Annotated in this window: 43 protein-coding genes, 1 tRNA gene and 1 riboswitch; of the genes, 19 read left to right on the top strand and 25 right to left on the bottom strand. The window is 52.4% G+C overall.

Features of this window, described 5'->3' with window-relative positions:
• Window positions 1–49: 49 nt before the first annotated feature.
• Entirely contained in the window at window positions 50–1,372 is a 1,323-nt protein-coding gene (locus BS640_RS18565; protein ID WP_084913077.1) for a CitMHS family transporter, read from the top strand.
• Between the two features lie 97 nt (window positions 1,373–1,469).
• On the opposite strand, the gene BS640_RS18560 is transcribed toward BS640_RS18565, so the two are convergent.
• The 4 genes from BS640_RS18560 to exbB form a co-directional block, all read right to left on the bottom strand.
• Window positions 1,470–1,949 (bottom strand): cold-shock protein, encoded by a 480-nt coding sequence (locus tag BS640_RS18560; protein ID WP_017491499.1) that lies wholly within the window; start codon window positions 1,947–1,949, stop codon window positions 1,470–1,472.
• Window positions 1,950–2,100: 151 nt separating this feature from the next.
• Window positions 2,101–2,754: a DNA oxidative demethylase AlkB gene (gene alkB, locus BS640_RS18555; protein WP_017491498.1), complete on the bottom strand. Its 654-nt coding sequence runs from the start codon at window positions 2,752–2,754 to the stop codon at window positions 2,101–2,103.
• 115 nt (window positions 2,755–2,869) lie between these two features.
• Window positions 2,870–3,301, bottom strand: coding sequence for a TonB system transport protein ExbD (gene exbD / locus BS640_RS18550; RefSeq protein WP_084913076.1), 432 nt, complete (start codon window positions 3,299–3,301; stop codon window positions 2,870–2,872).
• 7 nt (window positions 3,302–3,308) lie between these two features.
• Window positions 3,309–4,286, bottom strand: coding sequence for a tol-pal system-associated acyl-CoA thioesterase (gene exbB / locus BS640_RS18545; protein WP_225741552.1), 978 nt, complete (start codon window positions 4,284–4,286; stop codon window positions 3,309–3,311).
• A 306-nt stretch (window positions 4,287–4,592) separates the two neighbouring features.
• Between exbB and metC the strand changes: the two genes are divergently transcribed.
• Together metC and BS640_RS18535 are read left to right on the top strand one after the other, a co-directional pair.
• Window positions 4,593–5,780: a cystathionine beta-lyase gene (gene metC / locus BS640_RS18540; protein WP_017491495.1), complete on the top strand. Its 1,188-nt coding sequence runs from the start codon at window positions 4,593–4,595 to the stop codon at window positions 5,778–5,780.
• Window positions 5,781–5,967: 187 nt separating this feature from the next.
• Window positions 5,968–6,630 carry a DedA family protein gene (locus BS640_RS18535; protein WP_017491494.1) on the top strand — a complete coding sequence of 221 codons (663 nt, stop codon included), beginning with the start codon at window positions 5,968–5,970 and terminating at the stop codon, window positions 6,628–6,630.
• On the opposite strand, the gene BS640_RS18530 is transcribed toward BS640_RS18535, so the two are convergent.
• On the bottom strand, window positions 6,627–7,556 hold the full coding sequence (locus tag BS640_RS18530) for an AraC family transcriptional regulator (protein WP_084913075.1): 930 nt from the start codon (window positions 7,554–7,556) through the stop codon (window positions 6,627–6,629). The two genes, BS640_RS18535 and BS640_RS18530, sit on opposite strands and share 4 nt — an antisense overlap.
• 278 nt (window positions 7,557–7,834) lie before the next feature.
• On the opposite strand from BS640_RS18530, the gene dkgA reads away from it, so the two are divergent.
• The gene (dkgA, locus tag BS640_RS18525; protein WP_084913074.1) at window positions 7,835–8,665 is read left to right on the top strand and encodes a 2,5-didehydrogluconate reductase DkgA; all 831 of its coding nucleotides are present in this window, start codon (window positions 7,835–7,837) and stop codon (window positions 8,663–8,665) included.
• A 63-nt stretch (window positions 8,666–8,728) separates the two neighbouring features.
• On the opposite strand, the gene ftsP is transcribed toward dkgA, so the two are convergent.
• From ftsP to parC, 3 genes are all read right to left on the bottom strand, one after another.
• Complete coding sequence (ftsP, locus tag BS640_RS18520) at window positions 8,729–10,150, bottom strand: cell division protein FtsP (protein WP_084913073.1); 1,422 nt, start codon at window positions 10,148–10,150, stop codon at window positions 8,729–8,731.
• A 134-nt stretch (window positions 10,151–10,284) separates the two neighbouring features.
• Window positions 10,285–11,028, bottom strand: a complete 744-nt coding sequence (locus BS640_RS18515; protein ID WP_017494187.1) for a 1-acylglycerol-3-phosphate O-acyltransferase — start codon at window positions 11,026–11,028, stop codon at window positions 10,285–10,287.
• Window positions 11,029–11,314: 286 nt separating this feature from the next.
• On the bottom strand, window positions 11,315–13,588 hold the full coding sequence (parC, locus tag BS640_RS18510) for a DNA topoisomerase IV subunit A (RefSeq protein ID WP_017494186.1): 2,274 nt from the start codon (window positions 13,586–13,588) through the stop codon (window positions 11,315–11,317).
• Between the two features lie 317 nt (window positions 13,589–13,905).
• Between parC and BS640_RS18505 the strand changes: the two genes are divergently transcribed.
• Both BS640_RS18505 and BS640_RS18500 read left to right on the top strand, forming a co-directional pair.
• The gene (locus BS640_RS18505; RefSeq protein ID WP_017494185.1) at window positions 13,906–14,505 is read left to right on the top strand and encodes an NAD(P)H-dependent oxidoreductase; all 600 of its coding nucleotides are present in this window, start codon (window positions 13,906–13,908) and stop codon (window positions 14,503–14,505) included.
• A 107-nt stretch (window positions 14,506–14,612) separates the two neighbouring features.
• On the top strand, window positions 14,613–14,918 hold the full coding sequence (locus tag BS640_RS18500) for a putative quinol monooxygenase (RefSeq protein ID WP_017494184.1): 306 nt from the start codon (window positions 14,613–14,615) through the stop codon (window positions 14,916–14,918).
• A gap of 148 nt (window positions 14,919–15,066) precedes the next feature.
• Here the strand turns inward: BS640_RS18500 and parE are convergent, their stop codons facing one another.
• The 5 genes from parE to nudF form a co-directional block, all read right to left on the bottom strand.
• Window positions 15,067–16,962 carry a DNA topoisomerase IV subunit B gene (gene parE / locus BS640_RS18495; RefSeq protein WP_017492957.1) on the bottom strand — a complete coding sequence of 632 codons (1,896 nt, stop codon included), beginning with the start codon at window positions 16,960–16,962 and terminating at the stop codon, window positions 15,067–15,069.
• Window positions 16,963–17,054: 92 nt separating this feature from the next.
• Entirely contained in the window at window positions 17,055–17,636 is a 582-nt protein-coding gene (gene yqiA / locus BS640_RS18490; RefSeq protein ID WP_017492958.1) for an esterase YqiA, read from the bottom strand.
• Complete coding sequence (cpdA, locus tag BS640_RS18485) at window positions 17,636–18,463, bottom strand: 3',5'-cyclic-AMP phosphodiesterase (RefSeq protein ID WP_017492959.1); 828 nt, start codon at window positions 18,461–18,463, stop codon at window positions 17,636–17,638. Before cpdA ends, yqiA begins: the two co-directional genes overlap by 1 nt.
• Before the next feature lie 27 nt (window positions 18,464–18,490).
• The gene (locus BS640_RS18480) at window positions 18,491–18,916 is read right to left on the bottom strand and encodes a DUF1249 family protein (protein WP_017492960.1); all 426 of its coding nucleotides are present in this window, start codon (window positions 18,914–18,916) and stop codon (window positions 18,491–18,493) included.
• On the bottom strand, window positions 18,916–19,548 hold the full coding sequence (gene nudF, locus BS640_RS18475) for an ADP-ribose diphosphatase (RefSeq protein WP_017492961.1): 633 nt from the start codon (window positions 19,546–19,548) through the stop codon (window positions 18,916–18,918). Before nudF ends, BS640_RS18480 begins: the two co-directional genes overlap by 1 nt.
• Window positions 19,549–19,769: 221 nt before the next feature.
• Between nudF and tolC the strand changes: the two genes are divergently transcribed.
• From tolC to BS640_RS18460, 3 genes are all read left to right on the top strand, one after another.
• Window positions 19,770–21,266, top strand: a complete 1,497-nt coding sequence (gene tolC / locus BS640_RS18470; RefSeq protein ID WP_086005823.1) for an outer membrane channel protein TolC — start codon at window positions 19,770–19,772, stop codon at window positions 21,264–21,266.
• 248 nt (window positions 21,267–21,514) lie between these two features.
• Window positions 21,515–22,177, top strand: coding sequence for a DUF1190 family protein (locus BS640_RS18465; RefSeq protein WP_017492963.1), 663 nt, complete (start codon window positions 21,515–21,517; stop codon window positions 22,175–22,177).
• Between the two features lie 2 nt (window positions 22,178–22,179).
• Window positions 22,180–23,340 (top strand): glutathionylspermidine synthase family protein, encoded by a 1,161-nt coding sequence (locus BS640_RS18460; RefSeq protein ID WP_017492964.1) that lies wholly within the window; start codon window positions 22,180–22,182, stop codon window positions 23,338–23,340.
• A 6-nt stretch (window positions 23,341–23,346) separates the two neighbouring features.
• On the opposite strand, the gene ygiD is transcribed toward BS640_RS18460, so the two are convergent.
• The 3 genes from ygiD to ribB form a co-directional block, all read right to left on the bottom strand.
• On the bottom strand, window positions 23,347–24,132 hold the full coding sequence (gene ygiD, locus BS640_RS18455) for a 4,5-DOPA-extradiol-dioxygenase (RefSeq protein ID WP_017492965.1): 786 nt from the start codon (window positions 24,130–24,132) through the stop codon (window positions 23,347–23,349).
• A 140-nt stretch (window positions 24,133–24,272) separates the two neighbouring features.
• Window positions 24,273–25,796, bottom strand: coding sequence for a phosphoethanolamine transferase (locus tag BS640_RS18450; protein ID WP_139802836.1), 1,524 nt, complete (start codon window positions 25,794–25,796; stop codon window positions 24,273–24,275).
• 194 nt (window positions 25,797–25,990) lie between these two features.
• Complete coding sequence (ribB, locus tag BS640_RS18445; protein WP_017492967.1) at window positions 25,991–26,644, bottom strand: 3,4-dihydroxy-2-butanone-4-phosphate synthase; 654 nt, start codon at window positions 26,642–26,644, stop codon at window positions 25,991–25,993.
• 135 nt (window positions 26,645–26,779) lie between these two features.
• Window positions 26,780–26,969, bottom strand: a riboswitch (FMN riboswitch).
• 156 nt (window positions 26,970–27,125) lie between these two features.
• On the opposite strand from ribB, the gene ubiK reads away from it, so the two are divergent.
• The gene (gene ubiK / locus BS640_RS18440; protein ID WP_017492968.1) at window positions 27,126–27,407 is read left to right on the top strand and encodes a ubiquinone biosynthesis accessory factor UbiK; all 282 of its coding nucleotides are present in this window, start codon (window positions 27,126–27,128) and stop codon (window positions 27,405–27,407) included.
• 73 nt (window positions 27,408–27,480) lie between these two features.
• Here ubiK and hldE read toward each other — a convergent pair whose 3' ends face one another.
• From hldE to BS640_RS18425, 3 genes are all read right to left on the bottom strand, one after another.
• Entirely contained in the window at window positions 27,481–28,908 is a 1,428-nt protein-coding gene (gene hldE / locus BS640_RS18435; RefSeq protein ID WP_017492969.1) for a bifunctional D-glycero-beta-D-manno-heptose-7-phosphate kinase/D-glycero-beta-D-manno-heptose 1-phosphate adenylyltransferase HldE, read from the bottom strand.
• Window positions 28,909–29,081: 173 nt separating this feature from the next.
• The gene (gene glnE / locus BS640_RS18430; protein WP_084913071.1) at window positions 29,082–31,934 is read right to left on the bottom strand and encodes a bifunctional [glutamate--ammonia ligase]-adenylyl-L-tyrosine phosphorylase/[glutamate--ammonia-ligase] adenylyltransferase; all 2,853 of its coding nucleotides are present in this window, start codon (window positions 31,932–31,934) and stop codon (window positions 29,082–29,084) included.
• Window positions 31,935–31,986: 52 nt separating this feature from the next.
• A complete protein-coding gene (locus tag BS640_RS18425) occupies window positions 31,987–33,294 on the bottom strand; it encodes a CYTH domain-containing protein (RefSeq protein ID WP_084913070.1) in 1,308 nt (435 codons plus the stop codon).
• A gap of 230 nt (window positions 33,295–33,524) precedes the next feature.
• On the opposite strand from BS640_RS18425, the gene BS640_RS18420 reads away from it, so the two are divergent.
• Both BS640_RS18420 and BS640_RS18415 read left to right on the top strand, forming a co-directional pair.
• Complete coding sequence (locus tag BS640_RS18420) at window positions 33,525–34,145, top strand: TIGR04211 family SH3 domain-containing protein (protein WP_017492972.1); 621 nt, start codon at window positions 33,525–33,527, stop codon at window positions 34,143–34,145.
• A gap of 195 nt (window positions 34,146–34,340) precedes the next feature.
• Entirely contained in the window at window positions 34,341–35,579 is a 1,239-nt protein-coding gene (locus BS640_RS18415) for a multifunctional CCA addition/repair protein (protein WP_017492973.1), read from the top strand.
• Between the two features lie 69 nt (window positions 35,580–35,648).
• On the opposite strand, the gene bacA is transcribed toward BS640_RS18415, so the two are convergent.
• Together bacA and folB are read right to left on the bottom strand one after the other, a co-directional pair.
• The gene (gene bacA, locus BS640_RS18410) at window positions 35,649–36,476 is read right to left on the bottom strand and encodes an undecaprenyl-diphosphate phosphatase (RefSeq protein ID WP_017492974.1); all 828 of its coding nucleotides are present in this window, start codon (window positions 36,474–36,476) and stop codon (window positions 35,649–35,651) included.
• Window positions 36,477–36,656: 180 nt separating this feature from the next.
• Window positions 36,657–37,016 carry a bifunctional dihydroneopterin aldolase/7,8-dihydroneopterin epimerase gene (gene folB, locus BS640_RS18405; protein ID WP_084913069.1) on the bottom strand — a complete coding sequence of 120 codons (360 nt, stop codon included), beginning with the start codon at window positions 37,014–37,016 and terminating at the stop codon, window positions 36,657–36,659.
• Window positions 37,017–37,191: 175 nt separating this feature from the next.
• On the opposite strand from folB, the gene plsY reads away from it, so the two are divergent.
• Window positions 37,192–37,833, top strand: coding sequence for a glycerol-3-phosphate 1-O-acyltransferase PlsY (gene plsY / locus BS640_RS18400; RefSeq protein ID WP_084913068.1), 642 nt, complete (start codon window positions 37,192–37,194; stop codon window positions 37,831–37,833).
• A 139-nt stretch (window positions 37,834–37,972) separates the two neighbouring features.
• On the opposite strand, the gene tsaD is transcribed toward plsY, so the two are convergent.
• Window positions 37,973–38,986 carry a tRNA (adenosine(37)-N6)-threonylcarbamoyltransferase complex transferase subunit TsaD gene (gene tsaD / locus BS640_RS18395; RefSeq protein ID WP_084913067.1) on the bottom strand — a complete coding sequence of 338 codons (1,014 nt, stop codon included), beginning with the start codon at window positions 38,984–38,986 and terminating at the stop codon, window positions 37,973–37,975.
• A gap of 347 nt (window positions 38,987–39,333) precedes the next feature.
• On the opposite strand from tsaD, the gene rpsU reads away from it, so the two are divergent.
• From rpsU to rpoD, 3 genes are all read left to right on the top strand, one after another.
• Complete coding sequence (gene rpsU / locus BS640_RS18390; RefSeq protein WP_001144069.1) at window positions 39,334–39,549, top strand: 30S ribosomal protein S21; 216 nt, start codon at window positions 39,334–39,336, stop codon at window positions 39,547–39,549.
• Window positions 39,550–39,739: 190 nt separating this feature from the next.
• Window positions 39,740–41,485, top strand: a complete 1,746-nt coding sequence (gene dnaG, locus BS640_RS18385; RefSeq protein ID WP_017493530.1) for a DNA primase — start codon at window positions 39,740–39,742, stop codon at window positions 41,483–41,485.
• A gap of 342 nt (window positions 41,486–41,827) precedes the next feature.
• Window positions 41,828–43,666 (top strand): RNA polymerase sigma factor RpoD, encoded by a 1,839-nt coding sequence (gene rpoD / locus BS640_RS18380; protein ID WP_017493531.1) that lies wholly within the window; start codon window positions 41,828–41,830, stop codon window positions 43,664–43,666.
• A 92-nt stretch (window positions 43,667–43,758) separates the two neighbouring features.
• Here the strand turns inward: rpoD and mug are convergent, their stop codons facing one another.
• Window positions 43,759–44,253, bottom strand: coding sequence for a G/U mismatch-specific DNA glycosylase (gene mug / locus BS640_RS18375; RefSeq protein ID WP_017493532.1), 495 nt, complete (start codon window positions 44,251–44,253; stop codon window positions 43,759–43,761).
• A gap of 143 nt (window positions 44,254–44,396) precedes the next feature.
• Here mug and BS640_RS18370 point away from each other — a divergent pair.
• Together BS640_RS18370 and BS640_RS22150 are read left to right on the top strand one after the other, a co-directional pair.
• Window positions 44,397–44,473 (top strand) — tRNA-Ile (locus BS640_RS18370).
• A 204-nt stretch (window positions 44,474–44,677) separates the two neighbouring features.
• Complete coding sequence (locus tag BS640_RS22150; protein WP_017493533.1) at window positions 44,678–44,836, top strand: hypothetical protein; 159 nt, start codon at window positions 44,678–44,680, stop codon at window positions 44,834–44,836.
• Between the two features lie 106 nt (window positions 44,837–44,942).
• Here the strand turns inward: BS640_RS22150 and BS640_RS18365 are convergent, their stop codons facing one another.
• Window positions 44,943–46,205, bottom strand: coding sequence for a glycoside hydrolase family 28 protein (locus BS640_RS18365; protein ID WP_206600941.1), 1,263 nt, complete (start codon window positions 46,203–46,205; stop codon window positions 44,943–44,945).
• A gap of 268 nt (window positions 46,206–46,473) precedes the next feature.
• Here BS640_RS18365 and BS640_RS18360 point away from each other — a divergent pair, with 268 nt between their 5' ends.
• A complete protein-coding gene (locus tag BS640_RS18360; protein WP_017493535.1) occupies window positions 46,474–47,145 on the top strand; it encodes a YecA/YgfB family protein in 672 nt (223 codons plus the stop codon).
• A gap of 243 nt (window positions 47,146–47,388) precedes the next feature.
• On the opposite strand, the gene BS640_RS18355 is transcribed toward BS640_RS18360, so the two are convergent.
• Complete coding sequence (locus tag BS640_RS18355; RefSeq protein ID WP_017493536.1) at window positions 47,389–48,555, bottom strand: nucleotide sugar dehydrogenase; 1,167 nt, start codon at window positions 48,553–48,555, stop codon at window positions 47,389–47,391.
• Between the last annotated feature and the right edge of the window lie 256 nt (window positions 48,556–48,811).

Below are 48,811 nucleotides of genomic sequence, written 5' to 3'. Positions count from 1 at the left end.
GAAATAAACAGGTTTTGCAAAGAATAAAGAATAAAAAAAGGAAAAACTCATGTACCTTGCCTTAATAGGTTATATTCTCATAGCCTTCTTGATGTTTTTCTTGATTAAGGGAAAAGCAGCGCCAATATCTTTATTTATATTCTTATCCGTTATCGCGGGATTTGTTGCAGGATATTCCCCAACGTTAATGAATGAGTATATTATTAAAGGCGTAATGCAAACTGCGCCAAACGCCGTTCTCTTTACCTTCTCGATTATTTTCTTCAGTATTATGACCGAGGCTGGCGTATTTCAGCCCTTGGTCAATTGGCTGACGAAAATTGCCGGAAATAACGTGGTAGCCATTGTTACCGTCACCGGTATTATCGCACTGGTCGCTCACATCGATGGTTCTTCGGTGCCCTCTGTCCTCATTACCATCGGTGCGATGCTACCGGTTTACCAGAAGATGAAAATCCGCCCCGTGGTGTTGCTTTGCCTGCTGGCCTGCGGCATGGGCGTGACCAATATAACCCCGTGGGCTGGGCCTCTGGCGCGCGTTGCCGCCGTTTCAGGACTTGACGTTAACGCGCTTTACCACCAATTGATCCCGGTGCAAGTCATCGGTTTAGTCTGCGTACTGGTGCTCGGCGTGGTGCTAGGTTTTCAGGAAAAAAAGCGTATCGCCAACAACTTGCCTATTCCTGAAAATCTTGAAGAGCCAAGCAAAAATGTGGCCGACAGCGCGCACTCAACCATTGAAAGCGGCCGCCTGAAATTTAGTATTAATGTCTTATTAGTCATTGGCGTAACGCTGTTGCTGCTGGTCACTCACCTTCAGGCCTATGTCATATTTATGTGTGCCTTTGCCGCCGCTATGCTGCTGAATTACCCGTCTCTGAAGGGTCAGGAAGCCGTCATGAAAAAATATGCCTACGGTGCATATATGATTTCGGGTACGGTGATGGCCGCCGGGGTATTCGTCGGTATATTAAGTGGTGGTGGAGATAAGTCTATTCTGACCCAAATGGCGGATATTGTATTAGCTATTATGCCGAATTACCTGGGTCCACACTTGCATATTATTATGGGGATCGTCGGCGGTCTGGTCGGTTTCGTTATTGGTCCCGATGCCTTCTTCTATGGTATCTATCCGCTGGTTGCCAAGGTGGGTACACACTTCGGCGTGTCGTGGCAGGAGATGGGGCTAACCATGGTCGTCGGCAAGAACATCGCGATGATGATAAGCCCGGTATTTGCGACCACCTATCTGGCTCTGGGCCTTACCGGTGTTGAGCTGCGTGACCACATTCGCTACTCGTTCGTGCCGGTTTCGGTGGTGTCGCTGATTATGGTGTTCTCGCTGGTATTGACTGGCACTGTGCCGCTGTAAAACAGCATGCCCAAGGAGAGGGGGAAATCTAACCGGTTTTAACAGAAACCGTCAGCGTCGAAAGACCTGACGGTTTTATGCATCTGAAGGCAAGAAATTACAGCGCTTTGAGGATCTTAATCGTCGCGTCGATGTCTATCTCGTCTTCAGAGAAGGTGTAGGTACTGTTCTGGAAGGTGGTAATCAGCAGCTTCTTGATGGTACGGGTTGTCGCCTTGGTCTCTTCGTCTTTTGGCTTGATGCGGTTCATCAACAGGCCAACAGACAGAACGGCGTTCTCTTTATCGATTGTAGAATCCGCAGGCACTTCTTCACTGAAGGCCAGGAACGACTTGATGCTGGTTATCTTGATGCGCTCACCGGCAATGTGAATAAATTTGCTCTCTGGCATCACTTTTACCGCAAAGGCCGACAACCCTTTGGTGTTGGTGGTTGGCTCAAAGGTCACCACGGCATCTTTCTTGATCAAATCAGGATTGGCGACTTTAATCACATGGAAATAACGATTATCTCCGTTTTCATCTTTGATAAAGCCAAAACCTTTATCTTCAAACCAGGTTGTGATTACACCGTTCATCGCTCTTACCGCCTAATAAATTCGTTCAAAAATGCCTGTTAATCCCGTCCGTCTTTCACAAAGTGAGGGGGAAAACAGTGAAGTCGCCTAGTTTAATGCACATTGCCCGCGAAGTCCTGCGCTTTGCGCGTTCACTCATGTTTATAGAACGCTAAACGGCTTTGCGAAAGGTCAGATTAAAGCGGTACTGTCCGGTCAACGGATGTTCACCCGCCTTCAGCGGCAAAATTCCATGATAGCGCAGTCGCGCTGGACCGCCCCACACCACGATGTCACCGTGGGTCAAGTTGACGCGCTGAGTTTTATCGCTGCGCTCCATACCGCCAAATTGGAACACCGCAGGCAGGCCGAGCGAGATAGAGACTATCGGCTGGCCAAAGTCCTCCTCGTCTTTGTCCTGATGCAGCGACATCTTGGCCCCAGGCTGGTAGCGGTTGATAAGGCAGGCATCGGGCTGAAAGTCTTTGAAACCGGCCTCCTCCGCTGCGTGCACGGCGAGGGTACGGAAGATGTCGGGCATTGCGGGCCAGAGGCGGTGGGTTTCGGGCGAAGTAGACTGATAGCGATAACCACGACTGTCAGTGACCCAACCGAGATCGCCACAGTTAGTCATCGCGACCGACATCGCATAGCCACCGGGGGTAGCACGATACTGAAACGGCACCTGAATGGCGATATTCTCAATCGCCTTGAGCAGCTCGCGGTCATCGGCCAGCGCCGCACCACGCAGCACGACTGCGCCTGGGCACAGGTCTTCACGCCAGCTTGGGTGGAAATCCGGGTGATCGAAGAGATCCAGATTCATGCGTCCTCCTTCCAGCTTAATCAGTCTCAAGTATAACAGCCCCGCGCGCGGGCAATAAAAAAGCCCGGGACATTATCCTGTCCCGGGCCTCGATACTCAGCGTAGCGTGCGCGAGTTAACCTGTTGCCGCACCGTTTTTCTCTTCACCGACTAATCCAACCTTCAGGTATCCGGCGGTTCGCAGGTTATCCATCACGCTCATGATGGTCGCGTAATCGACAGACTTGTCGGCGCGGAAGAAGATGGTCGTCTGCTTGTCACCCTGTGTGCGCTGGTCGAGCAACGCCTTGAGGCTGCCAGGCTGAACAGGACTGTCACCGAGGAACATCTGGTTGTCGGCTTTGACCGTCAGGAAGACAGGCTTCGGCGGTCTCGGCTGCGACTGCGCGGTAGATGCGGGCAGATTGACCCGCACATCTACCGTTGCCAAGGGTGCTGCAACCATAAAGATGATCAGCAGAACCAGCATAACGTCGATAAACGGCGTGACGTTAATGTCATGCATTTCGCCGCTTTCATCGAGGTCGTCGTTCAAACGAATGGCCATGATTGACTTACCCTACGCGTAACTGATGACCCGCCTGAGCGCGCGGTGCCTCTTCTGCACTTGCCGCGAGGTCCAAATCACGGCCCTGCAGCAGCAGAATCTGGGCCGCCACGTCGCCAACCTGATGACGATATGACGCGATGGTACGGGCGAAAATGTTGTAGATAACCACCGCCGGAATGGCGGCAATCAGGCCCACGGCTGTGGCCAGCAGTGCTTCTGCAATACCCGGTGCGACTACGGCCAGGTTAGTGGTCTGTGTCTGAGCAATCCCGATGAAGCTGTTCATAATGCCCCACACGGTGCCGAACAGGCCGACGAACGGAGAGATTGCCCCGATAGTCGCCAGAATACCGTTACCACGCCCCATGTGACGGCCCGCGGCGCTCACGCGACGCTCAAGGCGGAAACCGGTGCGTTCTTTAATGCCGCCGTTGTCAGTAGAACCGGCAGACAGCTGTAGTTCGTTTTCAGCGTCGCGCAGCATCTGGCTGCTTACGCTATTGGCCGAGAAGCCTTCTGACTGTTCCAGCGCTTCCTTCAGCGAGCGTACCGGCAGCAGTGCCGCCAGTTCACGACGCAGGCGACGTTTACCTGAGAACACTTCAGCGCCCTTGCTGAAAAGCAGGGTCCAGGTTACGACCGAGGCCAGCAGCAGGCCAATCATCACGATTTTCACCACGATATCAGCATGCTGATACATGCCTAATACGGAGAGGTCTTTTGGGATCGCGGGGACTTGCGGGTCTTGAGCAGGCGTTGCGCTAATATCGATACCGTTAGTGCTTTGCAGCAAAGGTGCCGCGCTACCATCGGTTGAGGTGGCCGCAGGGGCTGCCGATGCCGAGGTCGTCGTGGAAGGGGTAACCGCATTGGCCGCGTTCGAAGAAGGCGTCGCCCAGGCGCTACCGGTTAATCCTGCCATCAGCACCAGTGAGGTCAATACAGTACCGATTTTTGCTGTACCGCTTTTACGCGTACTCATCATCTGTTTTACATCCGTCAAAAATGACACCGCTTTGTTCATCTTAATGCGACACGTTTGCACGCAGCGCCTCCAGCCGTGATCAAAGGATTGAATAATTTACTCGCGGCAAATGATAACAAATTAAAAGCCATAATTGATAGTGGTTATCATTATTATTTACATTCCGCAGTAGCCTGAAAAGTAAACACTCTTACTCATATGAAAAATCTTCACACATCGCGCCAAACCCATGACCCTGCGCGGAGGCCATGCTAACGTAATAAAAATGCCAGATGGCAGGGTTAACAAGGTGAAATTTTTCTTATGACGTCCAGGAAGATTGAAACTGCGCTGGTGAGTGCAGGAAGAGACAAAAAATTTACCCAGGGTTCGGTTAATGCAGTTATCCAGCGCGCGTCTTCGCTGATGTTTGAGTCCGTTGCGCAGAAAAAGTTCGCGACCGCGAATCGGGCCAACGGCGAGCTGTTTTATGGACGTCGTGGAACGCTGACCCACTTCTCCTTCCAGGAGGCGATGGTCGAACTTGAAGGCGGTGCGGGCTGCGTGCTTTATCCGTGTGGCGCAGCGGCGGTCAGCAACGCGATTCTGTCGTTCGTGAACACCGGCGATCACCTCCTGATGGCCAGCTCGTCCTATGAACCGACGCAGGACTTCTGCTCGAAAGTGCTGACCCGGCTGGGCGTTAGCACGACCTATTATCCGGCCTCGATTGGCGCAGACATTGCCAGCATGGTCCAGCCCAACACTCGCGTGCTATTCCTCGAATCACCGGGCTCTATCACCATGGAAGTGCCTGATATCCCAACGATCGTCAAGGCCGTACGCGACGTATCTCCTGAGGTTATCGTGATGATCGACAACACCTGGGCGGCGGGCATTCTGTTCAAGGCGCTTGAATTTGATATCGATATCTCGATTCAGGCGGGCACAAAGTACATCGTCGGCCATTCGGACGCGATGATTGGGACCGCCGTTGCCAACGAACGTTGCTGGGAACAGCTGCGCGAGCAGTCCTATCTGATGGGGCAAATGGTCGATGCCGACAGCGCCTACGTCGCCAGCCGTGGCCTGCGTACCATGGGCGTTCGTCTCAAGCAGCACGCGGAAAGCAGCCTGCGCATCGCCGAATGGCTCCAGACCCGACCTGAGGTAGCACGCGTCAATCACCCTGCTCTGCCAGGCAGTAAAGGGCATGAATTCTGGAAACGTGATTTCACCGGCAGCTGCGGGTTGTTCTCCTTTATTCTGTCCAAACGCCTGACCGACGACCAGCTTGCCCACTATCTCGACCACTTCGAGCACTTCGGTATGGCCTATTCGTGGGGCGGATTTGAATCGCTGGTGCTGGCTAATCAACCGGAAGAGATCCAGGCCATTCGCCCAGGTGAAGAGGTTGATTTCACGGGGACACTGGTTCGCGTGCATATCGGGCTGGAGCACTGCGACGACCTGATTGCCGATTTAGAAGCGGCCTTCGCGCGCATTGCCTGATCTTAATCAAATGATTGCGACAAACCGCGCAAAACCTTACTTATCTGATAGGATGGTGCGCGGTTTTTGAACATAATACGTTAAATACTTATAAAGATTGTTGATACTCTTTTTTTAATCGTGACGTTGGGGAGCGATTCGCGATCCTGAATTCTCACGTTTTTGCAGCAACCAGACAGGAAAGCCTATGGCGGTATTAACACAAATTCTTCATGCTTTATGGCAACACGACTTTAGCGTCTTGGCGAACCCCAACGTTTTATGGGTGGTCTACGCGGTGCTGTTTGCCACATTGCTTCTCGAAAATGGTCTGATTCCTGCTTCATTCCTGCCCGGCGACAGCCTGCTGCTGCTCACTGGTGCGCTGGTTTCCAAAGGTGTCATGAGCCTGATCCCCACGCTGATTATCCTGATTGTCGCTTCAGCCCTGGGCTGCTGGCTAAGCTATCTGCAAGGTCGCTGGCTGGGGCACACGCGCGTAGTAAAAGGTTGGCTGCTTCAACTGCCCGCCCAGTATCATGACCGTGCCCATGCCCTCTTCAATAACCACGGATTAGCCGCCCTGCTCGCGGCGCGGTTTATCGGCTTTGTCCGCACTCTGCTGCCCACTATTGCCGGTATTTCTGGCCTCGAAAACCGTCGTTTTCAGGTATTCAACTGGCTGAGTGCGGTGCTATGGGTGGGGGTTATCATGGGCATGGGTTATGCACTGTGCCATATTCCTTTCGTGCAACGTCACGAAGACAAGGTTATGGCAGGCTTGATGATTTTACCTGCCCTGCTCCTGGTCACCGGACTGGCCGGCGCGCTGCTGGTCGTATGGCGTAATCGCCATAAAATCGCCTCTTAAGAGCCGAATACCGTTTCGGTAATGGTCTGCGAGTTTACCTCACGCATGCGGGCGATTTCGTCGCTCGGCGTAACGCCAAAGTAACGTTTAAACTCGCGGCTAAACTGTGAGGCACTTTCATATCCCACGCTGATGGCCGCACTGCTGGCTTTCAAGCCGTCGTAGATCATCATTGCCCGCGCCTTGTGCAGGCGATAATTCTTCAGATACTGCAAGGGCGAGGTGCTGGTGACAGCCTTGAAATTGTGGTGGAACGCCGAGACGCTCATATTAACGTCACTGGCCAGCTGCTCAACGCTGAGCGTCTCGGCATAGTGATTCTCAATCTTGCGCAGTGCCTTGGTTATCTGGCTGAAATGCGTATGACGATTCACCAATGCCTGCAACGCACCGCCATTTTCACTGGTCAGAATAAAAAACAAAATCTCACGAATGATCTGTGGGCCGAGCACCTTGGCGCGCAGCGGCTTGTCCATCACGTCTAGCAGACGCTCGCTGGCGCAGAGAATGTCCTCATCGAGCAAACCCGAAGTGATCCCCGAAGACTGGTCCGGCTGATGCGGGAACCCTTCATCGCCCATTTCCATCAGAAGGTCCTGCAACATACCGGGATCGATGCGGATAGACACGCCGGTTACCGGCCTCTCTGGTGTACCAAAGGTCTCGCATTCGAACGGCAGCGGAACGGTCAGCATCAGGTAATTCTTGGGATCGTAGGAAAAGGTTTTGTTGCCCAGATAGCCAATCTTGCTGCCCTGAAACACAATCGTGACGCTGGGGTTATACATCACCGGCTGCCGAGCGTGATAGCTCGAGTAACACATCAGCGTTGCCTGCGGCACGCTAGACTGAAATTTGGGAGACGTCTCGGTCAGCCGCTCGACTTTTTTTGCCAGTTCGGCGCACAGGCTTTCAACATCTTGCATGACTCTTCTCCGAATAAAACAAACTGGCAATGATTCTGCCATAACTCTTATGATTGCTATAGCGGCTTGCAGGATTAGGCAAGTTTTAAACAGGAATATGCATTATAAAAATTCGCCGGGTCCGCCAGAGTCTTTCTCTGAGCAGGTTAAGCACATTTTTTGGATAAATACCTGAAAATGAATCATTAGCAAACTCAGCGAAATGGCTATTCATTTACTAAACTTACTCAATCAGGCAATTAATGCGTGGATTACGCATTCCCCTACAGGAGAAATTTATGTCAACGCAGTCCATCATAAAGCTCAATGACGGCAATCGAATTCCCCAACTCGGCCTCGGCGTCTGGAAAGCCAGCAACGACGAAGCGACCCATGCGGTAGCTACCGCACTTGACGCAGGCTATCGCCACATCGACACCGCCGCCGCGTATAAAAACGAAGTGGGCGTTGGCCGAGCGCTGGCGGAAACCAGTATCCCGCGTGAAGAGATTTTTGTGACCACTAAGCTGTGGAACGATCAGCAGCTGTATGCACAGAAAGCCCTCGAGGAGAGCCTCGATAAACTCAAACTCGACTATATCGATCTGTATCTCATCCACTGGCCGCTGCCGGATCAGGACAACTACGTCGAGTCGTGGAAACAGCTGCTGAAATTAAAGGAACAGGGACTGGCGAAGAGTGTCGGCGTGTGTAACTTCCATATTCCTCACCTACAGCGCCTGATTGATGAAACCGGCACCGCGCCAACCGTGAACCAGATAGAGCTGCACCCTTCACTGCCGCAGCGCCAACTGCACGCATGGAACGCGACGCATCGCATCGCGACCGAGTCCTGGAGCCCACTGGCTCAGGGCGGAGACGGCCTGTTCGAAGAAGCTTTGATTCAGAAATTGGCCAAGAAATATGGCAAGACACCGGCGCAAATCGTAATTCGCTGGCACCTTGATAACGGATTGATTGTTATCCCTAAATCCGTCACGCCAAAGCGTATTCACGAAAACTTCAACGTTTTCGACTTCAAGCTGGAAAAAGAAGAGCTGTCAGAGTTCACTAAGCTGGATACCGGCAAACGTTTAGGGCCAAACCCTGAACATAAACTGAATTTCTGATCTGAATGCGGAAGGGAGCGGTGCCTGCCGCTCCCTTTTTTATTGAATAGCCTGGCGAGTTTATTAATAGCTCGGCGAGGGTTGTATGACCATCTGCCCCATCGAACCGCGATCGGCGAGCTCTAACGTCTGGCTGTAGAAGAAGAACGGGAAATGGTCATAGGACGGCTGATTGAGGTAAACCAGCAGTTCAACCTCGCCATCAACCCACACCGTATCCTTGAATCCAGCGTCTTCTACCAGCGGTGCAGCACCGTTAACCGTCTTGACCATAAAGGTCACGCCCTGAACGTGGAATGGCTGCGGCAGGTCCGCGTGCACCGTCCAGCGCTCCCACGTCCCTTGCAACGCCTGAACGTCGGTCCTTGAGGGATCAAACACCGCGCCATTGATGCCCGGCTGGTTATCCCCCAGGCGGAACTCGCGGCTGCGCACAACGTTACCGACGATCAGCTGATCGGCGAGCAGGCGCATAGGGAGATTGTCAGTCACCAGCGGCAGCAGGCCGGTAGGTTTCAAGGTAAGCACGATGGTCGAAACCAGAATGCTTGAAGGCTGGAACAGACCGCGCAGCCTGTCCATAATACCCGCGGCTTCGCCAGCAGACACCGACACCTCGTCGCCCTGCGACATATCAATCAGCACTTCACGGCGTTCACCGGGCGCCAGAGAAAGGCGCTGCACGGAGACCGGCGCAGGCAGGAACCCTTGGTCGGAGGCTATCACGTGGAATGGGCGATTGTCGGTCAGCGTCAGCTCATAGCGACGCGCATTTGAGGCGTTGAGTAAACGCAAACGCACCCAGCCGCGCGAGACCTGCACAAACGGACTCTGCACGCCGTTAACCAGCATGGTATCACCGAAGAAACCGCCGCTGGCGGGGGTGTCGTACTGTGGCACGCCGAAATTATCCAGACGCTTGTCCTGAATAACCACCGGGAAATCGTCCACACCGTAGTGATTAGGCAGCGGCAGACTCTTGCTGACGTCATCTTCCACCAGCCACATCCCTGCCAGCCCGTTATAGACGTGCGCAGCCATGTGCCCTGGCGTATTGGCGTGATACCAGCAGGTTGCGGCAGGCTGACGAATAGGCAGCACCGGTGACCAGTCGCTGCCCGCCGACATCAAACGCGCCGCGCCGCCGGTCAGCGTGCCGGGAACCTGTAGACCACTGATGGTCATAGCCGCCGGCACAGGCAGGCGATTGCTGTAGATAAGCTTAACGTCATCGCCGTTGTAAACCCGCACCGTCGGGCCGAGATACATCCCGTTAAAGCCCCAGACCGGTGCTTTACTGCCGCCCAAAAATGCCCAATGCGACTGCTGAAGCGTCAGGAAAAGAGGTTGTCCGCGGCGGGACTCAATCAGCGGAGGAACAGGTAATACGGGCTGGGCCTCGCTTGCGTTTGCCCTCAGCGGCAAAGACCCGGCGGCAAGCGCCATTCCAGTTGCCTGTATAAAACTGCGACGACTGAGGGACATATCTTCTCCATGAACACAAAATCTAAGCTGCGATATCAGCCCACTGACCTTCAATGGCGGCGGACCCTATAATAATTGCCCGCCGTGAGGCTCTGTAAAAAGCCCTTATCCGGCGGGGAATTAAAAATAACTATTTATTTTTTTATCTTCATCTCGGCTTCGCGCTGCGCAACTTCCGCATCAAGCTCGGCTATTTTATCGGCCATCAATTGACGGCAGTGTTCCGATAATTCGCGCAGGCGTTCTTTACCATACTGCGTAGTGTCAATCGGCGGCAGCATTTCAACAATCACCAAACCGTTATTCCAGCGGTTAAGTTTGATTTTGTTGCTGGTGTTAGACACACAGATTGGGACGATAGGCACACCGGCGGAGATGGCCGCGTGGAAAGCACCGGTTTTGAACGGCATCAGACCGCGCCCACGGCTGCGGGTGCCTTCCGGGAACATCCAGATAGAAACGTTTTTCTTTTTAATTTGCTCGACAACCTGAGAGATAGTGCCGTGCGCTTTGGTGCGGTTATCACGGTCAATCAGTAGGTTACCGGTCAGCCAGTACAGCGGCCCGAAGAACGGGATCCATACCAGGCTTTTTTTACCCACGGTCACGGTGCGAGGCTGAACGGCTTTGGCCGCTGTCACCATGTCGTAGTTATTCTGGTGGTTAGCAATGTAAATACAGTTGCCGTAATGGGCGGCCTCAGGAGGCGTTCGTTTTTCAACCCTCAGGCCAAGGATAGGTGCCAGTTCGCCAAAAAGATGGCCGAAAGTCGCAACATGTTTTGGATTTCTTGGACTGAAAAGGCAATAAATAGAACCGAAAATGCACAACAGAATTGAGAAAACCACGACATAAATAAAGCGAAAAATAAATAACATAACACCCTCTTAAGCATACAACCGGAGTCAAACTCTGTTTGCCCCTGCCGTTCCCTTGCCGCTGGACTATTCTCGGGCCTCAGCTGGCTCTATACAATAGTTATTCTTCACCCGGAGAGGGTTTTTATTAATCCAAATAATAGCGATTGCAACAAACGTAAATTATTTGTACTCAGGAATAAAGATTATCAAGCTCGTGCACAAGTTGATAATTATCGTTTCATTCTTTGTGAAGCTGGGCAATTAAGGGCACCGAAGTGCCCTGATTAAAGCAATATAAGATGCGTTATTCTTCGCTGTCACCGACTGAAGGACGCGCCGGTCCATCGACTTCGACCCTGTCAATACGCTGCAAACCGCGTGGCAGCAGCGTGCCTTTGCGGCCGCGTTCAGCGCGGAACTTCTGCAAATCTTCAGGACGCAGCGTCAGCTTGCGCTTGCCAACATGCAGCGTGATAGACGTTTGCGGTGCCAGCACCAGTAACCAGGCAAGTTTATCGGCTCCCGATGCGGCATCAGCCGCAGAAATTGAGACAATCTTGTTGCCTTTACCCTTCGACAGCTGGGGTAAATCGGCGACCGGGAACAACAGCATGCGGCCCGCGCTGGTAATCGACAACAGCATGTCGTCGTCACCCACCAGCTCGATAGGCGGCAGCGCACTGGCGTTCTCAGGCAGCGTGATCATCGCCTTGCCCGCACGGTTGCGTGCAACCAAATCGTTAAAGGTACACACGAAACCGTAGCCTGCGTCGGAGGCCATCAGCAGCTTCTGATCGTCAGCGGCCATCAGCACCTGCTGGATAGTCGCGCCCGGCGGCGGCGTCAGCTTACCGGTTAATGGCTCGCCCTGACCACGCGCCGACGGCAGCGTGTTGGTGTCCAACGCATAGCTGCGACCGGTGGAGTCGATGAACACCACCGGTTGATTGCTCTTACCACGTGCGGCGCTGCGGAAGCTGTCGCCCGCCTTGTAACTCAGGCCGGTCGGGTCGATATCATGCCCTTTGGCACTGCGAACCCAGCCCATCTCGGACAGAACAACGGTCACCGGCTCGGACGGAATGAAGTCACTTTCACTCATCGCCTTCGCTTCTTCACGCTCGATAATCGGCGAACGGCGGTCGTCGCCGTAGGCCTCGGCGTCGGCCTGAATTTCTTTGCGGATCAGGGTGCTCAGCTTACGTTCTGAAGCCAGCAGCGCCTGCAGCTGGTCGCGCTCCTTCGCCAGTTCGTCCTGCTCGCCGCGGATCTTCATTTCTTCCAGCTTGGCGAGGTGGCGCAATTTCAGCTCGAGAATCGCCTCGGCCTGCGTTTCGCTCAGCGCAAAACGTTCCATCAACACCGGTTTCGGCTCATCTTCGGAGCGAATGATGTGGATCACTTCGTCGATGTTCAGGAAGGCTATCAACAAACCTTCAAGAATATGCAAACGCTTCAACACCTTATCCAGGCGGAAGTTTAAACGGCGGCGCACGGTGTCACGGCGATACGACAACCACTCGGTCAGGATCTCAACCAGTCCTTTCACCTGCGGACGGTTATCCAGACCGATCATGTTCATGTTGATCCGGTAGCTGCGCTCAAGATCGGTGGTCGCAAACAGGTGGTTCATCACTTGATCGAGATCGATACGGTTAGATCGCGGAACAATAACCAAACGGGTCGGGTTCTCGTGATCCGACTCGTCGCGCAAATCCTCAACCATCGGCAGCTTCTTGGCGCGCATCTGGCTGGCAATCTGCTCCAGCACCTTGGCACCGGAAACCTGATGCGGCAGCGCGGTTATCACTGCTTCGCCGTCCTCTTTTTTCCACAGCGCACGCATACGAACCGAGCCTTTGCCGGATTCGTAAATTTTGCGGATCTCGTTACGCGGCGTAATGATTTCGGCTTCAGTCGGGAAGTCCGGCCCCTGCACGTATTCCAGCAGATCTTCGAGCGTGCTGCCGGGCTTTTCAAGCAAGGCGACAGCAGCGTTGGCAACTTCACGCAGGTTATGCGGCGGAATGTCCGTCGCCATGCCTACTGCAATGCCGGTGGTGCCGTTGAGAAGAATGTTCGGCAGACGCGCAGGCAGCATTTTCGGCTCCTGCATCGTGCCGTCGAAGTTTGGCACCCAGTCAACGGTACCCTGCGCCAGCTCACGCAGCAGAACTTCGGCGTATTTCGACAGACGCGATTCGGTGTAACGCATCGCGGCAAACGACTTAGGGTCATCCGGTGCGCCCCAGTTCCCCTGCCCGTCCACCAGCGGATAGCGATAGGAGAAAGGCTGCGCCATCAATACCATCGCTTCGTAACAGGCGCTGTCGCCGTGCGGATGATACTTACCCAATACATCACCGACGGTACGGGCAGATTTTTTAAATTTTGCGTTATTGCTGAGACCCAGCTCAGACATAGCATAAATAATGCGGCGCTGAACCGGCTTGAGGCCGTCGCCGATGTAAGGGAGTGCCCTGTCCATGATTACGTACATGGAGTAGTTCAGGTAGGCATTCTCGGTAAACGTATGCAGCGCTAAACGCTCTGTACCGTCATGAGTCACTTCACTCATTACTTTTTTATCCTCAGATCCATCGCACTGTCGTGCTGGAAAATGAACGTTCTGGAAAATAAGGAGGCCCGGTTGCAGACACGCACGGGCGCTGTCGCACAGGGCGATGATGTCCGCGATAGTACATCATATGGCGTCTTGCTGTCACAGTTGCTGTGTTTTCAGCGAACAGTCACTGCGCGAAAGCGCAGCTAAAAGTCGATAAACCCCTGCCAATTATTGCATTAAGAGCAATAGTATTGTGCTCTGGCGCACATTTTTAAGCGCAACAATCTCAGTTACAATTCCCTCAACAGTTTACTAATGAGGCCTATGCCATGAGCAACATACTGATTATCAATGCCGGAAAAACCTTTGCCCACTCTAAAGGCGCACTGAACATCAGCCTTACCGAGGTTGCCGATTCTTTCCTGCGTGACGCTGGCCACCGCGTTCGCGTAACTCATATCGAACAAGGCTACGACGTCGAAGCCGAAATCGAGAGCTATCTGTGGGCCGACGCTATCATCTATCAGATGCCAGGTTGGTGGATGGGCGCGCCGTGGACGTTGAAAAAATATATCGATGAAGTCTTCACCGAAGGCCATGGTCGTCTGTACGAAAGCGACGGCCGTTCCCGCTCCGACGCTTCGAAAAAATACGGTTCCGGCGGCCTTATCCAAGGCACCGCATACATGCTTTCCGTGACCTGGAATGCGCCACTGGAAGCCTTTGAAGATAAAGACCAGTTCTTCCACGGCGTGGGCGTTGACGGTGTTTATCTGCCGTTCCACAAAGCCAACCAGTTCCTCGGTATGGACACCCTGCCGACCTTTATGTGTAACGACGTTATCAAACAGCCGGACATCGAAGGTTACTTCGCTAACTACCGCGCACACCTTGAACACGTATTTGGTCAAGCGGAAGACGCTGAGTAAATCCTGAGTTTGGCAAATTCTGCGTTTATTGCCACACTCAGAATGCGCCATTCTCGTGAGCCGGGAGTTTGTAAGGCTCACACATTTAAAGGGAAAACGAGGTTTTTATGATAACCGTTATCGCTGAAATCATCATCAAGCCAGGCCGTCGTGATTCAGTGCTGGAAAAAATTACCCAGCTGCTGCCACAGGTTCTGCAAGAAAAAGGCTGCCATCGTTATGAGCCTTTTCTTGACGTTAAAGGGCATATCCCATGGCGTCAGAGTGCGCCCAACTCCATCTTTATGCTGGAAGATTGGGAAAGCCTGGCACATCTGGAAGATCATCAGCAGGCGGCACACATGCACGCACATCGTGAAAATATCAAACACGACGTCGTGGACGTGAAGATCAATATCATCGAGAAAAGCTGATCTATATCTGAGTTTTTCCTGATGAGAACCTAAAAAAAAACCGGAGCTGTAAGGGCTCCGGTTTTTTTATGTCTCTAACTTGTTCCACCCAGTCATGCAGAATTCAGGTGCACCAAGAGACCCATTCCCCGAACAAAGCATGGAAAGATTAGACTGATAGCTCAGCAGTATCGCCCTTGTCTTGCAGCCAGTTGCGGCGGTCTTCAGAACGTTTCTTGGCCAACAGCATGTCCATCATCCGCAGCGTCTGATCGACATCGTCTTCGTCGATGGTTAACTGCACCAGACGGCGGGTATTGGGATCCAACGTTGTTTCACGCAGCTGAAGGGGGTTCATTTCACCCAACCCTTTGAATCGCTGAACGTTTGGCTTGCCTTTCTTGCGTTTCAGTTGCTCAAGCACGCCGGTTTTCTCTTCTTCATCCAGCGCGTAGAACACCTCTTTACCCAAGTCGATGCGGTAGAGAGGCGGCATGGCAACGTAAACGTGACCACCGCGTACCAGTGAGCGGAAGTGGCGCACGAACAGCGCACACAGCAGCGTGGCGATGTGCAGACCGTCGGAGTCCGCATCCGCGAGGATACAAACCTTGCCGTAACGCAGCTGGGTCAAGTCTTCACTGTCAGGATCGATGCCGATCGCCACAGAAATATCGTGAACCTCCTGCGAGGCCAACACCTCATCGGAAGAGACTTCCCAGGTGTTGAGGATCTTGCCCTTAAGCGGCATGATCGCCTGATATTCGCGGTCACGTGCCTGCTTGGCGGATCCGCCCGCCGAGTCCCCTTCGACCAGGAACAACTCGGTCATTTTCAGGTCCTGCGAGGTACAGTCGGCCAGTTTGCCCGGCAGCGCAGGACCGCTGGTCAGCTTCTTACGCACAACCTTCTTCGCTGCACGCATACGACGCTGCGCGCTGGAAATCGCCAGTTCGGCAAGCTGCTCGGCGGCCTGCACGTTCTGGTTCAGCCACAGGCTAAAAGCATCTTTTACTACGCCGGAAACGAACGCCGCACACTGACGAGAAGAAAGACGCTCTTTAGTCTGACCGGCAAACTGTGGATCCTGCATCTTGACCGACAGCACATAGGCGCAGCGCTCCCAGATGTCCTCTGCGGAGAGCTTAACGCCGCGAGGCAGAATATTGCGGAATTCGCAGAACTCGCGCATCGCATCAAGCAGACCCTGACGCAGACCATTGACGTGCGTTCCGCCCTGCATGGTCGGGATCAGGTTAACGTAGCTCTCGGTCAGCATCTCGCCGCCCTCAGGCAACCACAGCAGCGCCCAGTCTACCGCTTCGGTATCTCCGGCAAACGCGCCGACGAAAGCCTTTTCAGGCAGCGTGATGAGGCCGTTGACCGACTCCATCAGGTAATCAGTCAGACCGTCTTCATAGCACCAGCGCTGCTCGGTGTTGTTGACCTGATCTTTGAAAATGATTTCAACGCCCGGACACAGCACCGCCTTGGCCTTCAGCAAATGGCTGAGTCGGCTGACGGAAAAACGCGGACTGTCGAAGAAGCTGGCGTCTGGCCAGAAATGGACGCTGGTCCCCGTGTTACGCTTACCGACGGTGCCGGTAACGCTGAGGTCCTGCACCTTGTCGCCGTTTTCAAACGCCATGGCATAGACTTGCCCGTCGCGGCGCACGGTCACTTCCACACGCGTGGACAGGGCGTTAACTACGGAGATCCCTACGCCATGCAGGCCGCCGGAGAACTGGTAGTTTTTGTTCGAGAATTTACCGCCCGCGTGTAGGCGGCAGAAGATCAGCTCAACCGCAGGAATGCCCTCTTCCTGGTGAATATCCACCGGCATGCCGCGTCCGTCGTCGGTCACTTCAAGCGACTGATCGGCGTGCAGAATAACCTCGATACGACGGGCATGACCGGCCAGCGCCTCATCGACGCTGTTATCGATAACTTCCTGCCCCAGATGGTTGGGCCGAGTCGTATCGGTATACATGCCAGGACGGCGACGCACAGGTTCAAGGCCGCTGAGAACCTCAATAGAATCCGCGTTATAAGTTGATTGGCTCATCGTTTATTAATTCGTGGCTCTGGTTGTGAGTGAACGATACTGTTGCTGGCGAACGAGACTGCGGCAAGCAAAACGCCCGCCGTGAGTAATACTCAATCCGATGCCAACCCCAAGAAATCCACAATCGGTGAGAAATAACGTTCAAACCCGACAAAAGTGTGATTACCCTCGGGTTCTACGGTCTGGCGGCACGCGGTGTAATACGCCACGGCCTGACGGTAGTCGAGGGTTTCATCGCCGGTTTGCTGGAGTAACCAGAGTAAATCGGGTGACTCCAAAGGCTCGATCTGCATCACTTTGAGATCGTAAACATGGCGAGACTCTAACACATATTGCTGGCCGGTGTAGGGGTTCTGATTGACCCCGAGATAGTCGATTAAGAGTTCATAAGGCCGCACTGCGGGATTAACCACCACCGCCGGCAGAGTAAAGCACTGCGACAGCCAGGTAGCGTAATAGCCGCCGAGAGACGAGCCAACGATGCCAATCTTCTCGCCCGATTTTTCCATCACCAGCGTTTCGAGCTGCTCGGCGGCGTCGGCGGGATAAGGCAAAAGCTGCGGGATAATCATTTCGATGCGCGGGTGGTTCTCGGCGAGCCAGGCTTTCATCGCGGTCGCCTTGGCAGACTGAGGAGAACTATTGAACCCGTGCAGATAAAGCAAGGTACTCATTAATAACCTTCCGCGTCGGCGTCGGGGCTAAACTCGCTGGTTTGCAAACGGCAAACCTCAGTCTCGACGCGGCCATCAGGGTGTAGCGTCAGATATCGCCAACCTGGGGCGAGCGTATCCAGCGTAAAATTGGTGCAGTGAGGTTTGAACTGCACGCAGGTCGACGGCGTGGCATACAGGCGCTTGCCGTACCAGTCGAGGTCCAGCTCCTGATGAATATGCCCACAAAGCAGCGTCGACACTTGCGGATACGCTTGCAGCACCGTCGCCAGCGTGTGCGCATTGCGCAGACTGTGCTGATCAAGCCAGGTACAGCCCGACGGCAGCGGATGATGGTGCAGCATAATCAGGGTAAATCTGTCGGGATACTGGTCCAGGCAACGGGTCATCCAGTCGAGCTGATATTCGCTCAGCTCACCGTGCGGCACGCCGAAAACCTGAGTGTCGAGCAGAAGAATTTGCCAATCGTTGCCCAGCAATACCTGTTTGGAAGGGTGGATCCCTGCTTCGGCCAATGCATCCACCATGGCAGGTTGGAAATCATGATTTCCGGGCAACCAGACACAGGGGGCATGAAATCGATTAATGCCCTCTGCAAAGTGGTGATAGGCCTCGACCGATTGATCCTGGGCTAAATCCCCGGTCGCCGCGATAATATCAACCTCACGCTGCTCGGCAGAAATGGCGTCCAGCACGGCGCGATAGCTGCGAAACGTGTTAACGCCCAGCAAAGTCTGGTCTTCACCCGCAAAAAGATGAGTATCTGTAATCTGTAATATCCTGACTTTGGCCCCATCTACCAAAGGCAGCTTAAACAGGCTTTCCAAATTCGATCCTTTGTTATTCAAGTCTGTCTAACAAACCGGAACTGGCATGGCTCCATGCGCCAGACAATAGCGCAACCAATCAGCAAGAAACTGGTTAATTTGATGCTTTTCGTCACGCTGATGCAACTTTTTATTAGGATAATCATAGCGTGCTTTGAAACGAAAGATCTGTTGGCTCGCACACACTTCAGCAACCATGGCATCGTGATAAAGGCGGACGCTCATTGAAGGCAGGCTCCAATAGCTGACGGCGGGGGCGGTCTGCTTGATTTCAACCAGCGAAGTATAGCGTGTCGATTCCAGAATTTTTAACTGGTAGGTCGCGTTAGTTACCTGATAAGTCACCGTCTGTCCCACTTCATCATTTCGAGGCAGCAAACGGCGCAGCTGTGCAAAATTTGTCTCGCACAGTCGCATCATTTCAGGAAAATCGGGAACATAGCGCTTGATCATTATTCAACCCATTCTTTTTTTAAGGATTCATGGTGCAGAGCCAGCCATTGCAGGGCAATCACTGACGCAGCATTGTCTATCGCTCCTTCTTCCACCCAGCGGCAAGCCTGCTCCCGGCTGACCACGTGTACCCGGATGTCTTCATTTTCAGTTTCCAGACCATGAATTCCCTCTGCCGTCGTCGCATCAACTTCGCCGACCATAATAGAAAGGCGCTCACTGGTACCGCCTGGACTTGCCAGATAGCTGAGTACCGGTTTACAGCGTTTAACCACTACGCCAGCTTCTTCCAATGCTTCGCGGCGGGCGACGTCTTCTACCGTTTCGCCCTCTTCTATAATACCTGCGACCATCTCGAGTAACCATGGGGTCTCGCTGGATCCCAGTGCAGGTATACGAATTTGTTCAATCACCACCACTTCATCGCGTATGGGATCATAAGGTAGCAGAACGGCAGCATGGCCACGTTCAAAAACTTCTCGCACCACCTCTCCGCTCATTTCACCATTAAACAGGCGATGGCGAAACCGATAGGCGTTAATGGAGAAAAAACCTTGGTAACGGTTTTCTATCGCAATAATTTCTAAATCATTTCTGCCGAAAACTACTGGCGAATCTTTGAATTTGTCCATTACGATGCTACCCCGTCCACGGTTAAAATTAAATTATCTCCATTTCAGGCATTTTTGATGAAGATGCGGTAATAATAATCAAGATTTTTTGTGTTAGATTTGGATACAAGCGGCTGAGATGGCACATTACGTCATGCAAATTGCCTAAAAATCTCTGCTAGAATCCGCGTCTGTTAGTTTTAATGACAGCATTAAATAATAACATTGCTGCACTACAAGGAATGCAAATGAAGAAACTGCTACCTCTTCTCGTCGCTCTGGGTCTCGGCGGCTTTAGCACGATGGGCCAGGCTGAAAATCTCATGCAGGTATACAGGCAAGCTAAGGAAAGTAACCCGGATTTGCGTGCGGCTGCTGCAACCCGTGATGCCGCATTTGAGAAAATTAATGAAGCACGCAGCCCGTTGCTGCCGCAGTTGGGATTAGGCCTCGATTACGACTATGCCAACGGTTATCGTGATGCAAACGGCGTAAACAGTAAGATCGCCAGTGGCGCATTGCAGTTGACGCAAACTATTTTTGATATGTCTAAATGGCGCTCTCTGACTCTGCAGGAAAAAACGGCCGGTATTGCCGATGTCACCTATCAGACTGCGCAGCAGACTCTTATTCTGAACACCGCTACTGCGTATTTCAACGTTTTGAGTGCGATTGATGCCCTCATTTATACCGAAGCGCAGAAACAGGCGGTTTACCGAGAGCTGGACCAAACCACACAGCGATTCAATGTAGGCCTGGTGGCCATCACCGACGTGCAGAACGCTCGTTCAAGTTATGACACCGTGCTGGCGAACGAAGTCACCGCGCGCAATAACCTGGATAACTACCTTGAGGTCCTGCGCCAATATACCGGTGTTTACTACCCGCAGCTGGCATCGCTAAATATCGCAACCTTTAACACCCAGCGTCCTGAGCCGGTCAACAATCTGCTCAAAGAAGCTGATAACCGCAACCTGAGCCTGCTGTCAGCCCGACTGTCGCAGGATTTGGCGCGTGAAGAAATTCGCTATTACGAAGCAGGCCACTTGCCGACGCTGGATCTTACCGCCTCAACGGGACTGACCAATACTAAATACAACGGCTCAAGAACCGGCCCGGCGTATGGTTATGATGACTCTAACGCCGGTGAAAACAAGGTTGGCCTGAGCCTGACTATTCCTATTTACAGCGGCGGCTCAGTGACTTCGCAGGTTAAACAGGCACAGCTCAGCTTCGTTAACTACAGCGAGCAACTTGAGAGCGCGCACCGCAGCGTCGTGCAGACCGTCCGTTCATCGTTTAACAATATTTCAGCCTCCATCAGCAGTATCAACGCCTATAAGCAGGCGGTGGTATCCGCCCAAAGTTCTCTGGACGCGATGGAAGCAGGCTACAAGGTAGGCACGCGCACTATCGTTGACGTGCTCGACGCGACGACCACGCTGTATAACGCTAAACAGGAGCTCTCGAGCGCCCGTTATACCTATCTTATTAACCAGTTAAACGTGAAGTCAGCTTTGGGTACGCTCAATGAAAACGACCTGTTGGCGCTCAACGGCGTGCTGGGACAGCCGGTGCCAACCAGTCCTGAGCAGGTTGCGCCTGAAACACCGCAGCAAAATGCGGCGGCAGATGGTTTAAACACTAGCACAATGCCAGCCCCTGCACCGATTAAACGCGCCAGCGTGTCAGCGACGCCAAGGGCAGTGAAGGCCAGCGGTAATCCTTTCCAAAACTAGGTAGATGTTTCTGAAAACACGCTAAAGCTTTTCTACAACCGCCTCCAGAGGCGGTTTTCTTTCTCATCCAGCCCATAATCCGCACCAACCCCCCCTTTTCTGGTCAGATTTCACGTCTGAACGTAAAGTCTCGTAACGTTGGCCGTTCCTGCTTTAATAGTAAGCATCTTTACCTTATTCTTATTCTGTTACAAATGTAACTCACTCTGGGTAAGGGCAAATAAAAGCCCGACAATGGGATCTATACAATGAAACGGACACAAAATATTAATCTTGCTACCTTCCGGAAATCCTGGCGTAGCTCGCGAATTACCCCGGCCGCTATAGCTATCAGCGCCGTATTTATGCTCAGCGCCTGTGAAAAAAGTGATGAAAACGTGTCGCTTTATCAGAACGCCGACGACTGTTCAAAGGCAAACCCTTCCAGCAGTGCGCAATGTGCCAAAGCCTTTACCGAAGCCAAAGCCGAAGCGGCTAAAACCGCGCCAAAATACGCCAATCGTGCCGACTGTGTGGCCGAATTTGGTGAGTCTCAATGTACGCAGGCTCCAGCGCAGGCCGGCATGTCTGCCGAGTCTCAGCAAGGTGGCAGCATGTGGATGCCGCTGATGGCAGGCTTTATGATGGGCAGAATGATGGGCGGCGGCGGATATGCACAGCAGCCGTTGTTTACCTCCAAGAACGCAGGCAGCCCGGCTAACGGCAAGTTTGTCGATGCAAGCGGTAAGAGCTATGGTCCGGCAACGACCGGCCGCAGCATGAACGTGCCGCCATCGGCGATGGCACCAAAACCGGCGACCACCAGCACAGTGACCCGCGGGGGCTTCGGCGAGAGCGTGGCGAAACAAACCTCGATGCAGCGCAGTGCGGCCTCGAGTACGCGTACTCCAATGCGCAGTATGGGTGGCTAATAATGAAACGCGTAGCCCTGCAAGAGCGTCCTAACTGGCGCGAAAAAGCCACCGAGTTCGGCTTTAACTTCCACACAATGTACGGCGAGCCGTACTGGTGTGAAGACGCCTACTATCAATTCACGCTGGCGCAGATTGAACAGCTGGAAGATGCTACGGCGGAACTGCACCAAATGTGCCTGAAGGTCGTGGATCGCGTGGTGAACAGCGACGCGCTGATGGCCAGATTCCAGATCCCCAAACACGTCTGGGAGTTTGTCAGGGCCTCGTGGCGCACGCAGCAACCTTCGCTCTATTCACGCATGGACCTGGTGTATGACGGCGTAAATCCACCCAAGCTGCTGGAGAACAACGCCGATACGCCGACCTCGCTCTATGAGGCCGCATTTTTCCAGTGGCTGTGGCTTGAAGATCAAATTGCTGCAGGCGGTTTGCCTCAGCAGGCGGATCAGTACAACAGTCTGCAAGAAAAACTGATCGAGCGATTTTCTGAACTGAAGAATCAGCACGGCTTTTCACTGCTGCATTTTGCCTGCTGTCAGGACACGGAAGAGGATCGCGGCACCGTACAGTATCTGCAGGACTGCGCGCAGGAAGCCGGACTCGCGAACGATTTCCTCTATATAGAAGAGATCGGTTTAGGTGAGCGCGGTCAGTTTACCGATCCGCAGGATCAAATCATCAGCAACCTGTTCAAGCTATACCCGTGGGAATTTATGTTCCGCGAGACTTTTTCCACCAAGCTGGAAGACGCCGGCGTTCGCTGGCTTGAACCGGCCTGGAAGGCGATTATCTCCAACAAAGCGCTGCTGCCACTGCTGTGGGAGATGTTCCCTAACCACCCGAATCTGCTTGAGTCCTACTTTGCCGAAGACGCACACCCGCCGATGGACAGCTATGTCATTAAGCCGCTGTTTTCACGTGAAGGTGCCAACATTCGCATCATTGAGAACGGCAAAGAGATCGCCAGTGCGGAAGGCCCGTACGGCAAGGAAGGCATGATCGTGCAGGAATATTGCCCGATGCCGCGCTTTAACGACAGCTACACGCTAATCGGCAGCTGGCTGGTCAACGGCGAACCTTGCGGCATCGGCCTACGCGAAGATCGGGCATTAATCACCCAGGATCTCTCGCGCTTTTATCCGCATGCGATTATCGGCTAACGGCGCTTAGCCCAGCTGCACCGACAGCATGCTCAGGGAACTCATCACCGTTCCCTGGGTTGGCAGTGTGATTGGCTCCACGCCGTCCCAGGTGCCCAGCAGGTAAAGCAGCGGCAGGTAATGTTCGGGCGTTGGGTTAGACAACGCGGCACCTTCGTGCTGCATAAAGTTAACCAGCGGATGGTCCTTCGCCTCCCCTTTCCAGCCAAGATTATTCACCACGTATTCATCAAAAGCCCTTGCCCACGGGTAGGGTTCGGCGTTTCCTTCCCATTTCACCATACGCAGGTTATGCACCACGTTGCCGCTGGCAACGATCATCACGCCCTCGTCACGCAGTGCAGCAAGCTTTTTACCCAGCTGATAATGATATTCAGCCGGTTTAGTGCCGTCGATGCTGAGCTGGATCATGGGGATATCGGCCTCAGGATACATCTTGATCAGCACGCCCCAGGATCCGTGATCGTAACCCCATTCTTGATCGGCAATCACGTCTAGCGGTGCCAGCAGCGCCTGAACACGTTTTGCCAGCGCGGGAGAGCCCGGTGCTGGATAACGTTTATCAAACAGCGCCTGCGGAAAGCCTCCGAAATCGTGAATGGTGCGCGGATTCTCCATCGCCGTCACTGCGGTACCACGGGTGTACCAGTGGGCAGAAACAGCAAGGATCGCCTTCGGACGCGGCAGGTTTTCCCCCAGCGCTTCCCAGGCACGGGTATAGACGTTGTCTTCGAGCACGTTCATCGGACTACCGTGTCCCAAAAACAGTGCTGGCATGCGTGAGGTAGTCATAAAATGTTCCTTACCGCTCGGATTAAGAGGTAATGGTCACCGCGACGGCGACCATTCGATAGAAAGAGGTTACTCTTTTCCTCTACTCGGATCAGCCGGATAACCGTGATGATGATGTTCAATAAATTTGAATGGTTAAGTTAATGGGCCGGGGTATCTTCTCCAAGTGATGAGAATAGTACTTGCTCCTGAGTGAATTGAATCACCCGATCCTGATTGTCACAGGGGACATCAGCCAGCATATTGCAGCCCGTGCCGATCAGCTTATCCTTAATACCCGTCCACTGCGCAAACAGGCTCAGGAAATTAATCGCACTTCTAGGGTAAGAATTAACTTCCCTTCTTTTACTGTCTGATGAAGTCATAAACATCGGCACGGTATAATTTTGTTTTAATTTATCACCGTGCTGTAATCGCGCGTTATCGGTGTCCGGCCCCTTAAATGCTAGGCCATGGTCAGCGAAATACATCATTGACCAACTCTGACCGCTCTCTTTCGCTAATTCCACTACCCTGGAAAGAAGTTCATCCGTTTCTCTAATACTTTGGATATAGCAGGATATTTCCTTTGATTGGCTGAATTCCTGATATTTCCCTTTCGTCCTGTCACAGGCAAGAGGATGCGAACCCATCAGGTGTAATACAATCAGTTTCGCCGGCTTATTTTTTTTCATCACTGAGGCGACACCGCCTAAAAGATCGAAATCCCCCGATCCAACCCCATCAGAGGATTTACCTTTTTGCATAAAATTAAATAAATTAGCTCTTTTGGCGAATGAGGAAACAGAGGTGTCGTGCGGACCGAGACTGCCCTGATTAGAATACCAAAAGGTCGTAAAACCCGCCTTGTTAGCCAGGGTAATAATATTATTATTCAGCTCAACGTAGAGACCTCGCCGCAGTGATAATGAATTCTTCAGCGAAGTCTGCGTTGATGATGCTGCCGAAATATAATGGGTAAATAACACCCCCGGAGCCGAGCTCATAAAAGGCGTATTACCGATCGGAAAACCATAGGCATTCAGGTAGTCGCTGCGTACGCTCTCACCGATGATTATTATGTAATTCTGATAGTTAGTGAGCGTTCTTTCTGGAGCCCAGACGTCTGGGGTGGTCAGGCTCTGCTGCATTAAGGCCGTTTCCTCATCCACTTGGCGGTAATTCTCGAGAACATCAGTGACAAATCTTACAACAGGAATACCTGTGCTAAAAACTTTCACCCTACCCTCATTGATATAAAGCCTGACCGGCGTCGAAACTAAGGAGATAAAAAGGTAAGTGATAATTATCGGCCTGAAATTTAATTTGTCGACCTTTATGTCGAAAATAAAAATCGTCATAGCGAGAGTCACGAGTGGCAAGCTAAAATAGAACCCAGGAATGGTTTTTATAAGCATAATACCTTCACTTACATTACTATATTTCACCGAAAGGAGGGTATTAAAATCAACCGGACCAAAAGATAATGCAACTGGGAGATAGAATGAAGAAATAATAAAGATTATGGCGATAAGTAATTTATATAAAAACGATGAAAAACTTGAGACGGTAAGCATGATTAAAAATAGTGTAATAACATGCATAATTTTAAATGGGTAACCAAAGGACAGGCATGAGATCAGGCAAAACAGAAATAAGACACCAAACTTAACTTTTATATTCAATGAGGAATTATTTATCAAAATCAAACCAATTAAGTTAATAAATGAATGATAAAATTCTACTCACTGGTTAACCGGCATCCTACCGTCCTCCCCTTATAAAACCTTAATACCCTGTGATCTTGTTGCTGAAAAATTAAAAAGCCGACATAAACTCTGTCGGCTCTTGTTAATACATGACCTGGTAAATAAAAAGCTTAGCCAGCCTGCTGAGTCAGAGCTTCGCGATAAGCCACCAGATCGTCGATGGTCACCACCGGCATATTATGATTGTTGGCAAACACAATGGCTTCTGGCGCGTGAGCCATGCTGCCGTCGTCATTGGTCAGTTCGCACAGAACGCCGTAAGGGCCGAATCCAGCCAGACTCACGAGATCGATGGTCGCTTCGGTATGGCCACGGCGGGTCAATACACCGCCGTCGCGCGCGCGCAGCGGGAACACGTGCCCTGGACGGTTAAGATCGGAAGGTTTTGCACCCTCGGCAATTGCTGCACGAATAGTGGTCAAGCGGTCTGACGCGGAAACACCGGTCGTCACCCCTTTAGCCGCTTCGATAGTCACGGTAAAACCGGTCTGATAGTGGCTGGAGTTTTGCTCAACCATCATCGGAAGCTCGAGCTGCTTGCGGCGTTGGTCGGTTAAACACAGGCACACGATGCCGCTGCCGTGGCGAATAGTTAGCGCCATTTGCTCAACGGTCATGGTTTCTGCGGCGAAGATCATATCGCCTTCGTTTTCGCGGTTTTCGTCATCCAGCACCATCACACCCTGGCCATTGCGTAGCGCAGCGAGTGCGCGTTCAACGCGTTCTGACGGCGTGCCGAATTCGGAAAGTAAAGTCTGATTCATGGTAAAATAACCTCATTAACTCTATGAAAATAAATGGATTACCAGAATCAGGGCGTCTTGCGGAGTCAGCATGGCCATGCGTATAGCAGGCTATCGCTATAAAATAACGTAGCGGGCATTTAAGCCCGATCAATTCGTTACTCTCTCCCATCCGGACTATAACCGTCGGCCCCGGAATTACACCGGATCTGCTGACCTTATGCCCTCCATCAAAGATGAAGAAACCTAAGCGCTCGCGGGCTTCCACGATGATGAAAGAGTGTTTCATCAATTTGTTCTGTGGTTTACCGCCGGTGGGGACTTGCACCCCGCCCTGAGAATAAGCATGCCAACTATAACGCCAAAAAAAGCTGCGGGCAATGCACCCATCGTGCTATTGGGCCGTGGAGATGAACGATTAAAGGTGTCGTGAAAGGTTTATAGAATGGCAATCTGGCATTACACTAAGAGAACGCCACTTTTCTGAAACAGGGTAACGACAATGATCGACACTAAAAAAATTGAACAAATAGCTCGCCAGGTTCATGAAGCCATGCCTAAAGGGATCCGCGAGTTTGGGGAAGATACAGAAAAGAAAGTGCGTCAGGTTCTTCAGGCTCAGTTCAGCCGCATGGACTTGGTTAACCGCGAAGAGTTTGACGTACAGACGCAGGTTCTGCTGCGCACCCGTGAAAAACTGACGCTGCTGGAACAGCGCCTGACCCAGCTTGAAACCCAACTGGCAGCGACTGCCGCCCCAAGCGCAGAGAAGCCGCAGGAATAACCGTCTTCTTGCAATAAAAAGGCCCGCATAAGCAGGCCTTTTTTAATGGTCAGAGCGCGAGAAGCGAGGCTCTCTACTCCTGAGATTTAATCTGATTGATTATCTTGGTAGTTGATAAACCATCTTCAAAATTCAGGACTTTGACTTCACCGCCATTGGCCCACACTTCGTCGCATCCGGCAATCTGATGAGGCTCGTAGTCTCCGCCCTTGACCAACAGGTCGGGTAACACTCCGGCAATCAGGCGACGCGGCGTATCTTCTTCAAAGCCGACCACCCAGTCAACCGCACCTAATCCGGCCAACACGGCCATACGCTGTGCTTGAGCATTGATTGGGCGCGTTTCGCCTTTTAAACGCTTGGTCGAGGCATCGCTGTTTACCGCCACAATCAGGCGATCGCCCAGCTTGCGCGCATTGGCAAGGTAAGAAACGTGGCCCGCGTGCAAAATATCAAAGATGCCGTTGGTCATCACAACCTTCTCGCCGCGCTGACGCGCATGGGCGACGGCAACTTTCAGCTCTTCTTCGGTCATCACGCCAAAACCGGTTTCGGTACGACCATGTACCGCATTTTCAAGCTCAACGGTAGAAACGGTGGAGGTTCCCAACTTACCGACTACCACACCGGCAGCGGCGTTGGCGAGGAAACAGGCTTCCTCAAGGCTGCTGCCCGCGGCCAGCACGGTCGCCAGCACACCAATCACTGTGTCGCCTGCACCGGTTACGTCATACACTTCCTGCGCCTGGGTTGGCAAATGCAGCGGCGCCTTGCCCGGTTGCAGCAGCGTCATGCCCTGTTCGGAACGGGTCACCAACAGTGCAGAAAGCTCAAAGTTGGCGATCAACGCCATGCCTTTCTCCACCAGCTGAGCCTCGTCTTTACAGGCGCCGACCACCGCTTCAAATTCGGAGAGGTTTGGCGTCAACAGCGTCGCACCGCGATAACGCTCGAAGTCGGATCCTTTAGGATCGACCAGCACCGGTACACCCGCCTTTTTAGCCAGCGCTATCATAGACTGCACGTCTTGCAAGGCGCCTTTAGCATAGTCAGACAACACCAACGCACCTGTTTCTGGCAAGGCGTTCTGAATTTTGTCCAGAATAGGCTGTAGGTCGATACCCTCGAAACCTTCTTCGAAGTCGAGACGAATCAACTGCTGGTTACGCGAAAGTACGCGCAGCTTGGTAATTGTCGGATGTGTGGGTACGGCCAGGAAATCGCAGCTGACGTTCACTTCGCTCAAACGCTCACTCAACGCCCGGGCGGCATCGTCGGCACCAGTCAAGCCAATCAGGCGAGAACAGGCGCCGAGCGAGGCAATGTTCATCGCCACGTTTGCCGCACCGCCAGGACGCTCTTCAATCGTATTGACTTTAACAACCGGCACCGGCGCTTCCGGCGATATACGGCTGGTTGGGCCATACCAGTAGCGGTCTAGCATTACGTCACCTACGACCAGAACGCCGGCACGGTGAAACTCAGGCAAAGTTACTTTCATCCCACACTCCAAAACAGAGATACCCGCGATTTCCGGGTATAAAACTTAGCAAACAGGCTATCTGAACAAATCGTAGCCAAAATGGTGTTGTTCGTAGCGAAAATCGTTTTGTCACACCAAAAACAATGCGCGCGATAATATCACAAGCGAAAAAGGTTGTTGGTAAAACCGACTCAGCTCAGCCAGCGCTGCCAGCTCTCGATCACCTGCTCGCGCTCGGTGACAAACATATCGACCGCAACTTTCCCATTATGTTCCTGTAAAGCCAGATGATGTATTTCATCACGCAGGGTCACATAGGCATGAGTCAGCTGTACCGCCTCCTCATGCGACATAATCTTGTATTTCGCCATCAGCTCGAAAATACGCACGTTATCAGACCAACGGGTCAGGTCAGGCTCCGTGCTGGCGTAGCGCAGAACCAGATACTGAGCGATAAATTCAATGTCGGTAATCCCGCCCGGATCTGCCTTGAGATCGAAAACGTCACCCTTTTTGGTTGCTAAATGAGCGACCATCTTTTCACGCATCTCGCGGACTTCTTTTTTCAACTGCTCGCCATCGCGCGGCTTACAAAGGATCTCGCGACGGATGCCGTTAATCTGCTGGGTCATTTCAGGACTGCCGTACACCACGCGGGCACGGACCAGCGCCTGATGCTCCCAGGTCCAGGCGTTTTCCTGCTGATATTCCCGGAAAGCGGTGAGGGTGCTGACCAGCATGCCCGAGGCGCCAGAAGGACGCAGACGATCGTCGACCTCATACAGAATGCCCGACGCCGTGCGGGTGCTGAAAAGGTGCATGATGCGCTGCGCCAGACGCAGGTAAAACTGCCGTCCGTCGATGCTGCGTGGCCCGTCGGTCACCACATCCATTGGACAATCGTGCAGGAATACCAGGTCCATATCTGAACTGTAGCCCAACTCCCAGCCGCCCAGCTTGCCGTAGCCAATAACCGCAAAACCGCGCCCTTCCTGCTGCTGCAGATAGGTCGGCTGGCCATAGCGTGACAGCATATGGTCCCATGCCTGCTGGATAACCGCCGTCAGAATCGCCTCGGCCAGATAGGTCAGATGATCGCTGACCTTCATCACCGGCAGTACACCGGCAATATCTCCGGCGGCAATGCGCAGCTGCTGGGCCTGTTTGAACTGACGCAGCGCTTCGATTTGCTGCTCTTCGTCATCCGCTGGCACGCGCAATAGATACTGGCGCAGTTCATCGGGGTAGGACTCCGGAGCGATAGGCTGATATAGCGTGTTCGGGTCGAGGAGTTCGTCGAGGAGGATCGGGTGTCGTGCAAGCTGATTGGCCACCATCGGGGAGGCGGCACAGAGGCGAATAAGCTGTTTAAGCGCACCGGGATACTCCACCAGCAGCTCGATATAGGTGGTCCGCGTGACGATATTGAGCAGCAGCAGGGTCAGGCGCTGCAGCAGGACGTCGGCGTTTTTGTAAGTACACACTTGCGCCAGCATTCTTGGCATCAGCTGGTCGAGCTGGTCACGTCCACGTGGCCCGATGGTACGTTTGTCCACGTCCTGACGGAAATCGCCGATGGTGCGCAGCAGCCTGGTGCGCGCCTGTTCACTAAGAGGTTCGGCCAGCGGCAGCAGGTCGCCGTCATCGAGTTCATCGGTCCACAGGCTGTTGAACTGCTCCTGCTGTGGGTCATCACCGGCGTCTGGCGTGTCGTCGCCAATCAGGTCATCAAAGACCCCGCGCACCGCCAACATATGCTGGGTCGTGTGCTGATGCAGCTCGTCCCAGGTATTGAAATTCATGCCCCATGCGAGGCGCGCCCGGTTGAGATCATCACCCGGCAGGGTCTGCGTTTGTTCATCGGCAATAGCCTGTAGCAAGTTCTCAAGACGACGTAAAAACAGATAACTTTCATTGAGTTGACGGACCTGCGACTCGGGCAGCAGGTGCAGCGCCGCGACCGCCTGCAGGGTCGGCAGCAGCGCCCTCTGCTGAAGCGAGGGCTCACGGCCACCGCGTATCAGCTGGAACACCTGCACGATAAACTCAATCTCGCGGATACCGCCCGCGCCGAGCTTGATATTGTCTTTCAGCCCGCGACGGCGAACCTCACGGGCGATCATGCCTTTCATATTACGCAGTGACTGGATCACGCTGAAATCGATGTAGCGCCGAAACACGAACGGCTTCAGCATCTTGCGAATTTCCTGACTGCTGGCGTCTTCAGCGTCGCCCATCAGCTTGGCCTTGACCATCGCATAACGTTCCCAGTCTCGGCCCTGCTCCTGATAGTAATCTTCGAGCGCCGAGAAGCTCATTACCAGCGGACCGCTGTCACCAAAAGGGCGAAGGCGCATGTCAACGCGATAGACGAAGCCGTCAATAGTCGGCTGATCCAACGCTTTAATCAGACGTTGACCCAAACGGATAAAAAATTGGGCGTTTTCGAGCTGACGACGTCCGCCCTGTGTCTGCCCGTTTTCCGGATAAGAGAAAATCAGGTCGATATCAGAGGAAAAATTAAGTTCACCCCCACCGAGTTTGCCCATACCTAAAATCAGCAGTTTCTGCGGCTCACCCGCCGCGTTTACCGGCGTGCCCCACTCGCGGCAACAGGTCTCGTAGAGCCAGTCGCGGGCGGCGACGATCAGCGTCTCGGCCAATACGCTCAGCTGCTGTAGCGTTTGCTCGCAGCTGCTAGTTTGCATCGCCTGCGACCAGCTGATACGCAGCATTTTAGCCTTGCGAAACTGGCGCAGCGCCTTCATCAGCCCCGCTTCGTCCTGTACCTTAGCCAGCTCGTCGGCAAGCTCCTGTGCATAATATTGCCACTCATCCACGCGCGGCGGGCTGGCGGAAATCTCCCGCCACCACTGCGGATGCACAATAAAGTTCTCACTCATAAAGTCACTGCTGGCAAGCACGCGTAGCGCACCTTCGGTGAGCGGAGGCAGGTCGTTTAATTGCTGTTGTTCTTGGCTTTGTTTAAAACGCAGGTGCAGCTTTTCGGCCTGAGCCGCGAGCAGCGGGGTGAGAGGCAACATTATTGGGTTCCTTTCATAATCGGCCTGACGTAGCGTCAGGCCGGGCTTAGGATTAGCGGGGTTGTCCGTTTAACCAAAACGCAGTCTGCATCACCGCGTGCTGACGAGCCGAGTCTTCCCAGGCGTGCTGTTGCTGCACGATAGCCTGCTGAAGTTCAGTCCAGACATTAATATAAGCCATTGATTCCTCTAGAGGATAGGCTCCGCTCAGAAGGTGGAAGGCGATTACCTGGCGCTTCAGGCGCGCGAGCTGGTCGCGGAATCCCTCTTCGGTCAGCGACTGGGCGAAAGCCTCTTTCAAGTCTGCCGCAGTGCGGCCAAGCATGATATCGGCGAATCGCTTGAAGGAGCCGTCGAGCTTCTTCTGCGACTTATCGTCGACGAATGGCTTCCAGGCCTGGTTTGCCAACCATGAAGTGAGTGCTAACTTACATTGCAGATAGTCTGCACTGAGGCAGGTTTCCTGCGCGTCCAGCCCTTTCTTCTCGAGCTTTTCCGCCAATGCAGTCAGCGCAGCGCGCAGCTCGGTAGAGGCTTTGCGTGGAATGAGTCCGCCGTAAATCACCAGCGTCTGGCGCACGGCCTCAACGCCTTGCAAAACGCTGATACGCGCGGTTTTGTCGCCACGCACCCACAGCTCTTCGTGATACTGCCAGTGGCTTAACGCCAGCTCAAGCATGCCGCTAAGAGCTTGTTCTACGGTCGCTTTAGGGGCCGCGTGGAAAACAGGCAGCGCACGCGCTTCTCGCACCACGTTGCCCTGTGCCAGATGATAACCGCGTGCCGCCTTACTCAGGCCGCCGAGACGCAGTCCACCGTTTTTACCCAACAGTGCCGCCAGCGCCAGTAAATCACCGGTATTGCCCTTTTTGATCTCGAGTTCGATTTCAGAAAGCGACTCTGACTGCTCACCCGCCGTCACGTGACCTTGGTCGAGGCCAAGCTCAATCTCGCTTTGCTGGTAAGTGATCACCCACTTCTCACGCACAAAATCAGTACGGAACAGTGGCTTCAGCTCGGCCTGTAGCGCGGTGACGTCGAAACCCTCTGGCCAGATATCAGCCGGGAACAGGCTCAGGTCCAGCTCAGGCTTCTTGATACTGACATTGTATTCAGGACGCTGATGTAGCCCCGCCACCACTTTTCCGGCGGTCTTGATAGTCATCTCGTAGCTGTCGTCAAAACCGCGAATACGCAGCCCTATATCCAGCTTACGCAGGCGGTTATCCGCCGTTTCATAATAAATATTGGTGAGCTTCTGTGGCGCAGAGTGCTCACAGGTAAACGCAGCCAACTGCTCAGGAAGCTCGGCAATTGCCGCAGGAGTGGCAATAAATTTTAATTCTATTTCTAAGGTCATAAGTCTTTGCACCGCTTCTTCGCTGATAAAGCATTTTAGTTTAAAAAAGTTTAGGCAATTCTATCATACACGCCCGCCGGGAGCCGCATCTCGTGGGATTGTAAGATAGTTCTCATTTAGGTTTATGCATTGCGTCGTCACACTGTTGCCCTTACTATCGTTCATCACAAATTTTATCGACAGATGGGGCACTGATTCACAGGCCCGCCAACTACGAAGAATGACGAATAATGAATAAATTACGCCTTTTTGGTTTCGCTTTGCTCACTTTAGGCATCACTTGGGGCGCTCACGCCGATGAGAAGCGCTACATTTCCGACGATTTGATTACCTATATTCACAGCGGCCCAGGCAATCAGTTTCGCATTGTCGGTGCGCTGAATTCTGGTGATGAAGTCACCTTAAAGAGCGTCAACTCTGCCACCAACTATGGCCAAATCGTTGACGCTAAAGGCCGCGATGCTTGGATCCCACTCGACCAGTTGAGCACATCGCCAAGTCTGCGCACCCAGGTACCCGACCTTCAGCAGCAGGTGAAAACCCTGACTGACAAGCTGAGCAATATTGATAATAGCTGGAACCAGCGCACCGCCGAGATGCAGCAAAAAGTTGCCTCGAGCGATAGCATTATCAACGGTCTGAAGAAAGAAAATCAGGATCTGAAAAACCAGCTGATCGTGGCGCAGAAGAAAGTCAGCGCGGTGAACGTCCAGCTGGATGACAAGCAGAGAACCATTATTCTTCAATGGTTTATGTACGGCGGTGGCGTGGCAGGCATTGGCCTGATCCTCGGTCTGCTGTTGCCTCACCTGGTTCCACGTCGCAAGAAGAAAGATCGCTGGATGAGCTGAGTTTCTTAACTCCGCACTATAAAGCTGATTTCAGAAAAGGCACTTCACGTGCCTTTTCGTGTTGCTGCCAGTCAGCCATTTCACGCCAAATCCAGCATTGTTGACAGACTGATAGGCAGAAATCGCGTTAACAAATTTGCTACAATAAGGGCTTAATCCCTTTTTGGTTTGTTTATCTTCATCAGGAGTTATCTCGTGGAAATCTATCTGGTCGGCGGTGCCGTCCGCGACAGTCTGTTAAATCTCGCCGTTAGTGAGCACGATTGGGTCGTGGTCGGTTCCACGCCCGAGGCAATGCTCGAACTTGGCTATCAACAGGTTGGCAAAGATTTTCCGGTATTCCTCCATCCTGTCAGCCGCGACGAATATGCCCTTGCCCGCACCGAACGCAAGTCTGGCGCTGGGTATAATGGCTTTACCTGCTATGCCTCGCCGGACGTCACGCTCGAGCAGGACCTGATGCGCCGTGATTTAACCATCAATGCCATCGCACGCAGCGCCGAAGGTGAGCTGGTCGACCCCTATCATGGGCAGGCCGACATTGAAGCGCGCGTGCTGCGTCACGTTTCCGATGCCTTCGGTGAAGACCCCTTACGCGTTCTGCGTTTGGCGCGCTTTGCCGCTCGCTTTGCTCATCTGGGCTTTACTATTGCGCCAGAAACTCAGCGTTTGATTACAGAAATGGCCGCCAGCGGTGAACTTGAGGCTCTGACCCCGGAAAGAGTTTGGAAAGAAACCGAGAAGGCGCTGCAAACGCAAGATCCTCAGGTTTATTTCCAGGTGTTACGTGATTGCAACGCCCTCAAAGTTCTGTTCCCGGAAATCGATGCGCTATTTGGTGTGCCAGCGCCCGCCAAATGGCATCCAGAAATAGACACCGGCATACACACCCTGATGACGTTAAAGCTGGCCGCAGAACTCAGCCCAGCTGTCGATATCCGCTTCTCGGCGCTATGCCACGATCTGGGTAAAGGCTTAACGCCAAAAGAACATTGGCCAAGCCATCACGGCCATGGTCCAGCGGGCGTGAAACTGGTCGAAGGACTGTGCCAGCGGCTGCGCGTGCCGACCGCTATTCGCGATTTGGCGGTGCTGGTCGCGGAATTCCACGATCTCATCCATACCGTTGAAAGACTGCGTCCCGAGACGTTGCTCAAGTTGTTCGATACCATAGACGTCTGGCGTAAACCTCAGCGCCTCGAACAGATGATACTGACCAGTGAGGCCGATGCCCGTGGCAGAACTGGCTTTGAGCGTAATCCCTATCCGCAGGGCGATTATGTGCGCGCCGCGTTTGCCGCTGCTAACAGCGTATCGATCAAAGAGGTTGTGGAGTCAGGTTTGCAGGGTATGGCCATTCGTGAAGAACTCAGCAAACGTCGCGTTGCCGCGATTGCTGAATGGCGGGAGCATCAGGAAATCCTGGCCCGCTAAATATCGACTTATCGTCATCAGAAAACAAAAAACCCGCCGAGGCGGGTTTTTTAATGCTTTCTCACTCTATCAGGTCAGGAATACCCAATAGACCAGCGCCGCGACCACGAAACGATAAATGGCGAACGGCACAAACGAAATACGTTTGATCAATGCCAGGAAGGTTTTAATCGCAATCAGCGCCACGATAAACGCGGTAACGAAGCCGACGGCAAACATCGGTAAGTCAGACCAGCTCAGAATCGAGTGATTCTTATAGAGATCGAGCGCGCTGGCGCCCAACATCATCGGAACCGCAAGCAGGAAGGAATATTCAGAGGCGGCATAGCGGCTCACGCCCATCAGCAGCCCACCGCCGATAGTTGCGCCTGAACGTGAGAATCCCGGCCACAGCGCAAGACACTGGAAACAACCAATCAGGAATGCCTGAAGGTAAGTAATATCATCAACGCCGACCGCTTTCGGGAATTTCGGCTTTACCCATTCAGCGATGAGAATATAGATACCCCCGACCACCAGCGCATACATGACATATTTAGGCTCGAAAAGCGCCTTAATATCATGGCTAAACACCAGGCCAATTACGACTGCCGGAAGCATACCCAGAATAATATGCAGCAGGGTAAGATGACCCTTACCTATTCCTTCATGCTCGACCTTCTTACCAAAATGAATGCCAATCAGCCCAAACAGACGACGCCAGAACATCACGACAACGGCAAGAATAGACCCTAGCTGGATGATAACTTCAAAAACTTTAGATTTATCATCGGTGTAACCCATCAGGTTACCGGCGATAATCAAATGTCCGGTTGACGATACAGGTAAGAATTCAGTCAAGCCCTCGACGATACCTAAAATCAGCGCAATTAATAGCTGATGGCCTTCAGTTACCATAATATTCCCTGCCCCAGAGAGAGATTCATTTAAAACGCAAAATGCGTAGCGCTTAAGACAAAATTAAGAATTTGCCTAGTTTTACCCTAAATACAACATCTGAACGTGGTCATTAGTAATGCTTTATTATGACAGCAGTTTTTCAACTTATACTTTTAAAAGGATAATTTAAACGAAAATTTATTTACTGCGCGTTCCACGCTCAATAATCACGCCGACATTCGCCGCATGAGCAATGGCGCCAGGCTTACTTAATTTAATTTTGACCCACGGGGTATTGAAGCGCGCCATCAGCAGGCTTGCGACCTCTTCGGCCACTCTCTCGACCAGTGCAAAGCTGTGGGAAGTGACATGTTGGATAACCACGTCGCTGACGTCTGCATAGCTTAGACAGTCATTCACGTCATCGCTCTTGGCGGACTTTCGGTTGTCCCAGGCAAGTTCGATATCGAACACCAGCTTCTGCTGAATGGTTTGTTCCCAGTCAAAAGCGCCGATTGTGGTGATTACATTAAGTTGTTCTATAAATACGATATCCATCACGCGTTTCTCCGTTTTAGGCCTTGCCGGAGTTGCCCGATCAATTCCAAAATGCAGTGAGAGAGCTTACTTACCTGCGGCTTGAAGGATGATGGGTATACCACTTCCAGCGGAAAATGCGTATTATCCATGGATGTTGTGATTAAAACGACCCCTAATAGACGGAATTGCTTTTATGAGTGCAACCGCGCTTGGAATGATTATTTTCGCCTACCTTTGCGGCTCGATTTCCAGTGCTATTCTGGTCTGCCGCCTGGCTAGATTACCCGATCCCCGAACCCAAGGCTCCGGCAATCCGGGCGCTACTAACGTCCTGAGAGTGGGGGGTAAAGCAGCGGCAGCCACCGTGCTGGTCTTCGACATTTTGAAGGGCATGATGCCGGTGTGGGTGGCCTATAAGCTCAACGTGACCCCGATGTATCTTGGCCTAACGGCAATCGCGGCCTGCGTTGGTCATATTTATCCCGTCTTTTTCCGCTTCAAGGGCGGTAAAGGTGTGGCGACCGCGTTAGGCGCCATTGCCCCCATCGGCTGGGACCTGACCGGACTGATGACCGGCACCTGGCTGTTAACGGTGCTGCTGAGCGGCTACTCCTCGCTCGGCGCGATTATCAGTGCGCTGATTGCGCCTTTTTATGTCTGGTGGTTCAAACCACAGTTTACCTTCCCCGTCGCCATGCTTTCGTGCCTGATACTGCTTCGCCATCATGACAATATTCAACGTCTGTGGCGCGGTCAGGAAACCAAAATCTGGACGCGGCTGAAAGAGAAGAAAGCGGCCAGAAAAGCCGCCGAAGAAGCGAAAAGTAACAAATAGCCGACATAAAAAAACGACCTCAAGGGTCGTTTTTTAGTTTCCGGCGCGTCATACAAAGCTTGCGTTAGACATTGAGAGACAAGTCGCCTGACGCCGGTCCCTGTTTCGAAGCAAGTCAGCAATACCCTGGTCACTCGCCTTACACAGGCGCGAGTTCATCCAGAGGCCATCGAGGGCGTACAGAAATACTCAAATCTGTATTCGCGCTGGTTTTCAAACGCACCATGCCCGCATAGGCAATCATCGCGCCGTTATCGGTACAGAATTCAGGGCGCGCATAAAACACTTCTCCACCGCGTTTTTCCATGACCTCAGCCAGTTTACTGCGCAGCGTGCGGTTTGCACTTACGCCCCCCGCCATCACCAGACGCTTGAAGCCGGTCTGCTCTAACGCTCTTTTACACTTGATAGCCAGGGTATCGACCACCGCATCTTCGAAGGCGCGGGCGATATCGGCGTGAGTCTGGGCATCGTTTTCATTACCGCGAATCGTGTTGGCAGCAAAGGTTTTCAGCCCCGAGAAGCTGAAATCGAGCCCTGGGCGATCGGTCATCGGACGCGGGAACGTGAAGCGTCCGGCCACGCCCTGCTGGGCCATTTTCGACAGCAATGGACCACCGGGGTAATCCAGACCCAGCAGTTTTGCTGTTTTATCAAAGGCCTCACCCGCTGCGTCGTCAATTGACTCACCGAGCAGAGTGTATTCGCCAATGCCGGTAACGCTAATGAGCTGGGTGTGACCACCAGAAACCAGCAGCGCCACAAAGGGGAATTCAGGCGGGTTATCTTCGAGCATAGGGGCTAAAAGATGCCCTTCCATATGGTGAACGGGGATAGCGGGAACGTTCCAGGCAAACGCCAGAGAGCGCCCGATAGTGGCACCGACCAGCAGCGCGCCAACCAGTCCCGGACCGGCCGTATAGGCCACACCGTCGATATCGGCAGCGCTAAGGTTAGCCTCTTTCAGCGCTTCCTTGATCAGGGGCAACGTCTTGCGCACGTGGTCGCGTGAGGCCAATTCTGGCACCACACCACCGTAGTCAGCGTGCAGTTTTACCTGACTATACAGTTGATTAGCCAATAACCCGTTTTCGGTGTCGTAAATTGCAATGCCGGTTTCATCGCAGGACGTTTCAATACCCAGTACTCGCATCACTCTTTCCATCATGTTTTCGCGCTATCTCGCGGCGCGTAGTCTAGCACATAACCCGCCGACGGTATTACATCGTCGACGTCAGAACGCGCGTTTTATGCGCACAATCGCCAGCTTTTTGCACAAATCAATGATTAATGTCGAGCAATTCAAATTGATTGGTATATAATCGGCGGCCGACGCAAAAGCGAGCGCACAGTCCATCGATAAATGGATTGTAATGCGCCTGTTTCAATTTGCCATTGGGCTTTACAAGGCTAGGCAAGTTGGAGTAAAATTCCGCACCATTTTGAAATGAGCTGGCACAACGCTAGCGAACAAACCGATTTTATCGAGGTGAGAGGCACATGCCTGTAATTAAAGTACGTGAAAACGAGCCGTTCGACGTAGCTCTGCGTCGCTTCAAGCGTTCCTGCGAAAAAGCAGGTGTTTTGGCTGAAGTTCGTCGTCGTGAATTCTATGAAAAACCGACTACCGAACGTAAACGCGCTAAAGCATCTGCAGTAAAACGCCACGCCAAGAAACTGGCTCGCGAAAACGCACGTCGCACTCGTCTGTATTAATTCTTCGGGGGCAACCCCACCCGCGTGATACTGTTTTTTAAAACGCGCAGACCGAGTAGTTGCATACGAAGGCCGTGCTTTCCGAAAGGAATGCGCGGCTTGTTCTCGTTTATAGGCTACACCCAATAAATTTCGTGATGCGGCAAGCGCAGCAGCGCGACTGATTAAAGGGTAAGTGAGTAAGGGGCTTATGGCTGGGAGAATTCCGCGCGTTTTTATCAATGACTTGCTGGCTCGTACCGATATTGTCGATCTCATCGATGCTCGGGTAAAGCTCAAGAAACAAGGCAAGAATTATCACGCGTGCTGCCCATTTCACCATGAGAAAACACCCTCATTCACCGTAAACGGCGATAAGCAGTTTTATCATTGTTTCGGCTGTGGAGCACACGGCAACGCCGTCGACTTCCTGATGAACTACGACAGACTCGAGTTTGTTGAGTGCATCGAGGAACTGGCGACCATGCAAGGTCTGGAAGTGCCGTATGAAGTTGGCACCGGCCCGACTCCGATGGAACGTCATCAGCGTCAAAGTCTTTACCAGTTGATGGAGCCGCTCAGCGCCTTCTATCAGCAGTCACTTAAGCAGCCTGCCGGGGCACCTGCCCGCGACTATCTGGCTCAACGCGGTTTAAGCGATGAGGTTATCAATCATTTTGCCATCGGTTTCGCCCCTGCGGGTTGGGACAACGCGCTAAAGCGCTTTGGTAAAACGGCCGACGACAGAAGCTCTCTGACCGACGCTGGCATGTTGATTACCAACGAACAAGGACGCAGTTATGACCGGTTTCGCGAACGTGTCATGTTTCCTATCCGCGATAAGCGCGGCCGGGTCATTGCGTTTGGTGGACGAGTGCTGGGTGACGCATTACCCAAATACCTCAACTCACCGGAAACCGAGATTTTCCATAAAGGCCGCCAGTTGTATGGCCTTTATGAAGCACAGTTGAATCACCCTACTCCTGCCCGACTTCTGGTGGTTGAGGGGTATATGGACGTCGTCGCGCTGGCGCAGTTTGGCATCGATTATGCCGTTGCGTCGCTGGGCACCTCCACCACGGCTGAACACATTCAACTGTTGTTCCGCGCAACCGACACGGTGATTTGCTGTTACGACGGCGACCGTGCGGGGCGTGAAGCAGCATGGCGTGCGCTGGAAACGGCCCTGCCCTATTTGCAGGATGGCCGTCAGCTGCGCTTTATGTTTTTACCCGACGGCGAAGACCCGGATACGCTGGTGCGTAAAGAGGGCAAGCAGGCGTTCGAACAACGTATGGAAGAGGCGCATTCGATTTCGACCTTCCTGTTCGACACGTTAATGCCGCAGGTCGACCTGAGCAGTCCTGAAGGGCGCACCAAGCTGAGCATGCTCGCGCTGCCGCTGATAAGTCAGGTGCCAGGCGAGACGCTGCGGCTGTACTTGCGTCAGCAGTTGGGGAACAAACTCGGGATTTTAGATGATAGCCAGCTGGAAAAACTGATGCCGAAACCGGCGGAGAGTGCAAATAGCTACCAGGCGCCCCAGCTAAAACGCACAACCATGCGTATACTGATAGGGTTACTGGTACAAAATCCACAACTGGCTACACTTATACCCTCGTTGCAAGGTTTAGAGCAATCAAAACTTCCAGGTCTTGATTTGCTGAAAGAACTGGCCGACATCTGCAACGCACAGCCAGGCCTGAAAACAGGCCAGTTGCTGGAGATGTACCGCGATAATAAATTCGGCCCACAGCTTGAAATCCTGGCAATGTGGGACGATATAGCAGATAGGGACATTGCAGAAAAAACATTCCTGGACGCGTTGGACCATTTGTTCGATTCAGCACTGGTACAAAGGCTAGAAACATTGATTGCCCGCTCACGAACTGAAGGCTTGAGTGCCGAAGAGCGGGAAGAAGTCAGAGCCATTACCGAAGCGCGCAGAAAGCGTTAAAACGCTTAATAACAGAATTTACGCAAAGTAGTGAAGCCAAAACTTCAGATACTCAGCGTCACGCAAAGCCATTGAAGTTACAGCAAGGCGGCAAGCTGAATTAATCGCCAGTTACGTACACTAAGTAATTGACTGGTGTGAATGAACGTAGCCAACAGCGCTGTAGCTTCATGGACAAAGCGTTAAAGAACTCACGGCTTAAGTGCCGATATATAGCGGGATGCTACCCCGCAAAATGCCGCCATAGTGGGCCGCGGCGAAATCAAATACGCCCCAAATGTTATAGTTGGCGGTTTCGCCGACCGACACCAACCCAATACTCTGAAGTGTGGATACCGTCTTATGGAGCAAAACCCGCAGTCACAGCTTAAGCTACTTGTCACCCGTGGTAAGGAGCAAGGCTATTTGACCTTTGCTGAGGTCAATGACCATCTGCCGGAAGATATCGTCGACTCCGACCAGATCGAAGACATCATCCAGATGATCAACGACATGGGTATACAGGTACTTGAAGAAGCGCCTGATGCCGATGACTTGATGCTGGCCGAAAATAGACCTGATACCGACGAAGATGCAGCAGAAGCAGCAGCGCAGGTGCTCTCAAGCGTAGAATCTGAAATCGGCCGTACCACCGACCCTGTGCGTATGTACATGCGCGAGATGGGTACCGTAGAACTTCTGACCCGTGAAGGCGAAATCGATATCGCTAAACGTATCGAAGACGGTATCAACCAGGTTCAGTGTTCGGTTGCTGAATACCCTGAAGCTATCACCTATTTGTTAGAGCAATATGACCGTGTTGAAGCGGGCGAAGCACGCCTGTCCGATCTGATCACCGGTTTCGTTGACCCTAACGCAGAAGAAGAAGTTGCACCGACCGCGACGCACGTTGGTTCTGAACTTTCTAATGAAGAATTAGACGACTCGGACGACGATGAAGACGAAGACGACGATGCTGAAGACGACAACAGCATCGACCCTGAACTGGCGCGCCAGAAGTTCACCGAACTGCGTGAACAACATGAAGCGACCCGCCAGGTTATCAAGAAAAACGGCCGCAGCCACAAGAGCTCTGCTGAAGAGATCCTGAAGCTGTCCGAAGTCTTCAAACAGTTCCGTCTGGTGCCAAAACAGTTCGACTTCCTGGTAAACAGCATGCGTTCCATGATGGATCGCGTCCGTGCTCAGGAACGTTTGATCATGAAGCTGTGCGTTGAACAGTGCAAAATGCCGAAGAAAAACTTCGTCAACCTGTTTGCCGGCAACGAAACCAACCAAACCTGGTTCGATGCTGCACTGGCAATGGCTAAGCCATGGTCTGAAAAACTGAAAGAAGTGACCGAAGACGTTCAGCGTGGGCTGCAAAAGCTGCGTCAGATCGAAGAAGAAACCGGTCTGACCATCGAGCAGGTCAAAGACATTAACCGTCGCATGTCGATCGGTGAAGCTAAAGCGCGTCGCGCCAAGAAAGAGATGGTTGAAGCGAACTTGCGTCTGGTTATTTCTATCGCCAAGAAATACACCAACCGCGGTCTGCAGTTCCTCGACCTGATTCAGGAAGGTAACATCGGCCTGATGAAAGCCGTTGATAAGTTTGAATATCGCCGTGGTTATAAGTTCTCGACTTATGCGACCTGGTGGATTCGTCAGGCTATCACCCGCTCCATCGCCGACCAGGCACGTACCATCCGTATCCCGGTGCATATGATTGAGACGATTAACAAGCTCAACCGTATTTCCCGTCAGATGCTGCAAGAGATGGGCCGTGAGCCAACGCCTGAAGAGCTGGCCGAACGTATGCTGATGCCGGAAGACAAGATCCGCAAAGTGCTGAAAATCGCCAAAGAGCCTATTTCCATGGAAACGCCAATCGGCGACGATGAAGATTCGCATCTGGGTGACTTCATTGAGGATACCACCCTCGAGCTGCCGCTGGATTCTGCAACCTCCGAGAGCCTGCGTTCTGCAACGCACGACGTGCTTGCAGGCCTGACCGCGCGTGAAGCGAAAGTTCTGCGTATGCGTTTCGGTATCGATATGAACACTGACCACACGCTGGAAGAAGTGGGCAAACAGTTCGACGTTACCCGTGAGCGTATTCGTCAGATCGAAGCCAAAGCGTTGCGTAAGCTGCGTCACCCGAGCCGCTCTGAAGTACTTCGTAGCTTCCTCGACGATTAATCAATAATCGTTAGTTGAAAGCAAAAGCCCCGTCTGGATAATCCGACGGGGCTTTTTTATTGCCTACAAATGCTTGCAGGAGACGCAGAGCGCTATTTTATGGTATCGGACAACTGTTGATAGCTTTGAACGAGTTCGTCCAGCGTCGCGCGATTGAGGCCGCTTGGGTTAGGTAACACCCAGACTTCAGTATCGCCCAACGTTATTTCCTGACGCCCCCACGCGACCTTGCGGATGCCAAATGCGCTGCTGAATGCCTGCTTGCCGAGCACTGCCAGCGCCCTCGGCTGGTACTCCATCATCTTGGCTTTTAACGCCTCACCGCCGTCGCGCAGTTCATTGCGCGCCAACTCGGTAGCCTCTACGGTCGGCCTTTCAACCAGCATCGTGATACCGCAACCGGTATCCAGCAGATGCTGCTCCTCTTCCGGTTTCAACAAACGTTCTGTAAATCCCGCCTGGTGAATCACTTTCCAGAAACGGTTATTTGAATTGGCAAAGTGATAGCCGTGATGGGCGGTAGACAGACCCGGGTTGATACCACAGAAAACGACGCGCAGATTATGGTCGATAATGTCGGTGATCATGCTTGCTCCTTCAGCCTATTTTAATCTTGCTATCCTAAAAACTCGCAGCAATAACAACAAGCTAAAAGTTGCACATAAAACAAGCATACAGTCGGATGAAGTGTAGACCTGGAGTAGTTAACTACCGTATAATCCTGCACCGCGGCCCCTTAGCTCAGTTGGTTAGAGCACGCGACTCATAATCGCTTGGTCACTGGTTCAAGTCCAGTAGGGGCCACCAAATTTTCCCTGTTAAATCAGCACATTAAGCCACTTCGCGAGGAGTGGCTTTTTTGTTTTTGGGGAAACTGGGCGACAAAATGGCAACAGAGAAAATTTAGTCGGCATAAAGTCAGCAAATGCAATTTTTGACTAAAATAAAACCACCTTCTAAAGGAGCCATATCACTGATTACAATTCCTTCAAGCACAGTGAGGAATATAAAATGTCCGATAAAAATACCCGCCCCAAAGTAACGAAACAGCAAATCTACCGCTCCGTAGCTAGCTCAACGGCTATCGAAACTGGCGCAGCAGTGCAGACAATTGAGCAGAATCTTAAACAGTATCAGGCTCAAGCCAAGGCGGTTGGTTTAGCTCATTAATTGGGCGAGATGTCATCAACAGGCTGCAACATTGGCGTATAGTTACCTGAGACTCCTGCCTGAATAGCCTTGAAGCAGTCATTACCCCTAAGATAACTTAATAGATTCATTGGATTTTCATACCCCCTGTAACCTCCGGAAAGACGCCCTTCCCCACAACCTTCACCCGCGTATTCTCAATCTCCCAGCGCGCGCTCTTATCAAAGCGTACGCCATTGAGGGTGATGCCAATCGGATGGGCAGCGTCATAACCGCGCATGACGAGATTGCCCGTGCCGCCACTGACATGGGTCAGGGTAATGTTTTGATACTCTGGAATTAAATCTCCTTTGGCTTCAGGGTCGTAGCGGGTATCGAAATTGATCGGCCAGCGGTTGTTGCGCAGGATAACGTCCTGGAAAGCGACGTTTTTCACCAATCCTCCCCGGCTGGCATCGCTTTTGATTCGCAGGCCTGAAGTGGTGCCATCCAGCGTTAGTCCTCTGACTAAAACGTCGCTTACGCCGCTCGAGGTTTCACTGCCGATAGACATACCGTGTCCGGCGTAGAAATGGTTATCAATGAGAGAAATAAAATGGCTTCCCCCGCTGCTGCCCCCCTTGATGGCCACGTTATCGTCGCCGGTGCTGATGGTGGTGTGAGCAATGGTGACATCGGTTGCGGCACCGGGGTCGATGCCGTCGGTATTACGCGCCGTGGCGGGGGTATCGATTGTGACGCCCCATACGGTGATCCCTTCGACATGGTTCATCGCTAAATGGAAGTTGGGGGAATTTACCAATCGGATACGATAGAAAATAAGATTTTTAGCCTGCTCGAGCTGAATAAGTCGTGGAACGTTTTGCTGACTATGCTCTTTCTGCGCCCGTCGCGCGAGCTGCCACCACGACTCACGGCTGCCGGTCATTGGCTGCCCGCCTTGCCCGTCAATCACACCGTCGCCGACAATGCCGCCGCCGTCGTTTCCGTTAAATGTAATAAATGGTCGACAGCCGTTTCCAGGCGTTCCTAATGTTCCACAGGTTCCTTGCCCGCGATCGTAATCATGAGGATCGGTTGAGGCAGCAAGCACGGCGCGCTTATCTATCCAAAGGTATACGCCAGAGCGCATCAGCAAAGGCCCACTGAGGAAACGCCCTGCGGTCAATCGTACTGCCTCACCGGAAGGACAATGCGCGATTGCAGCCTGGATCCTCTGCCGATCGCTGCCCTCATCTTTAAGCGGTAGCAGTGTCGCACAGATTTTTTTCGGAAACTCAGGCTCTAAAACGAATCGCCTGTCGGCCGCACACACGTTGGCTATCAATAAAATGCCCAAAAGGATAAAGAAAATCGGGGGCAAAATTGTAGGATTAAAAGCCAGTTTCATAGCCTGTCGCGCCTTAAAAGAGTGATATCTCAGCATGCTGGAAAAAATCACAACCGGATTTAAACAAATTATAAGTAACGAGGTACAATCTCGCGGGATAAGATAAAAAGGCTGATAATCAATCTCAGACGAAAGAGGTACGGACATGCTTGGAAAGTGGCTTTTCATCATCGCAGCATCCGCAGCACTCCTGATCTTCATTAACTGGGCGAAGATCTGGCCGTCCATCGAGCCACTACTTAGATAAAACTCCACGGGAGACGACAACATGAAAGAAGGACCACTGAACGAGAAAGAGCTGGAATGGCTTGAAGAGGTATTAGTCAAGTACGGCAATGACGATTCAGTTCTGGATGTTGCCGAGCTGGACGGCTTTCTGACTGCGATTCTTTCAGGCCCGCGAATGATTGAGCCGAGCGAATGGCTGGTCGCGCTGTGGGGCGGTGCTGAAAACATTCCTAAATGGGCGTCAGAGCGCGAGCTTAATCGCTTTATGGACCTGACCTTCCAGCACATGAATGATATTTCCGACAGATTGATTGATTATCCCGATCAGTTTGAGCCGCTTTTCGGCGTGCATACTATTGATGACGAAGACTATACCGTCGCCGAAGAGTGGTGCCACGGCTATATGCGCGGTGTCGATCTGGATGACTGGTCTGCGCTACCTGAATCGCTTACGGCTTCTCTCGACACCATCGCTCTACATGGTCGCGATGAAAACGAAGCGCGACTGGAAGCAATGTCGGATGAAGACGTTGAAGAAAATATCGAGAACATCATTCCTGCCGCGCTTGCTCTGCACGATTATTGGCTGAGCCAGCAGTCGGACGATCCTGCTCCGGCAGCAACGCCGAGCGTTGCTGCGCCAAAAATTGGCCGTAACGACCCTTGCACCTGCGGAAGCGGTAAAAAGTACAAAAACTGCTGCCTGCACTAACAGTAGAAGCCACCGTGCCAAACGGTGGCTTTACTTTCTTGCCCTTTCCGAAGCGCATTACGTCCGCCATTTGCTTGTAAGTATCCCTGCTTTAGTTCCACACACTTTTTGAGATTTCCGGTTTCTCAGCCATCAGCCGGGGTACTTACAAACTCACGATACAATTAAGAAACAGATGAAGAAACCAAAATTTAGGCAATAAAAAACCCGCTTTCGCGGGTTTAACGAGGGTGCAATGGTTGATTAATCGCTGCCGAACAGGTCACGGGTGTAGACCTTGTCCGCCACGTCGTTCAGTTCTTCAACCAGACGGTTAGCGATAATCACATCACATTCCTGCTTCAGCTCTGCCAGATCATGGGTCACTGGGGAGTTAAAGAAATAGCTTTCTTCGAGAACAGGTTCGTAAACCATGACCTCAATGCCCTTCGCCTTGATACGCTTCATGATGCCCTGAATCGCAGACGCACGGAAGTTATCCGAACCTGCTTTCATAACCAAACGATAGATACCAACACGTTTAGGGTTACGTTTCACGATGCTATCAGCGATGAAGTCCTTACGCGTGCGGTTAGCATCAACAATCGCATTAATGATGTTATTTGGCACGTTTTCATAGTTCGCCAACAGTTGCTTAGTGTCTTTAGGCAGACAGTAGCCACCATAGCCGAACGAAGGATTATTGTAGTGCGAACCAATGCGCGGATCGAGGCCGATACCTTCGATGATTTCACGGCTGTTAAGGCCGTGGTGCTCGGCGTAGCTGTCCAGCTCGTTAAAGTAGGCAATACGCAACGCAAGATAGGTGTTAGCGAAAAGCTTGATGGCCTCAGCTTCGGTATCATCGGTAAACAGAACCGCGATATTTTCCTTGATAGCTCCTTCAACCAGCAGATCGGCAAACTGGCGAGCCTTTTCACTTTTGCTGCCCACTACAATGCGTGAAGGATGCAGGTTGTCGTAAAGCGCACGCCCTTCACGCAGGAACTCTGGCGAGAAGATAATGTTGTCGACGCCCAGCTTTTCTTTCAGGCTGCGGGTGAATCCGACCGGGATGGTCGATTTGATAACGATCGTAGCCCGAGGATTGATTGCCAGGACATCGCTAATCACCAGCTCAACGCTTCTGGTGTTGAAGTAGTTAGATACCGGATCGTAGTCAGTAGGCGTTGCCACAATAACAAAATCAGCGTTTTCATAAGCCTGATGCTTGTCGGTGGTTGCAGTAAAGTTGAGATCCTTCGTCGCGAGAAACTCTTCAGTTTCCTTATCAACGATTGGAGAAATCTTGTTGTTCAACTTGTCCACTTTGCTCTGATCGATATCCAGAGCAACGACTTCATGATTCTGCGCCAGCAGAATACCGTTTGAGAGCCCGACATAGCCGGTGCCGGCGATGGTTATTTTCATTGGCAACCTACAATAAAGTTATACACAAAACACCAAAATAAAACTTACTTAACACTGATAAAATGCCATGAACAAGTTAGATAGATTCTAAATGAAAGAGTTCATAAAATTTTTATCAGCATCAGCGCCTACCTTTCTGGCGAACAAAGCTCCGCTTTTTATGATCTTATCACGATCGCTATCGTTAAGTATCCTCGGATACTCTGGACCAGTGACCCAATCGATGTATCGAAGTGCATTGTTGATAGCTAAAGGA

This window comes from Rouxiella badensis (assembly GCF_002093665.1).
Classification (GTDB): domain Bacteria; phylum Pseudomonadota; class Gammaproteobacteria; order Enterobacterales; family Enterobacteriaceae; genus Rouxiella; species Rouxiella badensis.
This window is presented reverse-complemented; position numbering and strand designations above follow the sequence as displayed.

Bases quoted from the DNA above. Each gene is read 5' to 3' on its own strand.
- BS640_RS18565 (WP_084913077.1), top strand. From the start codon at position 50: ATGTACCTTGCCTTAATAGGTTATATTCTCATAGCCTTCTTGATGTTT.
- BS640_RS18560 (WP_017491499.1), bottom strand. From the start codon at position 1,949: ATGAACGGTGTAATCACAACCTGGTTTGAAGATAAAGGTTTTGGCTTT.
- alkB (WP_017491498.1), bottom strand. From the start codon at position 2,754: ATGAATCTGGATCTCTTCGATCACCCGGATTTCCACCCAAGCTGGCGT.
- exbD (WP_084913076.1), bottom strand. From the start codon at position 3,301: ATGGCCATTCGTTTGAACGACGACCTCGATGAAAGCGGCGAAATGCAT.
- exbB (WP_225741552.1), bottom strand. From the start codon at position 4,286: ATGAGTACGCGTAAAAGCGGTACAGCAAAAATCGGTACTGTATTGACC.
- metC (WP_017491495.1), top strand. From the start codon at position 4,593: ATGACGTCCAGGAAGATTGAAACTGCGCTGGTGAGTGCAGGAAGAGAC.
- BS640_RS18535 (WP_017491494.1), top strand. From the start codon at position 5,968: ATGGCGGTATTAACACAAATTCTTCATGCTTTATGGCAACACGACTTT.
- BS640_RS18530 (WP_084913075.1), bottom strand. From the start codon at position 7,556: ATGCAAGATGTTGAAAGCCTGTGCGCCGAACTGGCAAAAAAAGTCGAG.
- dkgA (WP_084913074.1), top strand. From the start codon at position 7,835: ATGTCAACGCAGTCCATCATAAAGCTCAATGACGGCAATCGAATTCCC.
- ftsP (WP_084913073.1), bottom strand. From the start codon at position 10,150: ATGTCCCTCAGTCGTCGCAGTTTTATACAGGCAACTGGAATGGCGCTT.
- BS640_RS18515 (WP_017494187.1), bottom strand. From the start codon at position 11,028: ATGTTATTTATTTTTCGCTTTATTTATGTCGTGGTTTTCTCAATTCTG.
- parC (WP_017494186.1), bottom strand. From the start codon at position 13,588: ATGAGTGAAGTGACTCATGACGGTACAGAGCGTTTAGCGCTGCATACG.
- BS640_RS18505 (WP_017494185.1), top strand. From the start codon at position 13,906: ATGAGCAACATACTGATTATCAATGCCGGAAAAACCTTTGCCCACTCT.
- BS640_RS18500 (WP_017494184.1), top strand. From the start codon at position 14,613: ATGATAACCGTTATCGCTGAAATCATCATCAAGCCAGGCCGTCGTGAT.
- parE (WP_017492957.1), bottom strand. From the start codon at position 16,962: ATGAGCCAATCAACTTATAACGCGGATTCTATTGAGGTTCTCAGCGGC.
- yqiA (WP_017492958.1), bottom strand. From the start codon at position 17,636: ATGAGTACCTTGCTTTATCTGCACGGGTTCAATAGTTCTCCTCAGTCT.
- BS640_RS18480 (WP_017492960.1), bottom strand. From the start codon at position 18,916: ATGATCAAGCGCTATGTTCCCGATTTTCCTGAAATGATGCGACTGTGC.
- nudF (WP_017492961.1), bottom strand. From the start codon at position 19,548: ATGGACAAATTCAAAGATTCGCCAGTAGTTTTCGGCAGAAATGATTTA.
- tolC (WP_086005823.1), top strand. From the start codon at position 19,770: ATGCAAATGAAGAAACTGCTACCTCTTCTCGTCGCTCTGGGTCTCGGC.
- BS640_RS18465 (WP_017492963.1), top strand. From the start codon at position 21,515: ATGAAACGGACACAAAATATTAATCTTGCTACCTTCCGGAAATCCTGG.
- BS640_RS18460 (WP_017492964.1), top strand. From the start codon at position 22,180: ATGAAACGCGTAGCCCTGCAAGAGCGTCCTAACTGGCGCGAAAAAGCC.
- ygiD (WP_017492965.1), bottom strand. From the start codon at position 24,132: ATGACTACCTCACGCATGCCAGCACTGTTTTTGGGACACGGTAGTCCG.
- ribB (WP_017492967.1), bottom strand. From the start codon at position 26,644: ATGAATCAGACTTTACTTTCCGAATTCGGCACGCCGTCAGAACGCGTT.
- ubiK (WP_017492968.1), top strand. From the start codon at position 27,126: ATGATCGACACTAAAAAAATTGAACAAATAGCTCGCCAGGTTCATGAA.
- hldE (WP_017492969.1), bottom strand. From the start codon at position 28,908: ATGAAAGTAACTTTGCCTGAGTTTCACCGTGCCGGCGTTCTGGTCGTA.
- glnE (WP_084913071.1), bottom strand. From the start codon at position 31,934: ATGTTGCCTCTCACCCCGCTGCTCGCGGCTCAGGCCGAAAAGCTGCAC.
- BS640_RS18425 (WP_084913070.1), bottom strand. From the start codon at position 33,294: ATGACCTTAGAAATAGAATTAAAATTTATTGCCACTCCTGCGGCAATT.
- BS640_RS18420 (WP_017492972.1), top strand. From the start codon at position 33,525: ATGAATAAATTACGCCTTTTTGGTTTCGCTTTGCTCACTTTAGGCATC.
- bacA (WP_017492974.1), bottom strand. From the start codon at position 36,476: ATGGTAACTGAAGGCCATCAGCTATTAATTGCGCTGATTTTAGGTATC.
- folB (WP_084913069.1), bottom strand. From the start codon at position 37,016: ATGGATATCGTATTTATAGAACAACTTAATGTAATCACCACAATCGGC.
- plsY (WP_084913068.1), top strand. From the start codon at position 37,192: ATGAGTGCAACCGCGCTTGGAATGATTATTTTCGCCTACCTTTGCGGC.
- tsaD (WP_084913067.1), bottom strand. From the start codon at position 38,986: ATGCGAGTACTGGGTATTGAAACGTCCTGCGATGAAACCGGCATTGCA.
- rpsU (WP_001144069.1), top strand. From the start codon at position 39,334: ATGCCTGTAATTAAAGTACGTGAAAACGAGCCGTTCGACGTAGCTCTG.
- dnaG (WP_017493530.1), top strand. From the start codon at position 39,740: ATGGCTGGGAGAATTCCGCGCGTTTTTATCAATGACTTGCTGGCTCGT.
- rpoD (WP_017493531.1), top strand. From the start codon at position 41,828: ATGGAGCAAAACCCGCAGTCACAGCTTAAGCTACTTGTCACCCGTGGT.
- mug (WP_017493532.1), bottom strand. From the start codon at position 44,253: ATGATCACCGACATTATCGACCATAATCTGCGCGTCGTTTTCTGTGGT.
- BS640_RS22150 (WP_017493533.1), top strand. From the start codon at position 44,678: ATGTCCGATAAAAATACCCGCCCCAAAGTAACGAAACAGCAAATCTAC.
- BS640_RS18365 (WP_206600941.1), bottom strand. From the start codon at position 46,205: ATGAAACTGGCTTTTAATCCTACAATTTTGCCCCCGATTTTCTTTATC.
- BS640_RS18360 (WP_017493535.1), top strand. From the start codon at position 46,474: ATGAAAGAAGGACCACTGAACGAGAAAGAGCTGGAATGGCTTGAAGAG.
- BS640_RS18355 (WP_017493536.1), bottom strand. From the start codon at position 48,555: ATGAAAATAACCATCGCCGGCACCGGCTATGTCGGGCTCTCAAACGGT.